46 protein-coding genes, 1 tRNA gene and 3 pseudogenes are annotated in these 44,996 nt (G+C 39.9%); 38 read left to right on the top strand and 12 right to left on the bottom strand.

Going from position 1 to position 44,996, the window contains the following annotated elements:
- Together ACFIK1_RS06330 and ACFIK1_RS06325 are read right to left on the bottom strand one after the other, a co-directional pair.
- Positions 1 to 828 (bottom strand): YopJ/AvrA family T3SS effector serine/threonine acetyltransferase (locus ACFIK1_RS06330; protein ID WP_375662357.1); only part of this gene is annotated, 828 nt, incomplete at its 3' end.
- Between the two features lie 1,471 nt (positions 829 to 2,299).
- Positions 2,300 to 2,866 (bottom strand): hypothetical protein, encoded by a 567-nt coding sequence (locus ACFIK1_RS06325; protein WP_375662356.1) that lies wholly within the window; start codon positions 2,864 to 2,866, stop codon positions 2,300 to 2,302.
- Positions 2,867 to 5,102: 2,236 nt separating this feature from the next.
- Between ACFIK1_RS06325 and ACFIK1_RS06320 the strand changes: the two genes are divergently transcribed.
- The 12 genes from ACFIK1_RS06320 (at position 5,103) to ACFIK1_RS06265 (ending at position 13,063) form a co-directional block, all read left to right on the top strand.
- A complete protein-coding gene (locus ACFIK1_RS06320; protein ID WP_375662355.1) occupies positions 5,103 to 5,606 on the top strand; it encodes a hypothetical protein in 504 nt (167 codons plus the stop codon).
- Between the two features lie 210 nt (positions 5,607 to 5,816).
- The gene (locus ACFIK1_RS06315; protein ID WP_375662354.1) at positions 5,817 to 6,173 is read left to right on the top strand and encodes a hypothetical protein; all 357 of its coding nucleotides are present in this window, start codon (positions 5,817 to 5,819) and stop codon (positions 6,171 to 6,173) included.
- Positions 6,174 to 6,221: 48 nt separating this feature from the next.
- Positions 6,222 to 6,812, top strand: coding sequence for a hypothetical protein (locus ACFIK1_RS06310; RefSeq protein WP_375662353.1), 591 nt, complete (start codon positions 6,222 to 6,224; stop codon positions 6,810 to 6,812).
- A gap of 198 nt (positions 6,813 to 7,010) precedes the next feature.
- Positions 7,011 to 7,343 carry a hypothetical protein gene (locus tag ACFIK1_RS06305; protein WP_375636894.1) on the top strand — a complete coding sequence of 111 codons (333 nt, stop codon included), beginning with the start codon at positions 7,011 to 7,013 and terminating at the stop codon, positions 7,341 to 7,343.
- 1,162 nt (positions 7,344 to 8,505) lie between these two features.
- Positions 8,506 to 8,679: a hypothetical protein gene (locus ACFIK1_RS06300; RefSeq protein ID WP_375636896.1), complete on the top strand. Its 174-nt coding sequence runs from the start codon at positions 8,506 to 8,508 to the stop codon at positions 8,677 to 8,679.
- Between the two features lie 2 nt (positions 8,680 to 8,681).
- A complete protein-coding gene (locus ACFIK1_RS06295) occupies positions 8,682 to 9,047 on the top strand; it encodes a hypothetical protein (RefSeq protein WP_375636897.1) in 366 nt (121 codons plus the stop codon).
- Between the two features lie 224 nt (positions 9,048 to 9,271).
- Positions 9,272 to 9,628 (top strand): hypothetical protein, encoded by a 357-nt coding sequence (locus tag ACFIK1_RS06290; protein WP_375633362.1) that lies wholly within the window; start codon positions 9,272 to 9,274, stop codon positions 9,626 to 9,628.
- A 228-nt stretch (positions 9,629 to 9,856) separates the two neighbouring features.
- Entirely contained in the window at positions 9,857 to 10,222 is a 366-nt protein-coding gene (locus tag ACFIK1_RS06285) for a hypothetical protein (protein WP_375662352.1), read from the top strand.
- 13 nt (positions 10,223 to 10,235) lie between these two features.
- A complete protein-coding gene (locus ACFIK1_RS06280) occupies positions 10,236 to 11,387 on the top strand; it encodes a DUF6990 domain-containing protein (protein ID WP_375662351.1) in 1,152 nt (383 codons plus the stop codon).
- 88 nt (positions 11,388 to 11,475) lie between these two features.
- A complete protein-coding gene (locus tag ACFIK1_RS06275; protein WP_375662350.1) occupies positions 11,476 to 11,850 on the top strand; it encodes a hypothetical protein in 375 nt (124 codons plus the stop codon).
- A gap of 10 nt (positions 11,851 to 11,860) precedes the next feature.
- Complete coding sequence (locus ACFIK1_RS06270; protein ID WP_375662349.1) at positions 11,861 to 12,445, top strand: hypothetical protein; 585 nt, start codon at positions 11,861 to 11,863, stop codon at positions 12,443 to 12,445.
- 426 nt (positions 12,446 to 12,871) lie between these two features.
- Positions 12,872 to 13,063 (top strand): hypothetical protein, encoded by a 192-nt coding sequence (locus ACFIK1_RS06265; protein ID WP_375662348.1) that lies wholly within the window; start codon positions 12,872 to 12,874, stop codon positions 13,061 to 13,063.
- A 269-nt stretch (positions 13,064 to 13,332) separates the two neighbouring features.
- On the opposite strand, the gene ACFIK1_RS06260 is transcribed toward ACFIK1_RS06265, so the two are convergent.
- On the bottom strand, positions 13,333 to 13,848 hold the full coding sequence (locus tag ACFIK1_RS06260) for a short-chain dehydrogenase (RefSeq protein WP_375662347.1): 516 nt from the start codon (positions 13,846 to 13,848) through the stop codon (positions 13,333 to 13,335).
- An 18-nt stretch (positions 13,849 to 13,866) separates the two neighbouring features.
- Positions 13,867 to 14,430 carry an NADPH-dependent FMN reductase gene (locus ACFIK1_RS06255; protein ID WP_375633355.1) on the bottom strand — a complete coding sequence of 188 codons (564 nt, stop codon included), beginning with the start codon at positions 14,428 to 14,430 and terminating at the stop codon, positions 13,867 to 13,869.
- 989 nt (positions 14,431 to 15,419) lie between these two features.
- On the opposite strand from ACFIK1_RS06255, the gene ACFIK1_RS06250 reads away from it, so the two are divergent.
- The 5 genes from ACFIK1_RS06250 to ACFIK1_RS06230 all read left to right on the top strand — a co-directional run bounded on the left by ACFIK1_RS06250 (position 15,420) and on the right by ACFIK1_RS06230 (position 19,060).
- A complete protein-coding gene (locus tag ACFIK1_RS06250; protein ID WP_375636904.1) occupies positions 15,420 to 15,977 on the top strand; it encodes a hypothetical protein in 558 nt (185 codons plus the stop codon).
- Positions 15,978 to 16,246: 269 nt separating this feature from the next.
- The gene (locus ACFIK1_RS06245; protein WP_375662346.1) at positions 16,247 to 16,813 is read left to right on the top strand and encodes a hypothetical protein; all 567 of its coding nucleotides are present in this window, start codon (positions 16,247 to 16,249) and stop codon (positions 16,811 to 16,813) included.
- A 24-nt stretch (positions 16,814 to 16,837) separates the two neighbouring features.
- Positions 16,838 to 17,155, top strand: coding sequence for a hypothetical protein (locus ACFIK1_RS06240; protein WP_375662345.1), 318 nt, complete (start codon positions 16,838 to 16,840; stop codon positions 17,153 to 17,155).
- Between the two features lie 353 nt (positions 17,156 to 17,508).
- Positions 17,509 to 17,886, top strand: coding sequence for a hypothetical protein (locus ACFIK1_RS06235; protein WP_375662344.1), 378 nt, complete (start codon positions 17,509 to 17,511; stop codon positions 17,884 to 17,886).
- A gap of 10 nt (positions 17,887 to 17,896) precedes the next feature.
- The gene (locus tag ACFIK1_RS06230; protein ID WP_375662343.1) at positions 17,897 to 19,060 is read left to right on the top strand and encodes a DUF6990 domain-containing protein; all 1,164 of its coding nucleotides are present in this window, start codon (positions 17,897 to 17,899) and stop codon (positions 19,058 to 19,060) included.
- An 875-nt stretch (positions 19,061 to 19,935) separates the two neighbouring features.
- On the opposite strand, the gene ACFIK1_RS06225 is transcribed toward ACFIK1_RS06230, so the two are convergent.
- On the bottom strand, positions 19,936 to 20,259 hold the full coding sequence (locus ACFIK1_RS06225) for a hypothetical protein (RefSeq protein ID WP_375662342.1): 324 nt from the start codon (positions 20,257 to 20,259) through the stop codon (positions 19,936 to 19,938).
- 2,607 nt (positions 20,260 to 22,866) lie between these two features.
- Between ACFIK1_RS06225 and ACFIK1_RS06220 the strand changes: the two genes are divergently transcribed.
- Complete coding sequence (locus ACFIK1_RS06220) at positions 22,867 to 23,007, top strand: hypothetical protein (RefSeq protein ID WP_375634516.1); 141 nt, start codon at positions 22,867 to 22,869, stop codon at positions 23,005 to 23,007.
- Between the two features lie 16 nt (positions 23,008 to 23,023).
- Here ACFIK1_RS06220 and ACFIK1_RS06215 read toward each other — a convergent pair whose 3' ends face one another.
- Positions 23,024 to 23,593, bottom strand: coding sequence for a hypothetical protein (locus tag ACFIK1_RS06215; RefSeq protein ID WP_375662341.1), 570 nt, complete (start codon positions 23,591 to 23,593; stop codon positions 23,024 to 23,026).
- A gap of 73 nt (positions 23,594 to 23,666) precedes the next feature.
- Here ACFIK1_RS06215 and ACFIK1_RS06210 point away from each other — a divergent pair, with 73 nt between their 5' ends.
- From ACFIK1_RS06210 to ACFIK1_RS06185, 6 genes are all read left to right on the top strand, one after another.
- A complete protein-coding gene (locus ACFIK1_RS06210) occupies positions 23,667 to 23,873 on the top strand; it encodes a hypothetical protein (protein WP_375662340.1) in 207 nt (68 codons plus the stop codon).
- Positions 23,833 to 24,249: a hypothetical protein gene (locus ACFIK1_RS06205; protein WP_375642920.1), complete on the top strand. Its 417-nt coding sequence runs from the start codon at positions 23,833 to 23,835 to the stop codon at positions 24,247 to 24,249. Before ACFIK1_RS06210 ends, ACFIK1_RS06205 begins: the two co-directional genes overlap by 41 nt.
- 15 nt (positions 24,250 to 24,264) lie before the next feature.
- Positions 24,265 to 24,933 carry a hypothetical protein gene (locus ACFIK1_RS06200; RefSeq protein WP_375662339.1) on the top strand — a complete coding sequence of 223 codons (669 nt, stop codon included), beginning with the start codon at positions 24,265 to 24,267 and terminating at the stop codon, positions 24,931 to 24,933.
- 24 nt (positions 24,934 to 24,957) lie between these two features.
- Positions 24,958 to 25,281 (top strand): hypothetical protein, encoded by a 324-nt coding sequence (locus ACFIK1_RS06195; protein WP_375642848.1) that lies wholly within the window; start codon positions 24,958 to 24,960, stop codon positions 25,279 to 25,281.
- Between the two features lie 4 nt (positions 25,282 to 25,285).
- A complete protein-coding gene (locus ACFIK1_RS06190; protein WP_375662338.1) occupies positions 25,286 to 25,462 on the top strand; it encodes a hypothetical protein in 177 nt (58 codons plus the stop codon).
- A 150-nt stretch (positions 25,463 to 25,612) separates the two neighbouring features.
- Complete coding sequence (locus tag ACFIK1_RS06185) at positions 25,613 to 26,323, top strand: hypothetical protein (RefSeq protein ID WP_375662337.1); 711 nt, start codon at positions 25,613 to 25,615, stop codon at positions 26,321 to 26,323.
- Here ACFIK1_RS06185 and ACFIK1_RS06180 read toward each other — a convergent pair.
- The 3 genes and pseudogenes from ACFIK1_RS06180 to ACFIK1_RS06170 form a co-directional block, all read right to left on the bottom strand.
- Positions 26,317 to 29,112: pseudogene (locus tag ACFIK1_RS06180) on the bottom strand (toprim domain-containing protein); the annotation flags it as partial. The gene ACFIK1_RS06185 and the pseudogene ACFIK1_RS06180 sit on opposite strands and share 7 nt — an antisense overlap.
- Before the next feature lie 101 nt (positions 29,113 to 29,213).
- Positions 29,214 to 29,705: a hypothetical protein gene (locus ACFIK1_RS06175; RefSeq protein ID WP_375636929.1), complete on the bottom strand. Its 492-nt coding sequence runs from the start codon at positions 29,703 to 29,705 to the stop codon at positions 29,214 to 29,216.
- Positions 29,702 to 30,772: a YdaU family protein gene (locus tag ACFIK1_RS06170; RefSeq protein WP_375662336.1), complete on the bottom strand. Its 1,071-nt coding sequence runs from the start codon at positions 30,770 to 30,772 to the stop codon at positions 29,702 to 29,704. The genes ACFIK1_RS06175 and ACFIK1_RS06170 overlap by 4 nt, the downstream gene beginning before the upstream one ends.
- A gap of 416 nt (positions 30,773 to 31,188) precedes the next feature.
- On the opposite strand from ACFIK1_RS06170, the gene ACFIK1_RS06165 reads away from it, so the two are divergent.
- From ACFIK1_RS06165 to ACFIK1_RS06140, 6 genes are all read left to right on the top strand, one after another.
- Positions 31,189 to 31,506 carry an XRE family transcriptional regulator gene (locus ACFIK1_RS06165; protein WP_273790852.1) on the top strand — a complete coding sequence of 106 codons (318 nt, stop codon included), beginning with the start codon at positions 31,189 to 31,191 and terminating at the stop codon, positions 31,504 to 31,506.
- A 312-nt stretch (positions 31,507 to 31,818) separates the two neighbouring features.
- Positions 31,819 to 32,208: a hypothetical protein gene (locus ACFIK1_RS06160; RefSeq protein ID WP_375633340.1), complete on the top strand. Its 390-nt coding sequence runs from the start codon at positions 31,819 to 31,821 to the stop codon at positions 32,206 to 32,208.
- A 2-nt stretch (positions 32,209 to 32,210) separates the two neighbouring features.
- On the top strand, positions 32,211 to 32,399 hold the full coding sequence (locus ACFIK1_RS06155) for a hypothetical protein (protein WP_273790850.1): 189 nt from the start codon (positions 32,211 to 32,213) through the stop codon (positions 32,397 to 32,399).
- A 526-nt stretch (positions 32,400 to 32,925) separates the two neighbouring features.
- Positions 32,926 to 33,690, top strand: coding sequence for a YqaJ viral recombinase family protein (locus ACFIK1_RS06150; protein ID WP_375662335.1), 765 nt, complete (start codon positions 32,926 to 32,928; stop codon positions 33,688 to 33,690).
- 98 nt (positions 33,691 to 33,788) lie between these two features.
- A complete protein-coding gene (locus ACFIK1_RS06145; RefSeq protein WP_375662334.1) occupies positions 33,789 to 33,917 on the top strand; it encodes a hypothetical protein in 129 nt (42 codons plus the stop codon).
- A gap of 225 nt (positions 33,918 to 34,142) precedes the next feature.
- Positions 34,143 to 34,280 carry a hypothetical protein gene (locus tag ACFIK1_RS06140; RefSeq protein WP_375633335.1) on the top strand — a complete coding sequence of 46 codons (138 nt, stop codon included), beginning with the start codon at positions 34,143 to 34,145 and terminating at the stop codon, positions 34,278 to 34,280.
- 508 nt (positions 34,281 to 34,788) lie between these two features.
- Here ACFIK1_RS06140 and ACFIK1_RS06135 read toward each other — a convergent pair.
- Positions 34,789 to 35,022, bottom strand: a pseudogene (locus ACFIK1_RS06135) (DnaJ domain-containing protein); the annotation flags it as partial.
- A gap of 229 nt (positions 35,023 to 35,251) precedes the next feature.
- Positions 35,252 to 35,428: a hypothetical protein gene (locus tag ACFIK1_RS06130; protein WP_375633334.1), complete on the bottom strand. Its 177-nt coding sequence runs from the start codon at positions 35,426 to 35,428 to the stop codon at positions 35,252 to 35,254.
- 840 nt (positions 35,429 to 36,268) lie between these two features.
- Here ACFIK1_RS06130 and ACFIK1_RS06125 point away from each other — a divergent pair.
- Both ACFIK1_RS06125 and ACFIK1_RS06120 read left to right on the top strand, forming a co-directional pair.
- Complete coding sequence (locus tag ACFIK1_RS06125; RefSeq protein ID WP_375653631.1) at positions 36,269 to 36,412, top strand: hypothetical protein; 144 nt, start codon at positions 36,269 to 36,271, stop codon at positions 36,410 to 36,412.
- A 254-nt stretch (positions 36,413 to 36,666) separates the two neighbouring features.
- Positions 36,667 to 36,840, top strand: coding sequence for a hypothetical protein (locus tag ACFIK1_RS06120; RefSeq protein WP_375662333.1), 174 nt, complete (start codon positions 36,667 to 36,669; stop codon positions 36,838 to 36,840).
- A gap of 664 nt (positions 36,841 to 37,504) precedes the next feature.
- Here ACFIK1_RS06120 and ACFIK1_RS06115 read toward each other — a convergent pair.
- Positions 37,505 to 37,579: transfer RNA gene (locus tag ACFIK1_RS06115), tRNA-Thr, on the bottom strand.
- Between the two features lie 176 nt (positions 37,580 to 37,755).
- Between ACFIK1_RS06115 and ACFIK1_RS06110 the strand changes: the two genes are divergently transcribed.
- The 6 genes and pseudogenes from ACFIK1_RS06110 (at position 37,756) to ACFIK1_RS06085 (ending at position 44,714) form a co-directional block, all read left to right on the top strand.
- Positions 37,756 to 37,908 carry a hypothetical protein gene (locus ACFIK1_RS06110; protein WP_375607050.1) on the top strand — a complete coding sequence of 51 codons (153 nt, stop codon included), beginning with the start codon at positions 37,756 to 37,758 and terminating at the stop codon, positions 37,906 to 37,908.
- Positions 37,909 to 38,084: 176 nt separating this feature from the next.
- Positions 38,085 to 39,380 carry a UDP-N-acetylglucosamine 1-carboxyvinyltransferase gene (gene murA, locus ACFIK1_RS06105; protein ID WP_375662332.1) on the top strand — a complete coding sequence of 432 codons (1,296 nt, stop codon included), beginning with the start codon at positions 38,085 to 38,087 and terminating at the stop codon, positions 39,378 to 39,380.
- A 338-nt stretch (positions 39,381 to 39,718) separates the two neighbouring features.
- A pseudogene (locus ACFIK1_RS06100) lies at positions 39,719 to 40,038 on the top strand (UDP-N-acetylglucosamine 1-carboxyvinyltransferase); the annotation flags it as partial.
- A 400-nt stretch (positions 40,039 to 40,438) separates the two neighbouring features.
- Positions 40,439 to 40,831: a helix-turn-helix domain-containing protein gene (locus ACFIK1_RS06095; protein ID WP_375662331.1), complete on the top strand. Its 393-nt coding sequence runs from the start codon at positions 40,439 to 40,441 to the stop codon at positions 40,829 to 40,831.
- Positions 40,832 to 41,575: 744 nt separating this feature from the next.
- Positions 41,576 to 43,483 carry a Ti-type conjugative transfer system protein TraG gene (gene traG / locus ACFIK1_RS06090; protein ID WP_375613600.1) on the top strand — a complete coding sequence of 636 codons (1,908 nt, stop codon included), beginning with the start codon at positions 41,576 to 41,578 and terminating at the stop codon, positions 43,481 to 43,483.
- A gap of 838 nt (positions 43,484 to 44,321) precedes the next feature.
- Positions 44,322 to 44,714 carry a helix-turn-helix domain-containing protein gene (locus tag ACFIK1_RS06085; protein ID WP_375662330.1) on the top strand — a complete coding sequence of 131 codons (393 nt, stop codon included), beginning with the start codon at positions 44,322 to 44,324 and terminating at the stop codon, positions 44,712 to 44,714.
- The last annotated feature ends 282 nt before the right edge of the window (positions 44,715 to 44,996 follow it).

Here is a 44,996-nt window from a genome sequence, read left to right as displayed (position 1 = left end):
TTTGTTTACTTTTTCATGTGCTGCTTCTGGATTGGCTGTTAAATACTCCTTAAGACGTCTTCTGCCTTGCACGTGTTTGTATAAACGAGCTGGAAGATATGGATCTAATTTTTCAGCAGGTAAAGGCGTGTCTGGTTCACATAACACACCCTTAATATTATCTTTGTGTAGTCTTTCTAATTTTTGAGCTTCGAGATAAAGCTTTTTGGCAAGGCTTAAGCTGAACATCCCACATTCAGAGGAGCTTCGTTGAATATCCATTTCTACCATGGCAAAATGAATATTCGGAAATTGGTGATGTTCAATGGATTGTCGCGTCCTTAATGCAAGTAATGCGGGAAGCGTGTCACGCAGTAAGGTCGGTTCAAAAAAGACCAAAGATGTTTTATTATCAATGGTTTGATGATCGACAACCGCAAAATGAATTCCCCTATCTTGTGCGTTAACAATAAATCTGGAAGATGTTATACCGCGCTCGAAAGTGTCTTTGAGTGCAAGGGCAAAGCCGTCAGGGGGGCTTGTAAGTTTGAGATTCATCTCTGGATATTTACGATTTGCTTGATCGACCAAGGCTGGCATCATGTAAAGATCTAAAATATCATAATAATTTTTGATCCAACTGCCATCGGCATTATGCTGTTCTAAACCAGCAACAATATCTTTTAACTCGGCACGGTTGAAAGGGGTGTTTTTTATTTTTTCAATGTTAAGCCGTTCTAAATGTGCAGTAAGAGTGTCTAATGATGCATTTGCATGCGCTCCTTCAGGTGCGCTTGCTCCTTCTGGTGTTTGTGAGGAATGAGGTGGGGGAGAATCTTGTGGCTTCATAATCTTAGCCTCTATGTTGATGATCGATAGGTGATATTATCTTCTTCAATTCTGGCTAAACAATGTTTTGAAAAACAAGCCTTTGCATCTTGAAAGGTGAGGCGATGAGAGCATAATGATGCCGTTTTCATATTTTTATGCGTGTATTGCTCATCATTGCTGTGATGTATGATATTGGTATTTTATGGGGGATTATTAGGGCGTTCTATTGGGAGCCCGTGAATACGGCTTGTTTTGAAAATCTCAAAATTATAGAGTTGTTGGTGATGCAAATTGGGTGATGCAAAAGAAAACAGTCAGAAAAAGACGAAAGATACCTTCAAACCGTAAAGTTTTAAACATTGTCGCAAGACACACTGTTTTATAACAGTCTATAATAATGCGAAAATTTTATGATGAAATCTGGACGCAGAAAACCCCTTACCGCATCTACCATTAAATACGATTTTTCATATTCTGTCAACCGCAAAACGATAATTTTTCCTCCTTTATCGCGGGAAAAATCTACAGAAAAAAGCTCATTCATTGGCTATGCAGCAAAATATCTTGTTTTAATGGAAAAGTTTTTGATGTGGCAAAAAACATTTTCTCCTTTGAGAAAGGAGGGGACAAGATGAAGGGAGAATTGTGGTTTTGAAATCCGTGGTATTTTATTGATGAAATTGGGAAGGCGGTGGCTGGATGGTGTTTGCGGGGCAAAGCTTTAGGTGTTGGCGATTTGTGCGGGTGAATTGGGGCTATGCTGGCTGTCGTATTAGTGGTGATGTGATGGGGGGAGGGTTATCGGTGCAGTTGTTGATGAGGGAGGAGATTGTTGGTAGGGGCTTTTTCTTTCGTTTAAGGGATGATGCTTTTAATTGTGTCAAAAATCAACGGGTTGTTTTAATGATAAGCTATTTATTTATAGTGGATATTTTATCGTTATTTATCTTGAATGAGAAACCCAGATTATGCTGAAATAAAAGCCATAGCTCTTGTCCGTCATAAGATCAGAAGAGCCATATAGAATTGTACAAGAAAAGACGTAAAATGACGATAATGAATTATCTGAAGAGCTAAGGATGTCGCGATATTGGGGGAAGCGTATGATGAGGGTGGTTTGTTACAATGGGGGGTAGAGGGGAGAATGTTGCTGTTTTAAAGAGGGGGCAATATTTATTCTGCCCATGCCGTGAATATGCCGTGAAATATTGTCCTTTGAGGCATGGATAAGTGAGGCATGGGTAGATATAAGGTTAAGTCTCTTTGACAGTTGAAGTATTTTTTTAAAGGGCGTGGTGGATATTTTTAAGCTTGTTTGTTGTGCGCTTTAAGCTTGTTAACCCATGAAATTTTATGAAAGGGCATGCTCAGTGGATCTCAAGTGTCACTTGCCAAAGGGGGGCTTTACAAAGGCGCTGGTTATAAAGAGGCATGTTATAAAGGAGGGGGAGAATCTTTATCCTGTGAGGGGGAGGAAATGATGGGTGTTTTAGCCAAGGCTCTTTTGGGTAGAACTGTCAAAATGTTTATAAAGGGCATCAAGAATAATACGCAACGAACCAACAAGATTAGGCAGCGGTTGATCTTCTAAAACAAGATAGTGTAATGCCGCATGAAAGTTGTGTTGACGATGTAGATATTGTGCTTCTTTAATCGCTTCTTGCATATCTTCATAGTGTTCCGTTGCTCTTTGGACCCATTGCTTTTTTGCTTTCTCATCTGATGCGCTGTGCGTAAAACCATCATAATAACCGTTTGGTAAACCTTTTGCACATAAATAGTCGTTTCTAATTTGCAAGTATTGTTGCGCCGTGTCATATTGCTCTTTACTGATGCCTGATGAAGCCTCTTTATAGCCAAGCAAACAAAGACGCCCAATATAGGTTCCGACAAGCGGATTTTTCGCTTCTTCGAAGCTTAAACCAAAGTGTTTTGCACGCATTTCAATCGCAGATTGAAGCGCAGATTCGCTGGAATTTTGGGCACGTGAAATACAGCTATTGGGCTCTCGCTTTCCTGTTATTTTCGATCTACTGCGTTTTTTACGTATTTTCATGAACTTAACCATTTGAATGAAAAAGAAACTGTCTGTTGATGGGGGACAGTGATGTAAAAAGCACTTGGCGCAAATATTGGGGGGGAGCAAATACTTAAGAGGGGGAAAATACTTAAAAGGAGGAAAATACTGGGGGAGTGAGCAAATACTGGGAAATATTAGCCGTTGCAGATCAAAAAACAAACGATACTAAAGGCGTTTTAAATGCAAAGAAAAGCAACGGTGTGGGGTGAAAAAATCATCTTTAAAGTGTTTCTTACCTTTTTTATCTTATCCCTATCAGTCTTATTTTCCGCCCCTATCATGCTTATTTTTTATTGATAGCGGGTTATTTGCTTTCTAAAGATTTCTTAACCTTTCTGGAACAGTTGAAAAGAAACTTTTGTCACATGTGAATAAATAAACAAGAATGATGTTTTATGGGTATGTCGTTATCTTTCTAATAGGAAGTCTTTTCTGGTAGGATTATTTGCTTTCTTTCTCATGAGCGCTTCGTGGAAACTTTTCAGTTTTACCTTTGAAAAGTCATTGTTTTTATTATCCGTGGATTTTTATCATCCGTTGAGCTTTGCTATTGGGAGGTATATTGGGGTTTTCTTATTGGGCGCTGTACCAAGATGTCTGATGTAGATTAAGCTGCAAAATATATCTTTATCCTTTATAGAGGATTTTATCTTTTTTTGAACGACACAGAGCTTAAAAAAACAAACTTTTCAATGTGCTTATAATAGCATAAGATCCTTATATTTTCAAATAAAATATGGTTCATTAGTTCAAAATAACAAAATAAACTGTGGAGGGTCAAGCAATTTAGGATCATCTTTTATGGAGGATATTTTTGTTTTTGCTGTTTTAATGGATTTCATAAAAAAGGGAGGTGGTCACTTAAATGGTTAAATGACGGGATACAATATCCAAAGAAGCTTTATAAGCGGCAGGTAGCTTGATAAAAGAGGCGTTTATTAAGAGATGCTTTTATAAAGGTGGGGGCTATGAGGTGTAAGACATTTCTTTTTTAATTTTAAAATAGGGGCTTTTTGAATCAAGAAATTTTAAAATGAGAATTGAAAAATTTCAAAGCTGCTGTGGGCGCATTTTAGATAATCGGTTGTTTGGTCTGTTGGGCGTGCTTATTGCTTCACGCTTTTGTTTATCGTGTTCTTGTTTCTCACATTCTGGGGGCACATCTCTTACGTCATACACAACGCCTCAAACGGAATATACTTATTGCGGCATATTCACGCGCTTGTTTTTAAGAGACATCTCTTACATGTGCTCGAGCCCATTTCACGACGCTGGCTCAAGAAGGGTATCATGGTAAAGCTTTCATGATAATATAACTTTATTAAGGATCATCATTTTTAGGATTCATAAAAGCGTAAGCTGGTATCATCGCATATTTTGCCAATTCCCAATATGTATTACAAGCTCTTGGCACTTGAGACGGTTTGTAAGAGGCATTTTCATTATACAATTTCACTGCGCATGGCTCTCCCACTTTTTACGTACAAGCAAATAATTTTGATTAATTCAACAGGGGATAGATTTGAAATGAGAGAATCTTACAGCATTTGGGATGTGTTGATTATCAAGATACAAAGTGCTTGTGAAAATGTTTTTTATCTTGTTATGCCATAAAATACTGTCATTTTGGGCAGGGATAGGAAAGCTTATGAGGCATTACAATGTTTGACGCATTAAGTGTTAAAAATTAGGTGCCAATGTTAAGGAAGGACTTTTGTTAAGGGAGAAGTTGTTCGTAGAGCGCTTTATGCAAGTGGAACCCATAAGTGCTCAGCAGGCGGAGTGCACTTAAGAGCAATGGGATTGTTGACAAACTGAGGTGGGTTTTAAAATCTTCATTCTTTGAGATGAGCAAGGAATATCATCATCCTTTGCTTTATATATACTCGGCTTCATTTAAGCGGTGAAAACACTGTCGTTTATGGTGGGTATGTCAGTTTCCCACATGGGATGTTTTTTAGATTAGATATTTGTTGGATTTTTTGTAAAACGGTGTCTTTTAGGGTTTATGTGATCGATAAAGAGAGGAAAAGGGGTGTTTGGGCTTGTAAGCGCGTCATGTATGCGCGTATAGGGCCTAAGTGAATAAAATATTTAGAGGGGATTATAGTGCTTGCTTTACTCTGAGAAGGGTGCTAAGCGAATTTACCGCGCTGGTGGCGTGCTATCAAATATTGAAGAGTGGGAATTTTAGAAGTGGGGGAGTATCCGTATGATCGAAGATAAATCACAACACCAATCTGCCCATAAGGGAGATAAGGCTTTTGTATCGCAGCCAGTGTTGGATCAATCGGCAACTTTCAAAAAATGGATGATGCTTTCAACAGGCGATTATATCATCATTTGTTGTTTGGCTATCCTCTTGTTTGTGCTTTTTTCCGCGTCTGCCTATATGAATCCTTTGGAGTTTTTTCACATTATGTCCAAAGAACAGCTCCAAGCACTGGGAAAAATGAAACAAGAAGATTTTCAAGAAATGAGTCAGAGTTTTATACAGATTCCTGCGATCGAATTTCTTCGTAACTTCGGGTGGAATGGTGTTTGGGCTTTTTTATGTCTCTTACCGCAAATAATTTTTGGCGTCCTTTTCGTGTTGTTTCCGCTCTTTTCTATTTTTAACGCCATTTCTAAACGGGATGCGAAGGAAATGATGAAGCTGTGGGAAACATTGCCAGAGCAGCAACAGCTAGACAACCAATCTCTCAACAAAATATGATAGGGGGGAAAAGTGATCACTTCTATAATGCCTCTTTTAATAACTACATTATTGATCTCCTTAGGGATAGTTATCGTTATTTATTCTGCGTGGAGCATGATACTCTTTTCTACCGTGAAGATCATCTTGTCCATTTATTATTCTTTGATAAAACGGGCAGTACTGTTATGTAAGATGCGAAGGAAATTAAAAAAGGGTACAGCGCAGAATTTGAGGCATAATCAGGCAGAGGGTAGAGGACAGAATACAGTTCTTGCAACACAGTTCAGTGCCTTTTCTTTTCAAGAATCTTTGCTTCTCTCAAAAAAGGACTATAAAATAATCTCTTGGATGGCTTTCATTACAGTTGCGCTTTTTATATGGGCTACGCTTTTTTTGTCCTTTATTGCACGATATGCGACTGTTTCACACAATGATCCGTTGTTTTTTTTGTTATTGATTATTGCGCTGCCGTTTTTGTTTATTTTGGTCTGTAGTGCTATCACTTTGCCTGTTATTTTAATTCTCCATAGTTTCCTTCATTATGGCGTGAAAAAAACAGCAAAGAGATTAGAAACATTTGTTTGAGAAGAGAATGAAAATGATAATTTCACATCAATGTGATAGGGGAAAAAAGTGAGCATTATAATACTACAACATTTGGCTTTTTTAGGGGGCATCATTATTGCCATTTTAATGTTTATGGTTATGATCAGGCTTCCTTACCTGTTGATCAAGCATATGAAGTTGTCTTTTAAACTCGCTCAAGACGTGAAAAAGAGTACGACGCAACAAAAGCAAGCCATACAACAGTTGCGCAACGATCTGGGAGAAATGAAAAGACACAATCTCGCGCATAAGACACTTGATGCGAAAATACGCTTTCTTAACTTTAAAGAATCTCTGCCTCTTTATTCAAAAGAATGTAAAATAATTCTTTTTATTTTTATCCTCTTTACCGTTTTGCAATTTGCTTTCTCTATCGTACATTTGGTATGGTGGAAGGATAGTATGGTCAGTTTTATAGTACCGCGGTTTTCAATAGGTCGCATTATTTATGGCCTTCTATGGTTAGGGGTTCTTCTCTTTTCTCCGATCATTGGGATCATGTGTATAAAATTAACGAGAAAATTGAACAAAATACTTCCACAATTGGAAGAAGCGATACAACAACGTGATCAGGCAATCCGTATGCAGAATGTGGTAGGGGGACAAAATGACGAGTAGTCTTATAACATTAATAGCCATTTCTTTCCTGTTCTTTACGCTCTTAGGTGTTTTAATATGGGTGCCAATCGTTGTCATTTATTACCTGTTTATCAAGCGTGCGAGGCTTTATTGTCGCGTGAAAAAGGAACTGAAATGCGTGCTTAATGAACGCGATATCGCCTTAAAACAGAACTCCCCAAAATAAAAAGCAGCAGAATGTTTGATAAAAAGCAGCTTTCTCTTGTTTGGCAAGACTATAAAAAAATATTCTATCTTTCTACGGTCATGGCGACTGCTCCAATAGTTATAACTGTTGTCGTTAAGATATGGAGAGGGCAGGACTTTGTTTCTCTTGTCGTATTCGAGCCACTGGCATGGATGCTTGCCTGTACTTTTTTATTCTTACCGATTGTTTTTATTATGCGTTTTATCGTGACCCGTCAGTTGAACAAAATGATACGGCAATTAGAAGAAGAGGTTGAGCAGAAAGGAGCTCCCGTCATATTATATGATGTGAGTGAGGGGAAAATGAGCGAGGGGAAAAAGTGAAGAGAGGCTTTCGTTGAGCCTTGCTTTTGACTTGTTCATTAAGGAGCATGGGGGACACTTCTCGTTTTATGCCTTTTTATATTTGTGTCGTGTTTTTGAGAAAAATTGAGGCTCTTGCTTGAGTGCTGGGGGGAAAATGAAGAGGGGCTGCTCTTGGACTTTACTTGCTGTTTCTGTTCTCTTAAAGAGAGAAAATCTTGTAATTTATTTTCTTTTTATCAAGCATAAAAATGTGTTTTACCAAGCGATATTGAGAGCGAAAAATCTATACTTAAAGCAAAAGATATTCTGGTGTTTGGGGAAGAAAAGCCCATTTTTTGCAGGTGGAGAGGCAAGACGCATCGAGAAGGTGAGCCAAAAGCACACGTTTTGCTCCATAGAAAGTGTAACAGTGCTTTTAAAGAGCTTGGGGTGGAGGGAGAAAATTGAAAGAAAAGAGGGACATCTATTTATTTACGAGACCGTGAAGGACAGTTTCTCTCTCTGGATGAAAAAGGTTTTGTGCAATTTGGTTATGGAATTGTGAGAGGCGCTGGTATCCATGCGGCGGCTTGCCAAATAATTAATCCTTATCATTTTAGGGCTTTGCCAGATTGACAACGAAGCTTTGAGGCAAAGGGGTAGATTTTAAGGCAAAGGGATTGGAATTTTTTTGAGGAAGAGGTAAGCGTAAGGCATTTATGCTGTGTACTTGAGGAAGTTTTCGATGAGGGCAATGAATGAGGTTGATCTTGTCCGCGTGCTTGGCTTTCAATAGAACACCCTTCCTTGGGAAAAGGAAATTGTTCTATCTCTCAAGTGGACTCTTCTTTGCTACACTACCTTGGGGCTTTGGTATTGAGGGCTGATGTTAACATTTGGCAGCTTTCTCATAAAAACTTTATGGAAGATGAAAGTTTGGGCTTTGAAAAAAAATATCGAAAAAATCTATTTGGGCCGGTTTTGCTAGATGATTCAAATCGTCATAAAGACAAAGCAACTTCGTTACGATTTTCTTGCACTCGTTTGCTTCTTCTTTGGAAAGCAGCTTATCTTCCTGAAAATAAAAAGAGCACTTAGAATTTTAGAACCATAGACCCAAATTTGTGCAATAGAAGAAGATATTTTTATGAAAATTTGATCGAGGAGAAAAGAGAAGCCTTAAGACAATAGGGGGTACACTGTGAGTGATGAAAACATGATGTTTGAAGGTGATGGAAAAAAATGCACCGCTGATATTGTCTTTATAAAAAATGAGGGATACAAGCGCGTGATATTGATTGAACCCTCATCCATTGTGAGGACGAAAGCTTCAGTTCATGAAAATGGCTTAGAAATTGAAACAAATGAGGGGTAAAAATGAGGGGCAATGGAAAAAATGCACCATTGGATGAAGAACCACGGTCTTTTTCGCTGGAAGAAACGTTTCTGACAAGCAAAAATTATAAAGTCATCTTTTGTATTGCTTTCATTGTGTCAGCTTTAAGAACGGCTCTTCTCTTCTTACTCATGTGGCTTGAGTGGAAGTTGGCGGGGTGGGAAGGGGATGTCATAACAGTTCTCTTTTGCATCGTGCAGGTTATATTAGATTTAATTTTTGTATTCATTCCTGTTGCCTTTGTGGTCCGTATCATCTTTACGCGTTTGTTGAAAAAAAAGCTCGATAAATTGGATCAAGTAATTTGGCAGCGAAGAAAAAACAATTATCAACAAAACCGCGCGTGAAGGGCGGGCAGAAAATGAATACAGGTCTTTATATATTCTCATGTGTTGTAGGAGCACTTCTCTTCGTGCAATGTTTGAAGGTGATGGAAAAAATGCACCGCTGATATTGTCTTTATAAAAGATGAGGGATGCGCTTGATATTGATTGAACCCTCATCCATTGTGAGGACGAAAGCTTCGGTTCATGAAAATGGCTTAGAAATTGAGACAAATGAGGGGTAAAAAATGAGGGGCAATGGAAAAAATGCATCATTGGATGAAGAACCACGGTCTTTTTCGCTGGAAGAAGCGTTTCTGACAAGCAAAAATTATAAAGTCATCTTTTGTATTGCTTTCATTGTGTCAGCTTTTATAATGGCATTCTTTATGTTTTTTAAGTGGGATTTGACAGGGTGGTGGAATTATATCCTGTTCATTTTAACATTAATATTGGTTTTTATATCAGCGCTTCTTTTTGTACTCATTCCTGTTGCCTTTGTGGTTCGTATCATTTTTACACGTTTGTTGAAAAAAAAGATCGAGCAGTTGGATCAAGCACTCTGGAAGCGAAGAAAAACGGCTTACCAACAAAACAGCGTGTGAAGGGCGGGCAGAAAATGAATACTGGTCTTTATATATTCTCATGCATTGTAGGAGAGTTTCTATTCGTACGATGTTTGAAGGTGATGGAAAAAATGCACCCTTGATATTGTCTTTATAAAAGATGAGGGATACAAGCGCTTGATATTGATTGAATCCTCATTCATTGTGAGGACGAAAGCTTCGGTTCATGAAAATGGCTTAGAAATTGAGACAAATGAGGGGTAAAAAATGAGGGGCAATGGAAAAAATTCACCATTGGATAAAGAACCACGGACTTTTGCGCTTGAAGAAGCGTTTCTGACACGCAAAAATTATAAAGTCATCTTTTGTATTGCTTTCATTGTGGCAGCTTTAAGAACGGCTCTTCGCTTCGTACCCATGTTGCTTGGGTGGAAGTTGGCGGAGTGGGAAGGGGATGTCGTGGCAGCTCTCTTGTTAATCATGTGGCTTATATCATGGTTTATTTTTTTGTTCATCCCTGTTGCCTTTGTGGTTCGTATCATTTTCACGGTTATGTTGAAAGAAAAGATCGATATGTTGGAGCAAGCAATCTGGAAGCGGAGAAAAACCGCTTCTCAACAAAACAGCGCATGAAGGGGCGGAGAAAATGATAGATATTAAAATGATGGATATTATTGTTGTACTCTCGTGGGGTGTGGGCTTGACGCTTTTCACGCTGCTTTCTGCCGTGGTCGTGATGTTTATTTGGGCATTGTATTACTCTACTTTCAAGCGGGTGAGACTGTATTGCCAAGTGACAAAAGAATTAAGCCGCGTGCTTGAACAACCTGTCGCTTTTGAGCCGTCTAGTGGAGAAACGCCGATGATTAAGCCGTTATCTGAGGAAAAAGAGTTTTCTCTTTCTGATGAAGAAATCTTAACGATGGAAAGTGCAACGGCGCTTTTAAAGAGTTTGGGGTGGAAGGTGGAAATTGAAGGAAAAGGAGATCATTTGGCCACCTATTATTTACCAGATCGTGAAGTGCAGTTTCTTTATAATGCTGAGAAGGGGTATCCGCGATTTGATTGTGCAATTGCGGTGGTTTCTGGTATCCATGCGGCGGCTTGCCAAACGATAGACCCTTATAATTCTGGAGGCTTGATTGCTCTTGAATTGAGTTTTGATGTGAAGGGGGTGGAAATTTTTGAAGAAAAGGTAAGCGTTGGATGTTTACGTCGTGCACTCGAGAAGGCTTTAGATGAGGCAATGACTGAGGTTGATCTTGGCAAGATGCTTCACTCTCAATATAGAATCCTGCCTTGGGAAAACAAAACGGTGGTCCCTCGGTTGGCTTCTTATTCCCTGCGTTATCTTGCGGCTCTGGCTTTGATGGGCGATGTTGAAACTTTACACTCTTATCACAAAAGCTTTATGGAAGGTGAGAAGCTGGGCTTTGAAACAAGCATCGAAGAAGAGCATCTGGAACGCGCGATGGTGATTGCTCAGGCGGTAGAAAAGACAAAGCAACCCAGTTACGATTTGCTTCAACAGGCGGCAAAGGATTTTTCCATGGAGGTAGAAAGCTATGAATGTTTTAGAGCTACAGATCCCAATTTGTGCAATAGAAGAAGAGATTCTTATGAAAATTTGATCGAGGAAAAAAGACAAGAATTAAGGCAACAGGGATATTTTGTTTACGAAAAGGACGCAATTTGTGAGGTTGATGGAAAAAACTATCGTCCTCATATTCTTTACATAAAGGATGGGGAGTTAGAATATATGGATGTAGAAATTAGGATTGATGAAAAAATTTATTGAGAAAAATAAAGAGTTTAGATAAATTAAAAAGAGCTTAAACCTAAAAATAATGCGTAAAAAGCGCGAAGTGTAAAAGCAGAGGGGAACAATGCAGGAGAAAAAAGCAACATTTGAAGTGTCTTTCTTTTCATTCAAAAAATTTATGGTGTCTTCAGTGGAAAGGCGTAAAGGGGTGAGGAGCTGTGAAATAATAGGGCGCCGCTTTTTCACTATGTTTTGCACATGTCTTATCATGATGGCTTTAGAAGTTCCTGCTGGTGCAAAATCTCTGGTACAGCCGTTGCAATGGATAAAATGGGAAGGAATTGGTTATCTTATTTTTCTCTTACCAGTGTTGATTTGGTTTTGTCTTCTCACTCCTCTTCCGATCATTTGGGGGCTTTATCGTTTTAAAGAGCGCAGATTGGAAAAAATAAAGAAAAAACTAAAAGAAAAAATAAAGCAGCAAGAGATTAATCAATGAGACTATACGCATGAGGGGTGAGATCGCGCTTTTTATTTTGTTTCTGCCGTTTGGATATTTTCTTCTAAATGCAGTTACAGTTTTTGCCATTTTCGTGAATATGATTATTGTGGCGCCTTATTATTCTTTAATCAAGCGTTTGAGGCTCTATTACAGAGTGAAAAAACAAAGACGTTTGATGAAAGAACACCCACAGCGTTTTTGTTTCTTTGAAAAAAGCGGAAAAGAAAAAGAGAGAGTGCCGCAAAACTTAGCACTAGAAACACAGATAAGTTCCTATTCGTTAAAAAAATGGCTCGCTTTTTCACGCAAAGATTATATCCTCCACGCATGCCTCTCTTTCATCATTATGTTTTTCAAAGCTTATGTCTATGTGATTTGCTCTAAAGGGATAGCTGAGATAGATGAGAGCAGATTTGAATATATTATCATTCTCTTGTTTTTCTGGTTTTTTTTATCGGTATGTATTTTTGCAACGATCCCTGTTGTTGTGATCCTTCGTGAAATTTTAACCCATCGATTGAAAAAGAAGATTCAGCAGTTGGAAGAAGTGACTGAAGCAACCCAATCAATCAATTTATACCATACAAATTAATTTATAAAGGGAAGGGGATAAAATGCATTACGAAATAGCGGCATTTTGGACGGTGATTTTGATCATTCTGCTGGGGGGTGTTTTTGATTTTTTCTTAACAATACCCATTGTGGCACTGTATATTTCTTTTATAAAGCGTTTGATATCGTATTACAAGGTTACCAAACAATTAAACGCAGCGCTGAAAAAGCGCATGTAGTGCTCGTGTCATGGGGGAGGCATAAGTTTTAGATCATGCCATTGCTTCACAGCTTGGGAGGAGGGCATGGATTATTTTTCTCATTTTACGCTGATCTCTGTTTGAAAAGGGCTGTTGGCAATGAATAGGCTGGTGATAGGCTTTAATGGGGCTGTTGATCGGAAGTTTTGTTATTTTCTGTGAATTTGCAAAATCGTAAAAACGTGAAACTGTAATAGGGCGTGTGGTTGGTCAAGAGCCGTGACGGTTGTGGGGCGGTTGGGGAGAAGAGGTGCCAATGGAGGATGGTTGGATTGTGCAATGCGTCAAAATTGGAATGTGGGAATGGAGGGCGTTGGGGGAAAGGGTTGATGGCAATGAATAGGCTGATGATAGGCTTTAATGGGGCTGTTGATCGGAAGTTTGCTTGTTTTCTGTGAATTTGCAAAATCGTAAAAACGTGAAACTGTAATAGGGTATGTGGTTGCTTAAGGGCTGTGATGGTTGTGGGGAGGGGATAAGCCCGTGTGAGGAGGAAAAAAGTTTGGTTCTGAAGCTGTTGATATAAGGATGCTGTTTAGAGGCGTAAAGGAGGGGAACTGTTCGTTCACAAAGCTTATGATGTAGAGAGTATAGGCTATTCAAGAGGATGTTTGGGTATGGATAGAGATTGGGGGGCTCGGCTTCTTTGCATGGCAAGAGGTATTGATCATAAGTTTTGTTTATTCATATGGTTTTTTATGGCATCCAGTACTTGTTGGCTTATCTCCTGATGTGTTAGCCATCGTAAACCTTTTGACGTTGTTTTTTGTCCTAATTGAATGGGGATAAAATCAACTTTGTTTTTGCGCGCGCACTCGAGGATCATTTGATCATGCGTGTTGGAACTAAAAATATGAAGAATACATGGTGGTTTAGGCAAAAGAGCTAACTGCTCAATTAATGCGCAAGAAAATGCATGGGCAGGTGAATGAATCCATAATATGCAATATTTTAGATCATGCCATTGCTTCACAGCTTCTAAAAATTGTGCCTTTGATGCTGCACAATCATAATCCAATGGCACACACATATGCTGTTTTTGCAATGCCTCAAGCTGGACTTTATGGGAAAGAAAGCGTGCAGCAATAATCACTTCTTGCGGCTCTAGTGATTGATACAAAGGGGCAAGCATCCCTGTGCCCCCTACCACTAAATAACGATAGTGCGCATCCTTTTTTTTCATGCCCCCTCCCTTATTGCTTTAAATCCCACCTCTTTGCTTTAAAAATGTGTACATTTCATCAGCAAGTCTTTCACAACGTGTTTGTACCTCGTCACTTATAACTTTCCAAGTACGACCTTCATCATCTGAGGAAAAATCTTCGTTGGAAGATGCGATTTGACATTGGAGTGCATAGCCATAAAGCGTGCGCACCAACGGCAATAAATGTTCACACGGTTGTGCGCATTTTTTGGCGGTACTTCCATGAGAGATAAGCCCAACAGGTTTATTTAAAAAGGCATTATAGCTCAAATTATCAAGAGCATTTTTTAAAACACCCGAATAAGACCCTTGATAAACGGGGCTTGCTAGAATAACGCCATCAGCCGCTGCAATGGTTTTTACAAACTTACGAACCGCAGCACTTGGATTAGCCTCAACCTGCTGATGATAATCTGGATCTGTCATCGGCAAGGGCTGTTCACGCAAATCAACCCAATGAAGTGATGCACCCCGCTTTATGAGGCAATCGGCTAAATAATTGGCTAAAGTTCTTGTTAAGGAAGGTTGACGCACAGACCCCAAAATAATTGCTATATTCAACAGGATTCTCCTTTATCTTTTCCCCACAAGCCTATAACGCAAGGCTTATAAAGAATTGTGAGTAAAATGGCGCGTATCATTATGCTGTCCATAAAGAGCAATTGTGATGATATCGCATCATCATAGAATCAGTCCATGCTAACAAGATTGTTGACAAAACAACACCTCAAACTTGTAAGGGAATGTTAGTGCTTTCATTAATATTAAAATGCTTGATCTCAAGAATCGCGGCTGTCTCGTGTCTTAGAAGCGCTTTTATGAATATATTCTGAGCTATTGGCTTGCAAGAACTCTAATGAAAAATGGAATGTATCGTCATATTTTGATTTATAATGATCATTGAGCCTTTTTAATTGAAATAAGAAAGTTGTAAGATTTTCTCATTTCAAATGTTCTTATTGCGCGATCATTTGCAAATCAATGGAAGTTCCTTTTTTTATGTCTTAAGTGGGCGGAAAACAATTGAGAAAAGAATAAAAATGCTTCTGTCTTTTCAAGGGATAAAGACTATCGTAGAAGCTAGATATGCCTGTTTTTGGGGCAGGGGTGGGTTTGTTGTAGGAGCCTTAGGCTAATGGGGGTTGTCCGTGTTGAGGAACGAGTTATGGCGTGGCTTGTCGCAAGGGGAGGGTAAGGCTATTGTAGAGGCCACAGGGGGCGTATATGAATGGTGCCGGATTACATTTTTTATTGAAATAATGGTGGTGATAGAGTTTATAGTAAGGGGGATATATTCATGGGGGCGCTATTGTTATCCCCTTCATGGGGGCTGTTCATGAAATGGGGGTGATGCGTGTTGGTTTGCAAGTGTTGAGAGATGTTTCTTTAAAACAAGCACCTGAATTGGCAAAAGTATTGGCAACATAAATATGCGATACGAGTGTTCTCTGGGGTGTTCTGTTTGACGATAATGGATGCAATTGTGCTTGAGAGGTTATTCGTGTCTTTATAAAGTCAGGGACAAACAGTTGCATAAAAGGGAAGAGCAAATGAAGGGGGAAAATTCCACATTTTATAACAAACGGTGCTCTCTTGTTTTTGGAAAATCATTTCGTTCTTATAAAGATCATATTATTATTTGTCTTATTTCTATCCTTATTGGGATAGGTTATAAAGCTCTTTTGATCCCATTAGAATCCAAGTGGACGTTGAGTGTATCGCAGGATAGCACTCTTTTGGCGCTTTTTGTGCTGCGTGAAGTCATCATGGTGTGTGTTGTTGCCTTGATGCCTGTTTTATTGGTGCTTTATCTCATCTTAACGTATTTGTTGAAAAAAAAGATTCAGCAGTTGGATGAGGCTATCCAGCAACGGGGGCACACAACCGATCAACAAAATAATTCGGTAAAAAACAATAGAGAAACAATAAGCAGTTTTTTTATCGTATACTTTTGGTTGATATTTCTGCTAAACGTCTTTTTTCCTGCGGGTGTTGTCATGCTCATTTTAGAATTTTATTATTTTGTTTTCAAGCGCGTGAGAACGTATTGTAGAGTGAAACGGGAATTAAAACGCATAAGAAAAGAGAGTGACAAGGCGCTTGTGTAGCTATCGTGAGGGGTAAGAGGTAATATTTGGAAGCTCATGACACAAGAAGAGGGGATGGTTGGAAAATCATCAGGTAAAGAGGATAAAGAGGCCTATCAGGTTTGTAATGAGGAGGATGCTCTTAATCATTTGGAAAAGCAACAGCGCTTTTAGAAAGTTGGGGTTTTTTGTTGAAAACAAGGGAAGCGCCATGCATCGCACTTTTCGTGGTTCTTAAAAAAGCGGGCATGAGATAAAGAAATGCGTTTTTCATAAAAAAAGGAAGAGCAATGAAGGGGAAAAATTCAGCATTTTATAATGGACTGCGCCATTTTTTCGAAAAAAGTGTTTTTTCTGAGAAAGAGCGTGTTGTCATTTGTTTCCTCTCCCTCATTATTGAGTTGTGGAACAGGATTTTCTTTCTCCCATCCTTAGGCAGCAAAGAGAACTTGACAGGGTGGCAGGATACACCCCTTTTTCTCTCTCTGTGTACGTTTTGGCAAATTATTACAGTGTGTGTTTGGGTCTTGTTCCCAGTTATGTTGATACTCTGCATAACATTGTGGCTTTTGTTGAGAAAAAATACTCAAAAATTGAAAGAAATAAACCAGCAACGGGGTAAAATAACCGATCAAAAGGATTGGTATAAAAAAGGCGATAGAGAAAAAAGGGGTGATATTCTTGTCATGATATTTGTTCTCGTGCTTATGTTCGTGACAGTGTGGGTTGCTGTTATTCCCATGATGATTTTGGAACTTTATTATGGTGTCTTTAAGCAGGTGAGAACGTATCGCTGTTTAAGAAAAGAACTGAAAAACGTCTTGAAAGAACAGGATACAGCGCTTGAGAAGTCATGAGAGGGAAAAAATAATGAAGAAATTATGAGAGATTCAGCCTTTATAGGGATTGCTCTCTATACCATTTTGCCTCTGAGATGGTTTGGTGCTCTTTATGGGTTGTCCGTAAACATTGCTTTAAAGGAGCAGTGTTGGGTGGCATTGAGTGGAAGAAAAGCCGATACTGGATCAGTGTTGATTAAAGGGAATAAGAGCCCGTGGGGTTTAGAGCCTAGAGTGAGTGCTTGGGACTTACTTTATCGTTTGAGACGTGAGGAAGGAACGGTTTTGCTTGTAGGGGCGCGCGGTATATGGGTTGTTTTCGTATTTTTAGGTACCTTGTTCATTCAAGCTTTGAAATGAATCCTATTGAAGTGGGGATGCAGGGTCATTTTCTTGAAAATAGGAGAATTTTTAGGAAGAAAAAGCTGAATTGTGACTATTGTTTATAGATTGGCGTGGTTTGAAAATCTTTATTGTTTGCAATGTGAGGAAGGCAAGAGGGTGGCAAGGTAGCAGGAATATTATTATTTTTATTATGACGTAAGCCATAACGGCCTGTGTACTTTTCTTTATTCCAGGTGGTATTTGGGTTTTGCATCATCATAATGCGTAAATTGGAAAAAAAGATCCAGAAACGAGAAGAGGCAATCTCTGTGTGAGAGCAAATAAGCTCTCTGTCACACGGGTCTTTTCAAAGAGTGAGAGGGGAATACATGAAGGAGCAAAATTGGACATCAGAGCAAGAAACGCATAAAGGAGCGCATTCTTTTTCGCTCCAGAAAGTGTTGCTCTCAGCAAAGGATTATAAAGTTATTTTTGCTATTGCTGTTGTCATTGTCATCTGGAACATGATTCTAGGAATACCAGATGTATTAAATTGGCAGCTGACAGGGTGGCAATATGTTGTGCATGCCGTTCTCCTTAAAACAACGGACATTATAATGGTCTGTGTCATTATTTTTATTCCGGTTATGTTACGGCTTCGCACCAAAGTGACGGGTGAGTTGTACAAAAATATTCAGAAACTAGAAGAAGCAATCTCTGTGCGAGAGCACATAAGCTCTCTGTCGCACGGGCTTTGTAAAGACTGAGAGGGAAAAAATGAACAGTGATCCTATAGCCGTATTTCTATTAGATCCCGAGTTTTGGGTATTTATTGTTATTTGCATGATCATTATCATGCTTGTTTTAGCTCTTTATACCTCTGTCTTTAAACGGATGAAAATGAATTTCCAAGTGAAAGGCGCGCTGGAAAGAGTGCTTAAAGAAAATGATCTTGCAACGCAGCAGTTTTGGAAAGATGAAGCCGTGGTACAGGAGAGGCGTTTGCAACTAAAGGAAAAAGAGTTCTCTGCCGATTATGATGATGATGAAATTCTCACGATAGAAAGTGCAACAGGGCTTTTAAAAAGCTTGGGATGGTCGGTGGAAATCGAGGGAAAGGGAGATTATTTGGCAACCCTCTTTTTACCAGATCGCGAAGTGCAGTTTCTTTATAACGAGAAACGAGTGGAAGAGTTTTCGCCTTTTGATCGCGGACTTTTAATTATGAGCGGTATTTTTGCGGCGGCTTGTCAGACGATTAATCCGCATAATTCTGGGGTTTTGCCAACAGTATTTATAAATTTTGTGTTCAATGGATTGGAAATTTTTGAAGAAAAAGTGAGCGTCCAGCTTTTAAAGAAAGCTCTCGATAAAACTTTAAAATGGACAATGGAAGATGATTCTTTGCTTGAAATGTTTCGCTCTCAATATAGTATTCCCCCTTGGGAAAAAGACTCTTTATCTTGGGCAACGGATGGAGACGTAGAGTTTGCACCTTATGCTTTGCTGCATCTTGCTGCTCTTGCCTTGCTGGGCGATGTTGAGACTTTAGCTTCTTATGACGAAAGTTTTACGGCAGGGGAGAAGCTTGGCTTTGATGAAACCATTGAAAAAGTCCATTTGGAACGCGCGATGGTGATCGCTCAAGAAGTGAAAAGGGAAGGAAAGTTCAGTTACGATCTACTGGAACGGGTTGCTGAGAAGTGGTCTATAGCCATGGACTATCAGCTTTTCAGAGTGAGATCTCCTAATACGTGTAACCAAAAACGAGATTTTCATAAAAAAATAGTCGAGAAGAAAAAACAAGAATTAAGGGAACAAGGGTTTGAAGGGGTGAGTGATGAACAGTTCGTGTTTGAAGCAGAGGGGGTAAAACATGCTCCTGATATTACTTATATTAAAGATGGTAAAATCGCATTTATGGATATAAAAATTGATTAGTGTTGTACTCTCCTGTTGAAGAAAAGCACCCTTATTTAAAAGATGTGAAAGCGCCATGATTGAGACGCTTTCACACCTTTCTTACCAGAGCAAAATAAAGGGCTTGAAAAATCGAGAATAATAGCCAAGATTTTAAAAAATAGACTGAAAATGGCTTGATCCTCAAGAATAGAGGAGAAAAATCAATTATAAATTTTTCTATCTTCTTTAAGACGGTTCTGTTGTTTTGTTAGAAAATGCTCATAAATTATCGCTTATTCAAGCACTATGAGGGGAAGCTCTATTGACTAAAGTGCTATGGGAGGGAAGCTAGGGGTTAGAGCCTTTGTCATTTGAGATGAGAGGAAGGCAAAAAATGGCATTTTTGAGCAGTGTTAAAGTCTTTTTCCTTTGAGGTGTTTTTTGTCTTTTTAAGAAGTCCTCGCCAATGAAGCAGCGCTTGTTAAGCCTCAACAGCGTTTCAGTATGGTGATATTGATACAAAAATTTATGGTATTTTTGTGTTTTTCAGTCTGCTTCATGGAGATCTGTAAGCCAATCCGATGACATAGGAGATGCATGGTCATTTTCTTGAAAACAGAGGAATTTTTGGGAAGAACAAGAGGATTGCGGACCCTTATTAACGAAAGCGCTATGGGAGGGAAGCTAAGGGGGTAGAGCCTTTGTCATTTGAGATGTGAGACAAGTAAAAATGGCATTTTTGAAGGCGATGATAGATGATATTTGGCCAATAAAAATAAAAACACAATAAAAACTAAACTAAAACAAAGGAAAAATTAAACTAAAAAAGGCCCCATTTTATAAAGGGCCTTTTTATTTAAATTTTACAATATATACAAAACGTATATAACCTTACTTTAAGAACTTTTTGTATCTTATATTCTAGTAGCAACAAGTTGTACGAAATATATAATAATTGATCCTAAAAAACCAGCTATTGCATTCAATAAACTTTTTCCTTTTTCGTATATATCGTTTATTGATGCTTGTTCTGATGCGCTTCTATTACTGATTCTCAGTATATTCAATGTATCCGATGTGTCCCTTACTTTTTTAACAAACTGTAAATTTGTTTTCTCAATAGTATAAGGAGCAACAATAGGAGAGGGTTGTTTATTGACTATACGATCAGATTTTTGAATCGCGAGAGCTAAACCACTTGTAATAGCCCCAGCTATGAAAAAATATCTGATATTCATAGTTTTTCTCCTATATTTATTTCGATAAATAAATATCGATACGTATCATATATAAATACGATTTAAATAACTATAGTAAAAATACAACAATCACAAAAAAGAATAAACTTTGCCTACAAATTGACAAAATTTACCCTTAATTGCCTTAATGAATTCTTTCAGATTTGATTTTATGAAGGCGTAAAAAAGTTTGAAAGCTCTGTAGAGAAGTGGAATCCCATAAGGTGGGTGATACAATAGTTGCTAGCAAACTTCTTTTTGTGCCTTTGACCAAGGATTCATAAAAATGAGGGTTCATAAAAATGAGATGCGATGAAATTTGAGTAAAACCCTTGAAGGGAAGGATTCACTCTATTGAAGGCGGAGTGCATCTTTTCCATGGATTGGATACTGCCTCATGAGGGTTTGGCGGTATCCGTTGAGGGGAAGGATGCACTCTTTTGAGGGCTGGAGTGCATCCTCTTATAGATTGGATACTGCTTTATTGAGGGTTTGGCGGTATCCGTTGAGGGGAAGGATGCACTCTTTTGAGGGGTTGAGTGCATCCTCTTATGGATTGGATACTGCCTTTATGAGGGTTTGGCGGTATCCGTTGAGGGGAAGGATGCACTCTTTTGAGGGCTGGAGTGCATCCTCTTATAGATTGGATACTGCCTCATGAGGGTTTGGCGGTATCCGTTGAGGGGAAGGATGCACTCTTTTGAGGGCTGGAGTGCATCCTTTCCATGGATTGAATGCACTCTTTGGAGGCTAAAGTGCATCCATAGGGAAAGGCATATTCCATAAGAAACAGAGATAACCAAAAGATTTGTTTTTATATTTTATATTGATAGGTTGCTGTATTTGCGAGGGCTATTCATTCTTTATTCTCAATATTTAAGATGATTATGTGATAAGGGTTGTTCGTCAATACAATCGTAAAAGACGCTGAGTATTTTTATAAAAATTGAGATATTTTTGTGCCTTTTTCTTGTTTTTTTTGTGTTTACACAAGATATGCACGGCTTTTCAACAGTTTGTTTTTTTAGCTTTGCTAATGGCGATGGCGTTGGCTAAACACTTCAATCGTTTTAACTGCTTCAACACCGCCTTAAAAAAACAGTGCTTTATAATATGACAAAATAAGCTGTATAACTTTTGATTCTTACGCGATGCTAGAAAAAGGGGAATGTTAGGAGAGATGTTGTCTATATTCTTAGTTTATCTCTTAAGGTAGGAAGATTAACATATTTTCCGGATCTATTTTTATTCGGTTTGACGGTTAAAGAGCAATATCTGAATGGAATCACACTTGTCTCATGTTTTTATTCTCACGCTTTAGATTTTTTCTCATAGGGATTTTGTTTTTAATGGGGGATTTTGTTTTTTAATGGGAGGTTACGCGACTCACGTAAAACAGAATGTTCTAAATAGAATATATTTGTGTTGCACACTTACCTACTTGTTTAAAAACATTATGTTATCTTATCATCACAATTATATTGGTGATTGGGGATATTGGTAAATCTGATAATGGAGAAATCTCTTGCGAAGTGGATAAGTCCTTCTTTAAATTCTCATAAGGAAAAGCCAGTACACTATTATACTATTCGCGCCTCATATGATGACAGCCTTTGGCTCTTGAGCGTGTTCATAAGAGGCATTTTGATTCTTTATCTTTGAAGTGCGTTATTTCATATGTCTCTCATGTTTGTAATGTGGAAAAGACAAGGTGTTGATTGATGCAACATGAAATAAATTTAAAATGAGAGAATCCCTATGATATCTGCGTCTCTTAATTTTATATGGATAACGGGTTTTAATATGGATAACGGGATATGATGATTATAAATCAATATGTTGTCGTGATACATCAACCTGTTGGGGGGGCGATAAAGAAAGTTATCCAATAGTTAAGTCATTCTGTTATGCCGTAAAACACGGTCATGTGAGGTTTGGTGATATGAAGCAAGCTTCTGTTGCGTCTTGAGTTTAGCGGAAAATCCTGAATAGAAGCCAAGAGGGAATGGCAAACCAAGAGGGAAGTGTATCCAAGCTGTTTGTAAATCAGATTGAGTTAAGAATCTTTGTTCTTTAAGAATGGAACGCAAGTCAATTTGACAAAAGAATGATCTATTTTGCGGGTAAACCTTATGGAGGAATATCACAAAGCTCATAAGGAAGTGATTTAAGACAATACAGTTATAAAAAAGTACAGTCATAAAAAAAGTCCTCTGTCGCAATCAGAGGACCAAAAAGCAGGAGAATTTTAACATTGACTCGCAGGACGTGTCAAAAAAGAATAAATTCAAAAGGCCGTACTAATACAAAAAAATCATACTTAAATAACCTACCACATTATAATTAGCAGAGAATTGAAAAAATAGCAATATAAAAAATACTTTTTACAAAAAATTTTGTCATTTTGCATTAAAACTTAATACTTTTTTCAATTGAATATTTATTTTAAGACTCGATATTAATTAAACTATATTTAAAAATATTATGATGCATGCAAGCATCTTGAGAATATTCTTCAATAAAAAACGAATTAAGAGCACCTCATGATTATAGGATTGATATGGGGGAAGGCTTTTTGTTTTTAAGAGTTTAGGGTGTATCTTAAGTATGTGTGTGGGGGGTGAAGTATTGTCCTTTTGGGTGGGGGGGCAAGGTAATGGAAATGGGGGCGAGAGCTGCTCAATGCTTGAGCCCGTGTGTGTGGGAAGGGCTTTAGAGGGGGCGGGGGCAACATGGGAGGCCGCTTAAAATGGCGAGGAGGGGATTATTCAAAATGTTTATGGTTTGCATATCCCCAATGAAATGCGAGCAAGTCTAAACAATCTCGTAAATGATCGGCAAGAGAGTTTTGTTTGCGTTTTGAAGAACTTAATTCTTTTATCGCTTGTCCATAGCCGATAACGCGTTCAAGCAGTGAATAGCCAAGAATACCCAGTTGAACTTTGATTGTTCTTAAATGATTGGATGCTTCTATTTGACGTTCAATAGGGTGTGTGTACCCTTGGCTACAGGAAACCTTTTCACGGGTGTAGTCAAGGCTCATGTGGAGATCGGCTTGGCTTTGACGCCAGTAAAAATAAAAACGTTCTGCTGCTTTATATTGGGCTTTGCTGAGATGTCCTTTCGCATATAAAAGGGCAATGGGATGGCTTTGTGCATTGGCAATGGCATTGATAGTGCGCGGATTGCTGGAACTTTCTGGATGATTGGGTTTAAAATAAGGATTACTTGTTTCAACAGGGATTTCTTGCGTCTTTAAATGACCAATGTGCTTTCCTTTATCTTGATGGTCAAGTGGGCAGGTTTGCGTATTTTTTTTCTGCTTATGGGTCATAGCATCTCCTTAAAAATTTTAATTTTGCTTCTCGTTTTTAAAAAATGTTGCTTGCTCTAGGCAAAAGAGAGGGATGAGAGGAAGACATGTGTTGGAGTGTGCGTGTGGGTATGCGCTCTTGGGGGTGACTTGGACTGTTGCGCTTGTGTGTGGGAGCCCCATGGATTTGGCTCTTGAAAAGAGGGGTGTTTTGTCGCATGGTGGATTTTCCTTGAATGGCTTGATGGGGGAGGTGAGTGATGGCGCGCGGGCTTTTGTCTCTGAAGGGATTGGTGTTTAGCTGTATTGTGGCCTATGTCTCTGTGGCTGTTTATGTGGAAATGAAGGCGTTGGGGATGACGTGGGGCGTATTTTTACGGGCTGTGGCGTTTTATGGCATTCCCGGTATTTTCCTTATGTTGGGTTATGAAGTAATGCAGCGGCGTGGTGTAACGAAGGGTTTGTTCCTCAAGATGGTGTTGTTGAGCTTCATTTTGGCTGCTGTCATTGATTTTATTTATAAGCAAGCTGAGCATTTTGGTTTGACTCAGATGTGGTTCTCAAACAGGTGGGTGTTTAACATTCTTTTTGGCGTTGTCTTTGGTCTTGTCCTTGGTCTTATTTATCGTGGGGCAAGGCGTTTTGGGTTTAGACTTTCATTCTTTGAAAAGGATTGATCTTTTGCTGCATTTTTGGCATGGTCTCTGATTTTTGCTTATGAAGGAGCGGGGCGTATGGTGGTTGCGCGGGACATGTTTTTGAAGGGGCTGGCGTTTTGCTGCGTTGTTGGCATGGTCCTTGGTTTTGCTTATGAAGATGCGGGGCGACCGGCTATTACGTGGGAGGTGTTTTGGCAGGGGGTGGTGATTTCTTGCATTGCTGGAGCGACCTTTTGTTTTATTGTTGTGGGAGCAAACAGTAGAACTGTATCGTGGGGCGTGTTTTTCAAGGCTGTGGTGTTTTGCACCATTGCTGTAGTGGTTCTTGGCTTTGCTTATAAGGGAGCGAAGCGTTTTGATATATCATGGGAATTTTTAGTGATAGGAGCGGTGTTTGTTGCATTGCTGGAGCTGTCCTTGGTTTTGCTTATGAGGGTGCGGGGTAAATGGATATCGCGTGGGGTATTTTTATTGAAGTTTCTGGTGTTGGGTGGCGTTGTTGGAGCTGTTGTTGGGTTGGCACATGTGGGAGTAAAGCATATGGGGGGGCGCTGGTTTGTGATCTCGAACAATGAGGTGTTTCTGGGCACTATTGGATTTGTTCCTTTGTTTGCTTATGAAGGTATAAGGTGTGTGCGTGTACTGTTGGGATGGTGCTTAAAAAGAATGAGCATTTCTCTTTTCCACGGGCGTGGTCTTTGATGTTCTTTCTGTGAGGGGTATTTGATGTCGAACGATGTGATGTTTTGGCAGTGGTTGGGGTTTTTCTGCCCTTTGGCTCTCGCCTTTGTTTCTATTTATGTGGGAATAAGGTTTTTCGGGTTTACAAGGAAGGACTTTTTTAAGGGTGGGGTGCTTGCATTCTTTGTTGGCGTGACCTCTAAGTTTGTTTATGCGAAAGCTGAGCATTTTGGTTTGGCTCAGGTGTGGTTTTCAAACAAGTGGGTTTTTTACATTCTTTTTGGCATTGTCTTTGGTCTTATCCTTGGGCTTATTTGTCTAGGGGCAAAGCGTCTTGGGTTTAGGATTTCATTCTTTGTAAAGGATTGATCTTTTGCTGCATTTTTGGTTGTTCCTTGGTTTTGCTTATGAGGGTGCGGGGTGTATGGTGGTTGCATGGGACATGTTTTTAAAGGGGCTGGTGTTTGGTGGCGTTGTTGGAGCTGTTGTTGGGTTGGCGTATAACGGAGCCAAGCATATGGGGGCGCTGGTTTGTGATCTCGAACAATGAGGTGTTTCTGGGCACTATTGGACTTGTTCCTTTTTTTGCTTATGAAGGTATAAGGTGAGTGCGTGTACTGTTGGGATGGTGCTTAAAAAAATGAGCATTTTTCTTTTCCACGGGCATGGTCTTTGATGTTCTTTCTGTGAGGGGTATTTGATGTCGAACGATGTGATGTTTTGGCTGTTGTTGGGGTTTTTCTGCTTTTTTGCTCTAGCCTTGGTTTTTCTTGATAAGATTGCCAAGCGTCGCTCTGTTACAGGGTGGATGTTTTGGAGATGGGTGGTGCTTTATGGCGTTGTTGCCACCTACCTTGGTTTTATTTATGTGGGCGTGGGCAGGCGCGCTGTTGACGGGGAGCTGCTCTTGAAGGGGGCGGTGTTTTCTTGCATTTTTGCAACTGTCCTTGGTTTGCTGCATCTGGGTGTCAAGAGTATGCCTGTTGCGGGGCAAGTGTTCTTAAAGGCAGTCATATTTTGTTGCATGATGGGCTTTATCCTGTGGTTTGCTGCTGTGGGCGTCAGGGATATGGATAGCATAAGGGCGGTATTCTTAAAGGGATTGCTCTTGACTGTATTGTTGAAAGTGCTCTTGGGGTTCTTTATACGCGAGCAAGGTGATACGGTGTTACAGAGGTTGTTGCGTGCTTTGAATTTTGTGCTGTTTTGCTGCATTTTGGCACTAATCCTTTTTTTTACCCGTCTGGGAGCAGAGAATCTAGGGTTGAGCTGGCTTTGGTTTGCGAAGGATTGGGTGTTTTTCGTCATTTGTGGATTTATCCTTCCTGTTGTTTCTATGGGAGCAAGGCGTGCGCGTGTGAAGGCGGAGGCGTTTTTTAAGAGAGTGGGGTTTATGGAGCATTACAGATAACGTCGAGGGAATGATTGTTCAAGAGAACAGCGATAGCGGTAGGTTTGGGGATCAAACCAAAGCCCTATTTTGCCTTCAAAATCACCAGAACGTTGTTTGGCAATATTCATAATAACGCCGGGGCGTTTGGCTAAATCTGCTTTTTCTTGTGCGAGAGAGGCGGCAAAGATTTTATCTTCTAATGACCGATTGCGCCAAATGGTGATGATGTTAAAGGCATTGGCACCAATCTCTGAGGCGCCTTTAATGTCTTCTGTGCTGGGGATATCTTTATCCAGACCGCCTTTGCGGGCATGGGCTACAAGGTGAATATGTACATTGTTTAAAACAGCCCAATCAACCATTTTATAAACAGCTTGTTCTTGTCTTGCATAATCATCAGAGGCAATGCCAAGCCGCATCAAACTGTCGATGATAAATTGATCGCAGCCATAGCGCGCACGGCAATAGTCAAAGATTTCAAGCAAGGTATCTACGCTCGATTTGCCAACATGCTCATAAAGAATAAGCCCTTCGTCTAAAAAATGAAGAATTCGTTCAATTGTCTCTTTTGTAGGCTGTTCTAAGCCGCCCGTTTGTTTGGTTAAACGGCGAAGTGATTGTTCTCCTTTCATTTCTAGAGACGCTAAGCAAAGGCGACTCTTTTGTGCAATCCAATGGGGAATACAGTCTGATAATAATTGGCTTTTACCTGCACCACTCGCACCACTCCAGAGCGTTAATTCTGCTGGGCGGAAATGCAATTTGTCCTTCAGTTTAGGATAGGGAACCGTATAACCAAGATGTTTTTCAGGCTCTGGCCAAAAAAGCCCAATCACTTGATCTTTATAGTCTGAGGCGCGCCGTAAACCTTCTGGTGCAAAGCTTTGTGCTGAGGAAAAGGCGGCTTTTATGGTGGCTTTATCAATCCCTGCGGTTAAACAGTCATTGGCATCTTTAAGGGGTAAACGGACACGGTAGCAACGGTGGCGTCCAAGCCTGCTGGCAATCTCACGGGCTGCTTCTTCTCCGGGCTGGTCCATATCGGTGGCTAAAAAAATCGTTTCAAAAGATTCTAAATGATCAAATTCATTTTCAATCCAGTTGTGTTTGCCTCCACTACCTCCTCCAAAGGGAACAGAGACCGCCGGATATCCATAGGCGGCTAAGGAAAGTGCATCAATTTCTCCTTCAGTGATAACAATGATACGGTTTGTTGAAGAAAAAATGGGGAATGGCGCCTGTTGGAGCGCATGCGTGGGTGCCTGTTGGTGTGCCTGTGTAGAGGCGGGGTTGGTTGAGGGGGTGTTTTGGGATGCCTGTGTAGAGGCGGGGTTGGTTGAGGGGGTGTTTTGGGGTGCCTGTGTAGAGGCGGGGTTGGTTGAGGGGGTGTTTTGGGATGCCTGTGTAGAGGCGGGGTTGGTTGAGGGGGTGTTTTGGGATGCCTGTGTAGAGGCGGGGTTGGTTGAGGGGGTGTTTTGGGATGCCTGTGTAGAGGCGGGGTTGGTTGAGGGGGTGTTTTGGGATGCCTGTGTAGAGGCGGGGTTGGTTGAGGGGGTGTTTTGGGATGCCTGTGTAGAGGCGGGGTTGGTTGAGGGGGTGTTTTGGGATGCCTGTGTAGAGGCGGGGTTGGTTGAGGGGGTGTTTTGGGATGCCTGTGTAGAGGCGGGGTTGGTTGAGGGGGTGTTTTGGGATGCCTGTGTAGAGGCGGGGTTGGTTGAGGGGGTGTTTTGGGATGCCTGTGTAGAGGCGGGGTTGGTTGAGGGGGTGTTTTGGGATGCCTGTGTAGAGGCGGGGTTGGTTGAGGGGGTGTTTTGGGATGCCTGTGTAGAGGCGGGGTTGGTTGAGGGGGTGTTTTGGGATGCCTGTGTAGAGGCGGGGTTGGTTGAGGGGGTGTTTTGGGATGCCTGTGTAGAGGCGGGGTTGGTTGAGGGGGTGTTTTGGGATGCCTGTGTAGAGGCGGGGTTGGTTGAGGGGGTGTTTTGGGATGCCTGTGTAGAGGCGGGGTTGGTTGAGGGGGTGTTTTGGGATGCCTGTGTAGAGGCGGGGTTGGTTGAGGGGGTGTTTTGGGATGCCTGTGTAGAGGTGGGGTTGGTTGAGGGGGTGTTTTGGGATGCCTGTGTAGAGGTGGGGTTGGTTGAGGGTCCCTGCTGCTGAGGTGTGTGTTGGAATGCTTGCTGAGGTGCGTGCTGGGTTGCTTGTTGGGGCGTGTGCGTGGCGGGGTGGTTTGTGGGGTAAAGGGCTTGCCAACCAAATAAAATCGGTTCACATTGGGAGGCTGTTGGTTTGGTTTTTGCTCCTGCTTGTGCGAGCCGTTCTTTGACTAAAGCAAGGGTGCCGTCGGGTTTATAAAAGGGAAAAATGATTTTTTCACCATCTTCTCCTATGCGGTAACGCTTTATAATCTCTAAAGGAATGTGGCGTTTTTCGTGGAGATAGTTTTTTACAAGATTCTGCGGGCTCTGCCCTGTAGGAACCGGTGGACGGCGATAGGAACGATGGGGCGCCATAAAGGGTTTGGGGCGTGTCAGATTGAGAGTCGCGCGTGCTTCTTCTAAGGCTTGAGAAAGGCTAATGCCTTTGACTTCACACCAAAGGTCTAAAAGATCTCCTCCAGTGCCTTCTGCAAAATCATACCAAAGTCCTGCTTTACTACCACTCAAGCAAATCGATAAACTTTGACCAGCTTCACCACGTGTGTTGCCTACAATCCAATTGTTGCCTCGTTTGTGCCCTTGGGGAAGAAGCATTTCTGCTATTCTATCTGCTTGTGAGATAAGTTTTTGTTTGATTTCAAAAATTGTGCTCATGGTCATTCGTGATATTATTGTCGTTTTTCTCAAGATGTGAGAAGTGAGGACTCTGTTTTTGCTGTTCTCACCGTTTGATCTGATCGTAAAGTCCCGTAGTGCTATGGGGCTTGCCAGTCTACTTTGAGAGCTTCTTTGCCGCTCTTTTCTTGCCAATGGTCGCGAAACTTCTTGGCTTGCCAATGGGCTTGGCTCTCACTCAAACCTTCTGAAATGGCTGTGTTGATGTTTGTTTGCCAAGAGCATGGGGAAGTGGCGCCTTGGGAAAAGGAGGAAGGTGGAAAAGAGGAAGGGGGTGCAAGAAGGGTGGGGTGGATATGCCTGTGAGGGGGTGGTGCATGCTGGAGTCCTGTTGGGGTGTGTATTGGGGGGTATGCGGGGGGTGCCTGTGGGGGTCCTTGCGTGGGGAAAACGCTTTTGTGATGAGAGCAAAATGGTCGATGTTGTCTCGTTTTGCTGTGTGAAGAGCTTATTTCATTGTTGTTTTGCCGCCCTTTGTTTTGTTCTGTGTTATTTTGTCCGATGCTGTTGTGGTTTTGAAACATTTTTATCCCCGCGCGTGCTTGAAAAATACGTTGTTTTTGTGATGTCAAAAATTGTCGTTATAGTTGATCAAACTGCGGTAAAGCGTGTCGTTGTTCTCAGAGGTAAAAGATGAGGAGCCTCCCTGTTTTTGCTGTTCTTGCCGTTCGATCTCACGGCGAAACCAGTTGCGCCATGTGGCTTGCCAGTCTACTTTGAGTGCTTCTTTGCCGCCCTTAGCTTGCCAATAGTCGCGAAACTTCTTTTCTTGCCAATGGGCTTGGCTCTCACTCAAGCCTTCTGAAACTGCCGCCTTGATGTCTGCTTGCCAATGCTCAGGAAGACGATGCCCTTTGGCAACTGAGGTTGTGGTTTTTTTGTTGGAAGAAGGAGGGACGGAGGCAGGAAGATTGCTGGGGGGAAGAGTGGTGGCAGATTTTGTTTTTTCCCCCGTGACAATTTGCGCGATAGGGGCGGGAGTGAACTCGGCTTGGGGAGCATTTAAAGGGGAGGCGTTTTTTTGCTCCGTTTCTTCTTGGGCAGGCAAAGGGAGAGGTGAATCAAGAGCCGATAAGGGTGATGGGTGATCGCTTTGTTCAAAACTCTCTTCGCAGAAAAAACAAGGTTCTGTCTCATCAAACAAAATTTTCTTTTCTAAAACACCGTAAGGTGTTTCCTTTTCTTCTGCCTTTTGAGCTTTTGAGTTTTGTGCAGCATCTTTTGTACTTTCGTTAAGCAGTTGTTGCATCTCTGCATTGATTTTCTTGCGTTTTTTTGCCGAAGAACGACCCGCAAAGGATTTTTGTTCAAGCAATTTTTCACGCTCTTGAAAAACATTTTCGCAACGCTTGTTCCATAATCCATTGGCTAAATTTAAAATCTTACCCTCTTGGATGAGCATCTCTAAAACATTAACAAAAGTTCGCTTGTCACAACCACAAAGACGCGCTAAACGTTCTTTCGATATTTCTAAAGGTCGGCCACGGGCATACATTTCATTGAGAAGAATCGTATAGATTCCAATTTCGTGTGCGCGCATCCCACGTACACCTCCTAGAAAGTCATTTTGATACCAACAAACATATGGAAGCCTAGACGATTCATAATGAGGAGTTTCTTGTTGATTAGCGTGTTTCATACTGCAATCTACTTTCTTCTTTTTTATACATTTTTATTGATGATAAAAGCTCAAATAAGGATTTAACTTGTGTTGTTTTTGGCTCTGTTCGATGATGACTAGAGGCTTCTTTACGATGCTTATAAATGATTGGCTGTGCTTGAAGCGCATGCAAACTTACGATTTAAGATTGCGGTGATGGAAAAAATAAAGAATACCACACATTCTCAACGTACTTGCTTTTGGGCAGAAGCTTTGGAGAGTGGTCTTTTATATCCGGTAGGGTGGTTAAAGTGTTTTTATGATCTAAAAATAAAAAAAATTCCCCCTAAAAAGTAAAATTTGTTTCCTTAATTCTATCCTTTTTAGAGGATAATGCAAGCCCGTTTTATAAAAAGGACGTGTTTTTTTAAAAAGACGCGCTATATGGTGAAATTATGAATATCGATGGTTGGCGTCAAAGATTAAGAATCGCTTTGGAAAAAAGTGGGCGGTCAAAAAGATCTATCTCCCTCGCTGCCGGTAAAGGCGCGGGGTACCTTCATTCTATTCTTTCTGAAGGAAAAGAACCAACAATCGAATCTCTCTCGCGAATTTGTCACGAAATTAATATCAGTATGAATTATATTCTTTACGGGAAAGGGGCTAGCCCTGAAGATAAAGAATTTATAGAGCTTATTTCGAAACTCTCTCCGCAAGAGAGACAGGCGATTTTGACTCTTTTGCGGCGACCAATTGACGAAGCTTCAAAATAACTTCCTTCTGTGCTTTTGAATCAAGGCGACTCCAGTGTTTTATTAATATTATGTCACTCATTTTATCTCTCCTGTGTGTTTATAATTGCAATTTTGTAAGAACAAATAGAGAACAACAAAGGGGCATGAGAGGAACAAAGAATAATAGATTTTTCTTTACATATGTCATTTGAACCCCGTAGATATTTAAAATATATCTTTTATGAAGGATAAAATGGTTGACATCTCTCCTATAGAGGATATAAGACTAACGCTATATTTAGTCTTGTCAAGACAAGGCTATGCTTTATCAACTATCTAAAGGGGGAAATCATGAAAAATATTCCATTCGTTAAAGAGGATGAAATCATTATCGTTTTATGCGAAGAGGAAAATCCTTGTACTTATGAAGGAACAATCGACGAAATCGAAGAAGTGCTCGAACTGATTGAAGAATGTGAAACTGTTTATAGAGTTTTACGACTCGATCTGACAACTTCTCATGCTGAAGATATTACGGAACAAATCGCTGATTTTTATGTCGAAAATCATGAAATGAATGAAGAAAATACACAATTGCAGCCCTTCATTTTGAATAGTGAAGCTTATCATGCTTGTTTGAATGAAAGAGCGGCTTGCGATTATGAAGATAATCTCTATGGCTCTTATGAAAAACAGCATCGTTTACGCCCATGTGATGTCTTGACAGATTATTGGTGGTAAACATGCCAAGTTATCTCAAGACTTCGTATCAAGGGATTCCGCTTTATTATGCTGGAAATATGCGAAATTTAATCAGACTCGAACCACAAAAACACAACGCTATACTTTTTATATCGCAAGAAGTGGCTCAGTCTATGGCAAAAAAATTGGAGGAAGAATATTGCCGCCATGATTTTTCCGTCGTGCAGTAGCAGGGTTGAAAAAGAAGCCGCAATGATGGGCCAAAGTGCTTTTTCATTGCGGTGACAATGGTGCACGTTATGCTTTCGTTCTTGGAGGGAAGCTTAGGGGAGCCGCTTTGGGGGGGAGAGCTTTGCGCGGGGATTTTCTTAGCCGATATGGGAAAGGGGGGCATGAAGAAAAGAGCCTATATATGAGGAATTGTGGGCGCTTGTGTGGGGGAAGTTGCCGGCTGGTTCATTAGGGGGATAAGGCAATGAAGGGGCAGGTCGTCATTCAGTGACTTGGAGTGATAGGAAAGCATGCTGGAGAACAAAAATGAAGGCTTAGGGGGAAGAAAAGCAGTAGTACAGACAGGTTCCAACCTATAAAAAGGCAAGTTCAAGGGGGAAAGAGCCGGTTTTTGTGTTTTTTTAGGGCACAATATTGAAGGATGTTGTTGTCTTTAGTCCGTGTGAGGGAAACAGCTTAAAAAAAGGTGAATGCTTTAAAGAGGATATATTACAAAACACCTTAAAGATGAAGGGGAAAAATACTATGCCAATCATTATCGATTGTATTCAAGGAACAGAAGAATGGCAGAAAGTGCGTAATGGTTTGATTACGGCTTCTTTGTTTGAGATGGTTATGGCGCAAAAAAAACAGGGGCAAAAAACGTCACGCTATCAGAGTGTGATGATGAAATTGGCGGGAGAAAGAATTACAGGAAAAACTGTTGATGAAGGAACAACGCTTTCTCAGCGACGCGGGACTGAATTAGAACCAATCGCACGACAGCTTTATGGAAAACTTACACATACAGAACCTGAATGTATTGGCTTTGTTTTGGCAGATGATCGCGGACAAGGATTTTCCCCCGATGCTTTTGTGGGAAAAAATGGCTTATTAGAAATTAAAACAAAAAAACCTGAAATTTTGATCCCTCATTTCATGCAAAAGAGTTTTCCAGCAGAACATAAAGCACAATGTCAAGGGGGATTATGGATTTCTCAACGCGAATGGGTGGATTTAATGCTCTATTGGCCGGATATGCCCCCTTTGATTAAACGGGCTTATCGTGATGAAGCGTATATTTGCAAACTTGAAAATGAAATTAACCGTTTTAATGAGGCGTTGGAGAAGATGGTACAGCAAATTAAATCTGTTGGGACAGGTTTTCATATAAGAACAGAAATTGCTTTGAAGGAGGGGAAAGAAAGGGTGCTTGGAATGAAGACAAGGCGTATGCTGGAGGGGAAAACGAGAATGAGACGGGGTGGGAAGGGATCTTGTGTAGCGTTGAGGAGAGGCAAAGTTCTATAAAAAGGAAAGAGCAGAGGGGGAAAAGAGTTGGTTTTTATGTTGGAGGAGGGTGCCAAACAGGGGAAGCAGGGAGCATAGCGAACTTAGGGGACAGGAATGTGAAAGCATGGTCGGAAATGGGGGGAAAGGGTGCTTGGAATGAAGACAAGACGTATGCTGGAGGGGAAAACGAGAATGAGACGGGGTGGGAAGGGATCTTGTGTAGCGTTGAGGAGAGGCAAGCTTAGTCATAAGGCAAGAAGTAAGCGGAAAAGCAGGTGGGTGTTGAAGGGAGAGAGACTTCGCGTGACAGCTATTGCTTGGGAAAATGGAAGAAGGTGTTTCAGAGGGGCAGTCAAGTGAAAAATAAGAGAGATAAGGAAGTACTTTGGGGGAAGATGTTAGGGAAGTGAGATAGGGGATGTGGGGTGCGGTTCTGGCCGCTTTTGTGTTGTGCCGTGTTTGGGGGCGCGATGAAAGGTCCCATGATGGCTAAGTTGCCGGACAAGTGCTTTTTCATTGGAGAGGAAATGGTTCTTGTGGTGCTTTTGTTTTTTGGGAAAGAGTCGTTTGAGGGGCGTTTTTTAGCCAATATGGGGAAAAGGATGTAGGGACATGAGAAAAAGCCTGTGTGGAGTCAAGTAGGCTTGTTGGGGAAAGGTTGGGGGGCGGATTGTGGAAGAAAATAGAAGGGTAGGGAAAACGGGAGAATAGGGAAAGAACGGATAGAGATATTATGATCTTTATGTTTTTCTACACTACCTTGTTATAGAAAATCAAAAATGACCACATTTTGTGAATTCACTGTGGGGCTGATCTTAAAGCTCTTCAAAAGCACTGATCAATAGATACTTCTCCATATAAATTTGATAAATGATATTAGTATGAGCCCGAAGATAAATGCACCAATCTTTACCAAATATCCTTTTATGCTTATGAGAATTAATAACCCTATACTTATTTATTCATAATATCTTCCATGTAAAATAAAATTATAAAATACATTACAGGTATTATTCCACAAATAATGAAAATTACATACGCGATACTATCAATTACACGCTTGGTATTATCTTGTCGTCTGTTCTCTTGGTTTCTACTAATTTCAGAAGCCTTGTGATTATATTTAAAAGTTTCATGATAGAACTGATTGTAAGCAGCTCTCTTTTGAGGATCTTTAAGAACTTCATAGGCTTCACAAATTTTTCTGAATTTTTGTTCTGCTTCGGTACTAGAATTATGATCAGGGTGGTATTGCAGAGCTAATTTACGAAAAGCAGATTTTATCTGTTTATCGTTGCATTCGTAGCTTACACTAAGAATTCCATAATAATCGTCTTCATTGACTATCATTAAATACAGCCACTTTGTGTATTGCTCTTATTTTACAAGATCATTTAATTGATCTCTTTTGAATGTATCAACATGTGTTATTTTTGTGTTAGAAATATGGTTAAAATCGTATTGAATGGCATGGCTGTACTTGGGGCTATTGTCTCTAAATGAGAGGAGATACAGTTCAAAACGCTTAAAAATGCAGGGTGTTTTTAATATTTTAGAAATATTTTTTTACAAAAATAGATTAAAAGAGAGACGATAAATCAAATGTAAAAGGGACGGCAATAATAGCCAAGGTTGTCATTATTGTAAATAAACAGGCAGGAACCTTAAATCTAAAACGCCAAAGTAAACTTATGGGAACAGACATTATCGTTGTTATTACGAGTGCTACGATAAACCATTGCAGGAATAAGTTCATTATATTAATTTCATTATTAAAACGATTTTGTTTTAGTTCTTCCTCTGAAACACAATCGATAATAGAAACGCCATAATAAACAGGAAATTTTCCACTTGGACAAGCGCTAACAGAAAATTGTTCAAGCTCTAACCATTCTCTTTCGCGTTCTTTTTCTAATAGCTTCTTTTTTATTTTTTGTTTTATATATTCTTTGGAAATACAGTTGATCGGAGCAGTTCTCCCAACAAAAAACGAATTTTTTGTACATCCACTTGTTGTATGATGCGTGAATAAAACAGTGCTTATTGCTATAGCAAATAAAGTGTTTAAACAGAGGGTATTTATTGGCTTTTGTTTCTAACAAGCTTTTATAAGTCATTTCTGTTAAATAAATCAATATGTGTTATTTTGTGTTGAAAATATATGTAAAAACGTATTTAATAAAAATGGTTACAATGTCATAATGTGTCTAAATAAAGGTGTGGTACTGGCTAAAACCCCGCATATGTGGGGTTTTAGCTTATTGGAGGAGGTATGACAGCAGAAAATATAAGGGGATCTGTAGCCAAAATGGTTGTCCTAGGGTGGGGAGAGTAGGCAATATCCAAAATACTCCAAATGAAATATACTTGTTGTTGTACATTCACGCACTTGTTTTAATAAAGATATCTCGCTCTAAGCTCATTTCACACCCATTTCATGCCGGCGTTCGTAAATTTCATACTGGCGCCTGTGAATAATATCGTGAGGGGTATAACGGTCAAGCCCCGTAGATTATAAAGTCCGTAGATTATACCCCCAGAGATTATAAACATTGCGCACCCTATCTTACTTTATGAAAAAGTAAGTTGGTACTATTTGGGGCCCGTTGCCAAAATTGCGGCATGGGCTGTAGCTCTTGAGACGATTCATAATCTCGTTTACTGGGAGGCTTCTTACGAAGAAATATGCTTTTCTTGGAAAGTTTCTCGCCATACGGATCTTTCTGCTTGTGAACTGTAAGCGAAGAGGGGTGATTGATTTCAATAGAATAGAGGGGGAGAACTTTTCGCTCTTGGGGCTCTTATGCAAGAGGAATAACGCTATCTGTATAAATTAAAGTATTCGTATAAAAAAGATGCGTGTTGAAAGAGGGATGGCTTAGAGCACGTGGAAAATCATAGTGTATAAAATTGGCAATGAGGGATCTTCTTTGAAACGGCGGGCTATCAATTTTCTGGTATATGGGGTGCCTAGTATATGGGGATGTCTGTCATATGAGATGTTTGCCATATGGGAGCGTGGGGTGGTTTAGTGAAAGCTTTATTGAGGGGGGCTTTATCACTGTTTGGTTTTTGCTTTTGGTAAGGGGTGGGGAGAATGGGGAAGGAATTGAGTTGAGAGGAGGTTCTGGAAATGGCTCTGTTAGATCTGTTGTAAATGACGAATAGGATCGATGAAGCTTATTCTAATTTTTAGAGGGAATGCTTGTGTTGCTTGAGGTGGATAGAGAGGCTGGAAAGATAAGATTATTCGTTTTGGGGCGGATAAAGGTATCAATGGGATATGTTCAAACAATGAGTTTATAATAACTCATTATTGAGATTCAATTTGAATTTCAATGAGAGCCCGAAATAGTGTGAGATGTTCTTATTTCAACTCTTCTTATTCAAACGCTCTTATATTGAATCAAGTAAAATCGTTTGTTTGCATATTACAAACAGGGTGAGCTTGTGGGGAAAAATATTCAAGAAATAAAATATTGAAAAAATAAAAATGCCTATACCGTCTCAAGTGCCAAGAGCTGTTGCAACAGTGAGGCTTGGTAAAGAGAAGGATAGGGGGACAATCTTACAGAAATGAAAGAGGGGGGAGGCAAGGGGTGGGGGATATTCTTTGGGGGGCGGTCAATTTCAAAAGCCGTTCGTAAGGCATTTTAGAGATTAAGTGTGTCATTGAGGCTCTTGATTTTGAAGCCATTGATTTTGAGGATATTGAAACGCATGGTTTAAAGGATGGAGGATTTGATGAAGCCGATGAAGGTTGGGGGAAAAGATTTAGGCTTATAGGGAAGACTTATAAGGGCAAGAAGAGAGAGGCAAAAGAAGAATAAAATGGTGCTGCGAGAGAGGATTGAACTCTCGACCTCTCCCTTACCAAGGGAGTGCTCTACCACTGAGCTACCGCAGCCCTTTTCAATCTTTGCGCTGTCTTGTGCCATATTGTCAGAAAATAGGCAAGAGAACATTTGTATATTCTTGCAAGAAAACGTATCTTATGTCATGACATATGTTTCTTATATGCTTAAATATTTAAGGTTATGAGTTGCTTGGATAGAAGCTCAACACTGTTTAAAAGGTTGCGCAATGACACAAATGCATCAAAAACAAAAACAAAATGAAATTAATCATCAAGATGAAAAAGCAAAACGACGTCAAGAAAGATTGGCACAACAATTGCGTCAAAACCTGAAACGTCGAAAAGAGCAAAGCCGAAAAAGAGCACAACCAGAGCTCTAAAATGCAAAAAGCTCTAAAATGCAAAAAAATGTTTTTTAGTAAATTTTTGCAACCAAACTTCTCAATAATTTGTTCTCATAGTTAGAATGCGTTCTAAAACGATTAATAAAGCATAACTTCCCGAAGGGGGACAATCCTTTGGAAGGGCAGGCACAAAGGAAAAGAGGGAAAACACGATGGATTCTATTCAAATTGTTGGGGGAGAAAAACTTCAAGGAACAATTCCTATTTCTGGGGCAAAAAATGCTGCATTACCTCTTATGATTGCGGCGCTGCTTACAGAAGAAACGCTCACTTTAGAAAATATTCCGCATCTGGCCGATGTTGAATTGCTTATTCGTATTCTCAATAATCATGGTGTTGGATATGCCGTTGATGGACAAGAGTTTAACGATGAATGTGTGAATTCAAGAACAATTCATTTTACGGCGCAAAAAATAGCCACAACACGGGCACCATACGAACTGGTGAAAAAAATGCGTGCAAGCTTTTGGGTTATCGGACCTCTGCTTGCACGATGCGCAGAGGCTTATGTTTCGCTTCCTGGAGGATGCGCTATTGGAACAAGGCCTGTCGATTTTATCCTTGAGGGACTTAAAACTTTAGGCGCACAGATTTCGATCGAAAATGGATATGTTCATGCAAAAGCGCTAAAGGGGTTAAAAGGTGCTCACTATCGTTTCCCTAAAGTCACTGTTGGTGGAACCCATGTGCTGCTGATGGCGGCGACAATGGCAAAGGGAACAACCACTCTTGAGAATGCGGCTTGTGAGCCAGAAGTGACAAACCTTATTCGAACCCTGAATGCTATGGGGGCTCAAATAACCGGTGAAGGAACAACAACGCTTACAATTGAAGGGGTTAAAAAACTCAACGGTGCTAGAGTACGCGTTATTGCTGATCGAATCGAAGCGGGAACATATGCAATGGCTGTTGCTATGACGGGAGGAGATGTCTTTCTTAAAAATGCAAATCCTAATCATCTCACAAAAGTGCTTAAGGTGCTCCAAAAAACAGGACTCGAGATTCAAATAGAACCTCAAGGAATTCATATTAAGCGAAATCCAAAGAACACCAAAATTATGCCCGTTGATATTAAAACAGGACCTTATCCTGCTTTTCCAACCGATCTCCAAGCGCAATTCATGGCGCTCATGACACGGGCTGAAGGAATCGCGCATATTACAGAGACGGTTTTCGAAAATCGTTTTATGCATGTTCAAGAACTCAATCGCTTAGGGGCAAAGATAAAGCTTGATGGGCAGACGGCAACTGTCTATGGAACAGAGAATTTGCAAGGGGCTCCTGTCATGGCGACGGATTTGCGTGCTTCTGTTTCTCTTGTGATTGCAGCATTGGCAGCAAAGGGGGAAACAATCGTCAATCGTGTTTATCATCTTGATCGTGGATTTGAGAGATTAGAAGAAAAATTAGTCCGTTGTGGTGCAAAAATCCAACGTATCACAGTGTAAACCTGTTAAAGATATGCTGAATGCTTTGCGCTGTGGTTGAGGGGGGGCGATTGCTTGGGGGCGTTTTAACACAATGTTTGCTTGTTGGGAGGGGCTGGGCTTGGCTGGTGCATTTTTAATGGTTTACTCTCTTGCTTGTGGAATTTTGGAGCCGTATATTCTTGATGATTTTCTCAATAGTTCTTTCAAATCTCCATCTTTCAAGGGTATGGCTTTTGTGGCTGCTGTTTTCTTTTCGGAATGGTTTTTCTTTCGTGTAAAGTTTTGCTTCTCTCACTCTTGAGGAGGCTCGTGATTATTGTCTAAGTTTCGTTCATGGCGCTCATGACGCCGGGTGCATGACACGGGCTGAAGGAATCGCGCATATTACAGAGACGGTTTTCGAAAATCGTTTTATGCATGTTCAAGAACTCAATCGCTTAGGGGCAAAGATAAAGCTTGATGGGCGAGAGGGCAACTATCTCATGGAACAGAGAATTTGCAAGGGGCTCCTGTCATGGCGACGGATTTGCGTGCTTCTGTTTCTCTTGTGATTGCAGCATTGGCAGCAAAGGGGAAAACAATCGTCAATCGTGTTTATCATCTTGATCGTGGATTTGAGAGATTAGAAGAAAAATTAGTCCGTTGTGGTGCAAAAATCCAACGATTAACCGTGTAAATCCCTTTGAGGTGTTCTTTAATCTCTCTCTCTTCGGAGGGCTTAATCTCAAAAAACAAGGTTTGTTAATCTTCTCAATGAACGTGGGGTTTATCTCATGGTTTTGGAGTTTTTACGAGCGGGCATAAAAGTTTGAGAGGCGGGGGTGGAGCTCATAAAATAAAGACTGTTTTAAATTTTATTGCTAATTTCCTGAAATTACTTTATACCTTAAAGGGTGACTTTGGTCGTCTACGCAGCGATCAGTAGGGTCTGAAAGCCCTAAAGTTCGATCATAAAATGAACCTACTTTTGTAGGTATCCCGGAATTCCGGGAGTTTTTGCCATGTCCAGGTGCGATGAGCACTAAAAGCAAAAAAAGCTGATTCGAACTCAGTACTTTCAGACTCCCGGAATACTCATGCGAGGGCGCTCGCAACCGGCAGGGGAGCTTGAAGTGAAAGCTAAAAATCCACACTTTAACGATGTTTCGATAGGCAGAAAAATTCGCTTTAAAAGAACAATGCTTGGAATGTCACAAAAGAAATTAGGCAGTCAGTTAGGGGTGACTTTTCAACAAATCCAAAAATATGAAAAAGGCTCTAATCGTATAGGGGCGGGGCGTTTACAGGAAATTGCTGATATTCTCAATGTTCCCATTTCTTTTTTCTACTCCGATCTCTCAACAAAAGAAAATGTCTTGTATTGCTGTGATGAAAGGATTTCAAGTAAAGAAGAGCACATCCTTTTGAAAAGTTTTAGAGAGCTCAAACCTCAAAAACAGAAAGCAATTTTGTGTTTGATTGTCTCATGAGCTAAAAACACTGTTTTAATTTTTATTGCTGGACTCCAGAAATTATTTTATGAACAAGCACCAAGGTTCTCGTCGTACAGTGTGGTTGAATGGTGGAACCCAAAGCCTGAAAATCCAAGATGAGACATTAGCCTGCTTTATAAGTATTGCGAGATTCCGGGAGTTTTTGCTATGTTTACCTTATCCTTCTTTGATTTCCTCCCGCTCTACGCTCTAAAGGATGCATATTCCTGACTTAAGGGCTGCTCTGTAAACAGTCCGGCTTCTGTTGGCGGGGTTTTTGACCTACTCCTGACCCATTCATGTGGTTCACTTTAAAAAGGGCGTTACAGGGCAAGCCATGCCCATTTATTACACACTCTAAAAACACTTAATATGGAAAGTTTTACATGCCTTATATCACGGCTCTAAACAACAAGGTTTTACGGCACAACATGATAAACCGCGCTTTTTTTCAGTGAACACTAATGCGTATTGTTATTGGTTTTTTTTTCTGTTAAGAAGCATATACAGTGTCGTAAAAGAGTTAAGTAAGAAATTTAAATAGCGCGTGAAGGATCAAAGAAACTTTGGAAAAATTCTTGAAAAAATTAGTTTAGAGGAGCTTTTTATAAAAGCCCGTCTTAGAGAGGCAGATAAGTCTTTCATCTTAAGATGGTTTGCTTTACGTTTCAAAACTTGATAAAAATTCAAAAATTTCGAAAAAATAGGAAGAGAAGCTTTTTCTGGTATGCAGGGGGGAAAATGGTCAATAAATTAGACAAAAAACAGATTATATTTTTAGCATTGCCACTCATCTTTTCAATCATTGTAGCTTTTTTGGTCAATATAACCATCAATAACATTACAGAAAATGGAACGACGCCTGATGCTTATTGGTTTGTAAGATCAAAGCCACTGGATATTTTAATCCTTATTGCATTTTCATGTTCTTCATTCATCTTATTACAAAAAAGGCATATCAGAAAAAATATCACTATTTCGTCCATGATCATCTTTGGTTTGTTTGCAACTTATTATAGTGCAAATGAATATATCAGACTTAGTCCATATGTAGGTCAAGATAATATGACATGGGCGGATGTTCTTCCTTTCTTTGATAGGATGGTTTTATGGGGTGTTGTTATTGGCGTTATTATCCTTGGTTACACGATAAAACTATCATTACCTAAAGCTTCACCTTTGAAAATTTCAAAAAATACGATCTTTGGTGGTGTTCAATGGATGAGTATGAAACGCCTTGAAAAGATTTTTCCTCGTGATGGCGAAGTCGTCATAGGAGAGCGCTATAGAGTCGACAAAGATATTGTTAAAGATGTCCCTTTTAATCCTAAAGACAAAACAACATGGGGAAAAGGTGGTCGCCAGCCATTGTTGACATATAAACTCAATTTTGATTCAACCCATATGTTATTTTTTGCTGGTTCTGGTAGTTATAAAACAACCAGTAATGTTATTCCAACTTGTCTCAAATATTCCGGTCCACTGATCGTTTTTGACCCTTCAACTGAAGTCGCTCCAATGGTAAAAAAAACAAGGCAGCTGTCAAACAGAAAAGTATACGTTCTTGATCCTCATGGTTCTTCAACGGAAACTTTTAATCCTTTAGATTGGCTGTTAGATGAAAATCTCCCCCTTTATGAAAGAGAAGCGGGGTTGGTTGAAGTTGCTAGACTCCTTCTTTCTGAAAACGACAAATCAACTTCGACTGATCAATTTTTTGTATTACAGGCACATAATTTGTTAACAGGACTACTTGCGCATATTGTCTTTTCTGATGAATACACATTAAAGGAAAAAAACTTAAAAACCCTTCATACGATCATGTCAATGCCAGAACCATCCGTGATTGGAAAATTGCAATCTATACGATCAAATTCTCCATCCCAATTTATTCGTGAAACCCTTGGGGTGTTTACAAATATGGCTGAACAAACTTTCTCAGATGTCTATTCTACTGCTGCAAAAGATATACAATGGCTTTCACTCTCTAACTATGCAAACCTTATCAGTGGTCATGATTTTAAAACTACCGATATAACAAAGGGAAATATTGATATTTTTCTAAATATCCCCTCAAAAATTTTAAAATCTTATCCAGGTGTTGGGCGTGTCCTTGTTGGCTCTTTTCTCAGAGCTATGGAAGCCGCTAATGGTAATTATGCAAAAAGAGCGCTCTTTATTTTAGATAATGCTGATCTTTTAGGATATATGAACATTTTAGAAGAAGCACGTGATCATGGACGCAAATATGGTATATCTCTCATGCTTTTTTACAAGTCTGTAGATCAAATAGAACACTATTTCGGTTCGTCAGGCGTTATGACATGGTTTGAAAATTGTGCTTTTGTAAGCTATGCCGCAATAAAAGATATTAAAACTGCTGAAAATATATCTAAGGCATGTGGTCAAATGACCATTGAAGTGAAAGATTCAAGCAAACCTCTAGGAGGATTCCATACAAGAGGGACAGAAAATATAAACACCCAGCATAGACCTTTAATATATCCACATGAAATAACACAAGAAATGCGAAAAGACGAACAGATTATTCTTATGCAAGGGCAACCACCTGTTCGTTGTGGACGCTCTATCTATTTTAGACGTAAGGATTTAACAGCTCTTACTAATGAAAATAGCTTTTCTTCTTAATAAAGCACTTGTTTTTAGTTAAAATGAATAAAGTATTGTTGTATTTTTGGATGATATAATTAGAGATAAATCATTTTTATATTACATTTTTATAATATAGTGGCTTGAAAATGGGAGAAAGTCATAAACGATCTTTCTGCTAAGAATACAAACACCAAAAAAATCAAGACATAAAAAGAGTATCTTATCAATTATAATGCGTGGGGTGTTCAAGATAATACGTAGAATATTGGCTGTAATAGTTAAAAGGTTGCTTTACGCAATCTTCCTTATTTTATTATTCATTCGTAAACCAGTTTTTGCCTTCTTAAACTTCTTTGTTGGTGGCTTGGTTTTATTCCTATTTTTCTTTTTTGGGGATACACAGCGAGAGTTGCACCCTATGAACACCAAACAGCAATGGTCATTGGTTTTGTTATCATGATATTTCTTTGCTTGTTTGCTAATGATGTCTATGAAAGGCTTTTACTACGAGCTAATACGTCTAGCATCTCTTGATTATGATCTTATACTTATTTCAATAAATAGCGCTCACTTCGTTCGTATATAATTTAATCAAAAATGAGAGGTTATCTGCCTCTTATAAAAATACAAATAAAGACTGTTTTTAAATTTTATTGCTAATTTCATGAAATTACTTTATACCTTAAAGGGTAACTTTGGTCGTCTACGCAACGACCAAGAGGGATTCAAAAACCCCTAAAATCCGAGCGTAAAAATGAACCTACTCTTGTGGGTGTCCCGGGATTCCGGGAGTTTTTGCTATGTCCAGGTGCGCTCTAGCACTAAAAGCAAAAAAGCTGACTCGGATTCAGTGTTTTTGACTCCCGGAATACCAATGCGAAGGCGCTCGCAACCGGCAGGGGAGCTTGAAGTGAAAGCTAAAAATCCACACTTTAATGATATTTCGATAGGCAGAAAAATTCGCTTTAAAAGAACAATGCTGGGAATGTCGCAAAAGAAATTAGGCAGTCAGTTAGGGGTGACTTTTCAACAAATCCAAAAATATGAAAAAGGCTCTAATCGTATAGGGGCGGGGCGTTTACAAGAAATTGCTGATATTCTCAATGTTCCCATTTCTTTTTTCTATATGGATCTCTCGACAAAAGAAAATGCCTTGTATTGCTGTGATGAAGGGATCGCAAGTAAAGAAGAGCACATCCTTTTGAAAAGTTTTAGAGAGCTCAAACCTCAAAAACAGAAAGCAATTTTGTGTTTGATTGTCTCATGAGATAAAAACACTGTTTTAAATTTTATTGCTGGTCTCCAGAAATTATTTTATGAACAAGCACCAAGGTTCTCGTCGTACAGTGTGGTTGAATGGTGGAACCCAAAGCCTGAAAATCCAAGATGAGACATTAGCCTGCTTTATAAGTATCGCGAGATTCCGGGAGCTTTTGTTATGTCCAGGTGCTCTCTAGCACTAAAAGCAAAAAAAGCTGACTGAACTCAGTACTTTCAGACTCCCGGAATACGCATAAGAGGCGCTCGCAACCGGCAGGGGAGCTTGAAG

It is taken from the genome of Bartonella sp. OC16QHHD (assembly GCF_042194035.1).
Classification (GTDB): Bacteria; Pseudomonadota; Alphaproteobacteria; order Rhizobiales; family Rhizobiaceae; genus Bartonella.
The sequence above is the reverse complement of the archived record's forward strand: the minus strand, read 5'-3'. Positions and strand labels throughout refer to the sequence as shown.

What these genes read in the sequence shown, in the direction of transcription:
- ACFIK1_RS06325 (WP_375662356.1), bottom strand. Translation starts at nt 2,866, where the DNA reads ATGAAAATACGTAAAAAACGCAGTAGATCGAAAATAACAGGAAAGCGA.
- ACFIK1_RS06320 (WP_375662355.1), top strand. Translation starts at nt 5,103, where the DNA reads ATGATCGAAGATAAATCACAACACCAATCTGCCCATAAGGGAGATAAG.
- ACFIK1_RS06305 (WP_375636894.1), top strand. Translation starts at nt 7,011, where the DNA reads ATGTTTGATAAAAAGCAGCTTTCTCTTGTTTGGCAAGACTATAAAAAA.
- ACFIK1_RS06295 (WP_375636897.1), top strand. Translation starts at nt 8,682, where the DNA reads ATGAGGGGCAATGGAAAAAATGCACCATTGGATGAAGAACCACGGTCT.
- ACFIK1_RS06290 (WP_375633362.1), top strand. Translation starts at nt 9,272, where the DNA reads ATGAGGGGCAATGGAAAAAATGCATCATTGGATGAAGAACCACGGTCT.
- ACFIK1_RS06285 (WP_375662352.1), top strand. Translation starts at nt 9,857, where the DNA reads ATGAGGGGCAATGGAAAAAATTCACCATTGGATAAAGAACCACGGACT.
- ACFIK1_RS06280 (WP_375662351.1), top strand. Translation starts at nt 10,236, where the DNA reads ATGATAGATATTAAAATGATGGATATTATTGTTGTACTCTCGTGGGGT.
- ACFIK1_RS06275 (WP_375662350.1), top strand. Translation starts at nt 11,476, where the DNA reads ATGCAGGAGAAAAAAGCAACATTTGAAGTGTCTTTCTTTTCATTCAAA.
- ACFIK1_RS06270 (WP_375662349.1), top strand. Translation starts at nt 11,861, where the DNA reads ATGAGGGGTGAGATCGCGCTTTTTATTTTGTTTCTGCCGTTTGGATAT.
- ACFIK1_RS06260 (WP_375662347.1), bottom strand. Translation starts at nt 13,848, where the DNA reads ATGAAAAAAAAGGATGCGCACTATCGTTATTTAGTGGTAGGGGGCACA.
- ACFIK1_RS06250 (WP_375636904.1), top strand. Translation starts at nt 15,420, where the DNA reads ATGAAGGGGGAAAATTCCACATTTTATAACAAACGGTGCTCTCTTGTT.
- ACFIK1_RS06245 (WP_375662346.1), top strand. Translation starts at nt 16,247, where the DNA reads ATGAAGGGGAAAAATTCAGCATTTTATAATGGACTGCGCCATTTTTTC.
- ACFIK1_RS06240 (WP_375662345.1), top strand. Translation starts at nt 16,838, where the DNA reads ATGAGAGATTCAGCCTTTATAGGGATTGCTCTCTATACCATTTTGCCT.
- ACFIK1_RS06235 (WP_375662344.1), top strand. Translation starts at nt 17,509, where the DNA reads ATGAAGGAGCAAAATTGGACATCAGAGCAAGAAACGCATAAAGGAGCG.
- ACFIK1_RS06230 (WP_375662343.1), top strand. Translation starts at nt 17,897, where the DNA reads ATGAACAGTGATCCTATAGCCGTATTTCTATTAGATCCCGAGTTTTGG.
- ACFIK1_RS06225 (WP_375662342.1), bottom strand. Translation starts at nt 20,259, where the DNA reads ATGAATATCAGATATTTTTTCATAGCTGGGGCTATTACAAGTGGTTTA.
- ACFIK1_RS06220 (WP_375634516.1), top strand. Translation starts at nt 22,867, where the DNA reads ATGTGTGTGGGGGGTGAAGTATTGTCCTTTTGGGTGGGGGGGCAAGGT.
- ACFIK1_RS06215 (WP_375662341.1), bottom strand. Translation starts at nt 23,593, where the DNA reads ATGACCCATAAGCAGAAAAAAAATACGCAAACCTGCCCACTTGACCAT.
- ACFIK1_RS06210 (WP_375662340.1), top strand. Translation starts at nt 23,667, where the DNA reads ATGAGAGGAAGACATGTGTTGGAGTGTGCGTGTGGGTATGCGCTCTTG.
- ACFIK1_RS06205 (WP_375642920.1), top strand. Translation starts at nt 23,833, where the DNA reads ATGGCGCGCGGGCTTTTGTCTCTGAAGGGATTGGTGTTTAGCTGTATT.
- ACFIK1_RS06195 (WP_375642848.1), top strand. Translation starts at nt 24,958, where the DNA reads ATGTCGAACGATGTGATGTTTTGGCAGTGGTTGGGGTTTTTCTGCCCT.
- ACFIK1_RS06185 (WP_375662337.1), top strand. Translation starts at nt 25,613, where the DNA reads ATGTCGAACGATGTGATGTTTTGGCTGTTGTTGGGGTTTTTCTGCTTT.
- ACFIK1_RS06170 (WP_375662336.1), bottom strand. Translation starts at nt 30,772, where the DNA reads ATGAAACACGCTAATCAACAAGAAACTCCTCATTATGAATCGTCTAGG.
- ACFIK1_RS06165 (WP_273790852.1), top strand. Translation starts at nt 31,189, where the DNA reads ATGAATATCGATGGTTGGCGTCAAAGATTAAGAATCGCTTTGGAAAAA.
- ACFIK1_RS06160 (WP_375633340.1), top strand. Translation starts at nt 31,819, where the DNA reads ATGAAAAATATTCCATTCGTTAAAGAGGATGAAATCATTATCGTTTTA.
- ACFIK1_RS06155 (WP_273790850.1), top strand. Translation starts at nt 32,211, where the DNA reads ATGCCAAGTTATCTCAAGACTTCGTATCAAGGGATTCCGCTTTATTAT.
- ACFIK1_RS06150 (WP_375662335.1), top strand. Translation starts at nt 32,926, where the DNA reads ATGCCAATCATTATCGATTGTATTCAAGGAACAGAAGAATGGCAGAAA.
- ACFIK1_RS06140 (WP_375633335.1), top strand. Translation starts at nt 34,143, where the DNA reads ATGAAAGGTCCCATGATGGCTAAGTTGCCGGACAAGTGCTTTTTCATT.
- ACFIK1_RS06130 (WP_375633334.1), bottom strand. Translation starts at nt 35,428, where the DNA reads ATGAACTTATTCCTGCAATGGTTTATCGTAGCACTCGTAATAACAACG.
- ACFIK1_RS06120 (WP_375662333.1), top strand. Translation starts at nt 36,667, where the DNA reads ATGAGATGTTTGCCATATGGGAGCGTGGGGTGGTTTAGTGAAAGCTTT.
- ACFIK1_RS06110 (WP_375607050.1), top strand. Translation starts at nt 37,756, where the DNA reads ATGACACAAATGCATCAAAAACAAAAACAAAATGAAATTAATCATCAA.
- murA (WP_375662332.1), top strand. Translation starts at nt 38,085, where the DNA reads ATGGATTCTATTCAAATTGTTGGGGGAGAAAAACTTCAAGGAACAATT.
- ACFIK1_RS06095 (WP_375662331.1), top strand. Translation starts at nt 40,439, where the DNA reads ATGCGAGGGCGCTCGCAACCGGCAGGGGAGCTTGAAGTGAAAGCTAAA.
- traG (WP_375613600.1), top strand. Translation starts at nt 41,576, where the DNA reads ATGGTCAATAAATTAGACAAAAAACAGATTATATTTTTAGCATTGCCA.
- ACFIK1_RS06085 (WP_375662330.1), top strand. Translation starts at nt 44,322, where the DNA reads ATGCGAAGGCGCTCGCAACCGGCAGGGGAGCTTGAAGTGAAAGCTAAA.